Raw genomic sequence first — 56150 nt, forward strand, 5'->3', positions numbered from 1 at the left:
TCGCACAGCGCCTGAACGTCGCCCAGCAACGCCGCCCGGGTCGCGTCCTCCTTGGCCGTGGCGCTGGCCCGGTCCTTGGCCGCCTGCAACTGGGTCGAGCGGTCCCAGAGCGGGATCTTGACCCGCAGCGCGGCGTTCGGTCCCGCGTCGCCGGATTCGAGCGTGTCGGTGATCGAGTACCCGACCGTAATGCTGGCGTCCCATGTGCGCTGTCTCCGCTGCTCGCTGTAGACGGCTCGCTCGGCGATCAGAACCGCGTTGGTCTGACTGACCAGGGTCAACACTTCTTCCAGCCGCCCGGCGCCGGGACACTCGGCCTCGGCGAGCGGCGCGAGACCCACGAAGAGGAGGGCGACCATTGTCGACATCCACCACTGTTCGACTGCTCTCGCGTCCATCATCGCCTCCGTCTACCAAGTCCGAGTGACACCCAATGCCAAGATGTCGGTGCTCCCGCTGTAGCTCACGGCCGGATGCTCGCCGCTGCGCTCGGGAAACCACAGGTGGGCATAGCCGAGGTCCAGCCGCCAGTGCGGCCAGGCGTAGCCAAGGCCAAGGGTGGTCCAAATCCGGTCCGCGTCCGGCAGGCGCGGGTAGCGATGCGCATCGTGGCGGATCGGTGACTGGTCCCATGCCAGACCGGCACGCAGCGTCCAGGGGCCGCGCTCATGCTCTGCCCCCAAGGATGCCCGCCAGGTGTCGCGCCACTGGTGTTCCTCGCTCAGTTCCAGGCCGTTCGATAGCCGGATCTCCAGTGACTCGAAGCGACTCCAGCGGGTCCACGCCAAACCGCCCAGCACACGCCAGGCGGGGCGGACCTGCCAGGACAACCCGAGGCTCAGGGTCTCGGGCGTGGTGAGATCCACGCGCGTCGAGGCCCGCCCCGAGGGCAGATCGGCATGCCCGCGAAGCTGGTGATCGACCGCCGAAGCGAAGGCGAGCCCAAGAGTGAGCCCCGGATCAGGGGCCCACAGGCCACCGACCGTCCAGCCGAGCCCCGTATCCTCGCCGTCCACCGTGACCTCCGCATCCAGCCGCCCCGGAATCACCGGGTACGCCTGGGAGAGCTCCGCTCTGAACCGTTGCACGAACACTCCGGCACCGAGCCGCAGCCCCGGCTGGACCTCAATGCCTCCCGCCACCTGGACCCGGGCGGACTGGATCTCGGAGTGGAGCGCGGAGTAGCGCCCGCTCCAGTCGCTCGGGTAGTCGGTCGCCAGTCCGAAGGGGGCATAGACGCCGACCCCGAGCCCATGCCACGCGCCATAGGCGGCCGGGATGAGCGCATCCACGCCCGCGCTCTCTGGCTGGATGTCGTTGTGCAGCCCATGCAATGACGCGCTCAACGTCGCCCGATCGGGTAGGGCGGCCGGATTGGTGCTCAGGCTGCTGGCCGCGATCACGACCGCCGTGCCCGCGAAGGCGCGCCCGAGTCCTGCCGCGTCGTACTCCGTCACGGCAAAGCCACTGCCCCAGGCACAGGCCGGCGCGACCACGACCGCCGTCACGGCGACCGAAACGCCCAGCATGAGGAGGGTCCGCGTGCGCATCAGGCCGTCTCCCGCTGCGTGAGCCGCTCCAGCCAGCCCGGCTCGATGGGCAGACCGCGCATCCGCCGCGCGAGCTGCGCCAAGCGGTGATCGGCCCCATCTTGCAGGTAGGCATGAGCCAGAGCCTGGAGGTCGTCGATATGATCGACGTTGTCCATCTCGGCCAGCCGCTCCGAGATGGCGGACTGAAAGCGCCAGTAGTTGTGGCTCGGGAGCATCGTTCGGGCGGTGACGTGATCCGACGCCGTGGCCCCGGTGATCAGCGCCTGCAAGATCGCGGATCCGTGCCCGAAGATGGTTCGGGGCACTTGATGCTGGCCCTCGGGCGGCGCCCCGGTTCCAAAGCTGGCAACCACCACATCCTCGACCGGGATGCCCTTGCGGCTCGGCTGCTCGCGCAAGGCTTCGGAGATCGCCAGCACTACCGGGTTGTTGGCTGTCAGTCCACCATCGGCGAGGGGATGCTTGGCGCCTGTCTCATCGACCACCATGGAATGCGCGTCGAAGAACAGCGGAGCCGCGGCCGAGGCGCGGCAGACCTCCCAGACCGGCAGTTGCAAGTGGTCCTCGCGCTCGGAGCTGAAGACATGCACCTGCATGGTTTGCAGGTCGTAGCTCATCGCCAGCACCGGGCGGTTGAGGTCGCACATGCACCGATCCCCAAAGATGGAGCGCAGCATCGCCTCGAGCCCGGCACCGTCGTACTTCGCGGCCAGGCCGACCCGGTTTGCCCAGCGGCGCCCGTGATCGGCGAGCGAGGCCGGTTTGGCGAAGGCCACTGCGGCACTGTCGGCCCAGATTCTGCGCAGTTCCGAGGCATCCATCCCCATCGCGAAGGCGCACCCCATCACCGCCCCGATGGAGGTGCCGGCGATAAGATCGACGTGGGCATGGACCGGTCCCCGAAGGTAATGCTCCAGGCGCTCGACCCAGACCACCGAGAGGATGCCCCGAACGCCGCCGCCGTCGAGGGTGAGGATGCGGTATGGCTTGCGACGTAGGCCCAAGGATTCAGCGAGGTTTTTCATAGATCCAACTCCCCTTGCGCAGCGGTGAATGTGGTGGTGACCGGGCCGCGCTGGGCGGCCAGCAGGTGCTTGACCTCCTCAAGGGCCTCCTCGTCGTCCAAGTCACACTCAAGGGCGATCGAGAGCTTTCCCTCGTCGGTCACAGTGACCTTGCGGATGCGCGTGACGAGCTCGGCGCTGCGAGCCGGGAACGGAAAGACGCGGCCGGTTTCGTTGTTCGTGGTGAAGGTGCGCTCGCCCATGCTGGTCTCCTGTCGTCGTGGTTGGGTGCCCGTGCTCTCCGGGCCGTCACGCCTGATCGCCGGTCGGGGGTGCGAGGTGGCGTTCCCCTGGGGATTTAGCCGCGCACCCCGCGCGGATAGCGCAGTGGCGGACTGATCGCGGTCTCGCGCATGGCCTGCACGCTCGGTCCCGGTTCGCCGAAGAAGGCGTCCAAGCCGCGCTTCACGTCGTCGATGCTCCGGGCCAGGATCGCCAGCCCTCCGGCCTCCTGGACGCGGGAGAGGAAAGCCGCTTGCTCCTCGCTCGACTGCTCGCCTGGACGCTTGACCTCGATGGCCAGGAAGTGCCCCGACGCGAGCTGGCCCAGCACATCCGCGCAGCCCGGAAAGGCGTAGCGGATGAAACGGCGCTTCGGCTTGCCCTGCTTGTCGCGCCCCTCGACGACGTGTGCTCCGGTGTTGAAGCGCTTAGCCCAGGCCACCCGCCGGTCGACGGCGAGGTAGCGCAGGATCGCGCCCTGGATGTCGTGCTCCAGGGGCTCGATTGGCGTCAGGCGGAAGGGGCGACGGCTCATGGCTGGTCCTCCTGGGGTTGGTTGCTGATGGCGGTCAGGATCGCGCGGGCCTCAGCGGCGAAAGGTCCGGTGATCGGCAGTGGTGCCCGCGATGCCCCATAGGCCAGGTGGCGAGCTAGAACGGCGAGCTGCTGGCGTGCATCGGCGCGGTTGCGGTAGCGCCGGCGAATGAGCGCGCGGTAGCCCTCCGGCGTGGCGCACTCTGGTGTTGCGGCCAGCGGTCCCATAGCCTCTGGGTGCGTGTCGGCGGTGAGCTGGAAGGCACCGCTCCAGGTGTCGCTCATCTCGCTGTTGCCTCCTTCCGGAAATGTCGCTCAGGGCCGCCAGGCGACGCACTGATTCGATTGCTTAAGGAAATCTATAACATCTGATGGCAATTATTGCGGGCGCTCAAACGGCCGCTCAGGCGCTCTCAGAGGCATCCTCGATTTGCGGTGGCTCCTTCCCCGCCAGTGCTGCCCGAACTGTCGCGATGAACCGACGCGCGTTGCGGGCCTGCAGATCAGGCAGCGGATGGACATTGCCTGCGAGCAATCCCGCGACGGCGGCCACGTCGGTATCGGGTCGCGGTGGAGGGAGGAGGGCGGCGGCTTGCTGACGTGGCAGGCGTTCTTGCTCGACCGCGCGGGTGAGCGCCACGGTGCGCCGCTCGGGGTCATTCCCCAAGCTCACCCGCCAGGCGGCCGGGACCAACGCCCGGCGCGCATCGGCGACCAGACGCGCGTAGGTCGCGGCGAAGGCTTGGCGTGCGCCGACCTTGTCGCCCGTCTCCAGGATCGGCGCCGCTACGCCCCAGGCTTCGGCCATCTCGCCCGTCCAGACCACGGTTGCGGCCTCGTCCATCGCCTCGATCGCCAGCGACCACGCCTCCTCGGGCGCGGGCCGTCCGTCCAGGGCGCGGATGCGTCCGACCAGATCGGCCGGCGTCGGCGCGAACTGGCACTCGGCGGCATGGGCACTCAACGCTTGGCTGACCACCGACCACGGGAACGGCTCCAGGGTGCGCCACCACAGTGCGAGTGCCGCATCGGTCGGTGCGGGCTTGCCGTAGAGCTCCAGCAGGCCGAGTAGCTCGGTCTCGAACGCGTGAGCTTCACTGGTGTTCATGACTTCAGGACCTCATAGCTGGCTGCGTCGATGGCCGAACCGCCGAGCATGGCGGTCAACCGTCCCGGTGCATGGCTATTGCTTTTGGCAATTATATCATTCTGTGAGCAATAATCCCGCTCGCGCAAAATCCATAGGCGCCACTTCGCGTCCCACTCCTCGGGGCTGAGGATCTGGCTCTGGTGGTAGGCCCGGAATTTCTCCCAGGTGGGCCTTGCTGTGATGTCGGGTCGAAGCGCTCGGGCGATCTCTTGCCAGTCGATCGTCACCGCGTCGATGTGCACGGCCTGATCGCGCGAACACTCCCCCTCGGGGGGCTGAGAGAGAGTCCGACTTTCGGGCTCGGACATCTCGCGCGCGCAGGAAGAAGACTCTCTCTCTTTCCCCCTAGGGGGGTTCTTTACTGGTTCCTTTACTGGTTCTTTACTGGTTCCGGGTGCCAAGTTGGCACTGGTGTGGTGCCAGGTTGGCACTGGTGTGGTGCCAAGTTGGCACTGGTCCGGTGCCAGGTTGGCACTGGTGGGTAGTGCCAGGTTGGCACTGGTCGTGGTGCCAGGTTGGCACTGGTGTAGTGCCAAGTTGGCACGGGTAGTGGTGCCAGGTTGGCACGGGTCAACCTCCTCGTGAAGGTCTGCGCAGTCGGTGTGCCGTGCGCCATTTGTATTCGGTTCGGCCTCGTCTTGGTCGACCGGGAGGGTGTAGCGCGTGGTTTTTCCAACGCTGGAATCCTTCAAGATGGTCGGCGGTTTGGTGCTCGCCAGCTCTTCGATCGCGCGTAAGACGCTCCGGCGTGAAAGGTCCGTGACGCTCGTCAAGTGCGTGATGCTGGGCCAGCAGGTATAGCCTTTCTTGTGGTTGCAGCAGTCGGCCAGCGCCATCAAGACCACCTTTGCCTTACTCGAGAGTCCGCGCCGATAGAGCGCCCAGCGCATCGCTTCAAAGCTCATGGGTCAGCCTCCGATCAATGGCCGCGGCGGGGGAGTGTGGCGTCCAGTAGTTCAGCGTGAGCTGGAAGGTGGGCGCGTTGTGGTCCATGCGCGCCTCCGGCCTAAGCGGCGTCGTCGAGGAGTTCTGAGAGCTTGGCCCCTGTCGTCTGAGCCACCAGTCGGAGGACGCGCAGGCTTGGTACGCGCGTACCGACCTCGATCTGAGAGAGGTAGCCCTGGGAGAGGTGCATCTGCTCGGCCATTTGCGCTTGCGTCAGTCCCGCGCGGAGCCGCGCGGCTTTCAGTGCTTTGCGGAGCCTGTGGCGTGTCGATTCTGCGGCCATCGTCGGAGCCTCCTTTATTGCCCATGTCAATCAATAATATCTTTCAGCTATCTTCAAGGGCAAACTCATAGCCTTATGCAATAATTCGCGGCATGAGCACTCTTGGTAATCGTCTTAAGTCAGCGCGCAAGGCTATGGGCATCTCCCAGGCCGCGCTCGCGAAACTCGTGGGTATCTCTCAGCCGTACTACGGCCAGATCGAGATCGGGGAGAAGGTTCCGTCGGCAGATGTCTTGCAGAAGCTGGCGGCGGCGACGGATACCTCCGTGGGCTGGCTGCTCGATAACATCGAAGATCCGGCATCCGCCGACTACAACACCGACCAGCGTGTCGCGGTGCTGAACGATCTCCGCGCGGCGCCGGGTCTGCGGGCGCTCGCCGAGGACGAGCCGATGTGCCACGTCCTTGAGATTAGCAATGCCGAATGGAAGGGGCTGAAATCAATCGCGCTGTCCGTGCAGCCAGACAAAGACGGGTATCTGCTGCTACTGCAAACGATTCGGCATATCGAGAGATTGGCCAGCGTCAAGGGGGCTGGCAGGCCGAGAAAGGAACGTGACTGAAACGTGACGCGCTCCAGTCATGTTGAGTCCACCTGAGTCACGGTGAGTCACGATAGCGTGGGGCTGGAAGTGCTAACGTGTTGTTTTGAAAGGATTGACTAATAGGCCAACCGGCTTTTAATCAGGTGGTCGTGCGTTCGAGTCGCACAGGGCGCACCAAATAAAACAAGGGGTTACCGGAGTTTCCGAGTAACCCCTTGTGCTTTTCTGGATGTTTCGTCCACGTTCGGTCCCCGTTTGTCCTGGGTCGAGGCTGGGATCGCCCGCAACAAACCAGCACTCGGCGGGGTCGGTTGTCGATCAGCTGGAGTGTTTCTCGCTGGTGTCGCGGATCGCTTTGAACGGCGTGCCCCTGGTCCAGGCAGCACGCGAGGCGATCGAGAGGGCAGGGCGAAAGCCATAGGCAGACGCCTTGCCGCGCATTCGCGCTGGAGGACTGGAGTCTGAGCCGAATCTGAGCCACCATATACCCACCGCAAGGTGCAACCTCACATCCCGCACCAATGGTCTGACGATGGTAAGTAGTCGATTCGAAAAATACCCCATAGGTGGAGAAAAATGAGGATAATCAAGTGCAAGTGGATGTGACTTGAACGCCCTTGACGGGAAGGGGGTCGGTTGGTTGGGCTCCTTCCTCTCCACCGATGGCTCGGTCCCTTCAGTCCGGTCGCTATTCCAACGGGCTATACCGAGCCTTCACTTCCGACAGTCGGGATGGCTGTACATGTCTGCTGGCTGCATCCATTGCAGCATTTGATTCTTTTTCGATGGCCCACGAATTATCCACTACCGATCGCCGGTCGCACGAGCGACGGGTCATGCATGGGACGGCTCAGCTCTCTTCCCCGGAGCATCGCTCCTTCGTCGTATATATCGTCGATATCAGCGCGGGCGGGGTCAGAGTCGTTGCTCCGATCAATCCGCGCGTCGGGACCGTTTTCGTCTTGAGGATACGTCTGCCCCTGAGGCCGTCCGGAAGTCTGCCCGTCGAGACCCGGGTCTCGGTCGCGCACAGTATCCTGACCGGTGAAGAGGACGGCTTCGTCCTCGGACTGACCTTCCTCGAGCTTCCCAACGTGGCCCGGAACGCGATTCTCGACTATCTGCTGGTGTGAGGCGTGCGGATAGTACCATGGATACCGACCCTAAAGATTTGATCAAGCGCCTGCCCATCGGGCCTGGCGTCTACCGCATGATCGATGGGGGCGGGACGGTGCTCTATGTCGGCAAGGCGAAGAATCTGAGGCGGCGGGTCGGCAGCTATTTCGGCCGCTCCCTGACGACCCGCATCCAGCTGATGGTGAGCCAGATCGCCGACATCGAGGTGACGGTGACCCGCACCGAGGGCGAGGCGCTGCTGCTCGAGAGCAATCTCATCAAGTCGCTGCTGCCCCGTTTCAACGTCCTGCTGCGCGACGACAAGAGTTATCCCTACATCCTGCTGACGTCGCAGGATGCCTATCCGCGCCTGACCTTCTACCGTGGCCCGCGCAAGCCCAAGGGGGGAGGACGTTTGTTCGGGCCCTATCCCAGTTCCTGGGCGGTGCGCGAGACCCTTCAGCTGATGCAGAAGCTGTTTCCGGTCCGTCAGTGCGAGGACGGGTTCTTCCGCAATCGCTCGCGTCCCTGTCTGCAGTACCAGATCAGGCGCTGCAGCGGTCCCTGCGTCGGTCTGGTGACGCCAGAGGAATATGCGAGGGACGTGGCGCGCACCATCAAGTTCCTCGACGGGCGCACCGCCGAGGTGCTGGACGAATTGGCCGAGTCGATGGACGCGGCGTCCGAGCGTCTGGAGTACGAGCGCGCCGCCGTGCTGCGCGATCAGATCGCGACCCTGAACCGGATCCGCGAGCGCCAGTACGTGAACGGCGAGGGCGGGGATCTGGACATCCTGGCCTGCGACCAGGAGGCCGGGGTGAGCTGCGTTCAGGTCTTCTTCGTCCGCGGCGGCCGCAATCTGGGCAACAAGGCATTCTTTCCCCGTGCCCCGGAGGGCACGGAGCCTGCCGGTCTGCTCGCCGGATTCATGGCCCAGTTCTATGCCGAGAAGGACATCCCGACCGAGCTCGTCGTGAGCGTCGAGCCGGAGGAGGCGGATCTGCTCGAGGACGCCTTCTCGGAGCGTGCCGGACGGCGGGTGCATATCCGCTCCAGCGTGCGGGGCGAGCGTGCCCGCTGGCTCGAGATGGCGCTCGGAAACGCCCGCGTCGCCCTGAAATCCCGGCTCGGCAGTCAGGCCGGCTACGCGCGACGTCTGGAGGCGCTGGTGGATGCGCTCGATCTGGACGAGCGGCCCGCGCGCATGGAGTGCTTCGACATCAGCCACACCCAGGGCGAGCGGACGGTCGCCTCCTGCGTGGTCTTCGATGGGGAAGGGCCGCGCAAGTCGGACTATCGCCGATTCAATATCGAGGGCATCACCCCGGGAGACGACTACGCGGCCATGACCCAGGCACTGGTCCGACGCTATACCCGGGTCAAGGAGGGCGAATATCCGGTTCCGGATCTGGTCTTCATCGACGGCGGGCGAGGTCAGCTCAAGGCGGCGAGTTCGGCGATCGAGGAGGTGGGGCTCGCCGATCTGCGTCTCGTCGGGGTGTCGAAGGGGCCGGATCGCAAGCCGGGGACCGAACAGCTCTGGTTGTTGGGGCGGGACTTGCCCGTTATACTGCCGAGCGATTCGCCGGCCATGCATCTGATCGAGCAGATCCGCGACGAAGCCCACCGTTTCGCGATCACTGGTCACCGCCAGCGTCGCGCCCAAGCCCGGACGACTTCAGCGTTGGAAGAGATCAACGGCGTTGGCCCCAAGCGGCGCCAGCGGCTATTGAAGCACTTCGGCGGTCTGCGCGGTCTGACCCGGGCCGGGGTCGAGGAGATCGCCGGCGTCGACGGGATCGGCCGCCAGCTGGCCCAGCAGATCTATGATGCCTTTCACCACGATTCAGCAGGTTCCTGAGCGATGTGGAATCTTCCCAATATTCTGACGATGCTCCGGATCGTCCTGATCCCGATCTTCGTGGTCGTCTTCTACGTCGAGGAGCCCTGGGCGCCCTATGCCGCCGCCGCCGTCTTCGGAGCGGCGGCCCTGACGGATTGGCTCGACGGCTATCTGGCCCGGCGCTGGGAGCAGACCTCGCCTCTGGGGGCCTTCCTGGATCCGGTCGCGGACAAGCTGATGGTGGCCGTGTCGCTGATCGTGGTCCTGCAGGCGGATCCGCGCATCCTGCTGGCGCTGCCCGTGATCGTCATCATCGGCCGCGAGATCACGGTGTCGGCCCTGCGCGAATGGATGGCCGAGCTCGGCGCGCGTGCGGCGGTCGCGGTCTCGAACCTCGGCAAGGTGAAGACGACCGCCCAGATGATCTCGATCGTGCTGCTGATCCTGCGGGATTCGATCTTCGGTCCCTGGGTCTACGACATCGGGATCCTGCTGGTCTATGTCGCGGCCATTCTGACGCTCTGGTCGATGGTGCTCTATCTGCGGGCGGCCTGGCCTTGCCTGTCGGGCCAGGGTCCGCTCGGTGGGAGCGAAAAAAATCGCCCCAACGCTTGACGGTTTCGCCAAAGCCCTTATAATTGCCGGCTCCTAAGCGGGAATAGCTCAGTTGGTAGAGCACAACCTTGCCAAGGTTGGGGTCGCGAGTTCGAGTCTCGTTTCCCGCTCCAAAATTTCATTGGAAATGCCGGATGGTATCGGTGTTTCTATAAGCAGTTGATCGACCCAAGCGGGAATAGCTCAGTTGGTAGAGCACAACCTTGCCAAGGTTGGGGTCGCGAGTTCGAGTCTCGTTTCCCGCTCCAAATTCCGAAAAGGCGGCTTCTCAGCCGCCTTTTTCGCGTCCGGGTTTTCTCCTTCCGTCATGCGCACCGCCTTGAGGGCGAGCAGGGCATGATCCTGCTTCGGCTGGGTGCTTTCGCTCGGCTTAACCAACTGTCATACTGGGTTCAATTGCAGAGGCATTCTCCTCCTTCAAGAACCGCGACAGATCCCGATTGGCTATGACTTCCTCTCCTCCTACGACCCTTCAGGCGCCGCTCGATGTCGCCTCGATTCGCGTTCAGTTTCCGATCTTCCAGTCGCAGACCGACGGCCGGCCGCTGGTCTATCTGGACAGCGCGGCCAGTACGCAGCAGCCCGAGTCTGTCATGGGGGCGGTCGGCGATTATCATCGTCTGCATCACGCCAATATCCACCGCGGCGTCTATCAGCTCTCCCAGACCGCGACCCGGATGTACGAGGAGGCGAGGGCGGCGGTCGCCGGTTTCCTGAACACGGCCGAGTCCGCCGAGTGTCTCTTCACCCGCGGCGCGACCGAGTCGATCAATCTGGTGGCCTTCAGTTGGGGGAACGCCTGTCTCGGGCCGGGCGACGAGATCCTCATCTCGACCCTGGAGCATCATTCCAACATCGTCCCTTGGCAGATGGTCGCCAGAGCGCGAGGCGCGGCCGTCAAGGTGATCCCGATCACCGACGACGGCGAGATCGATCTCGACGCCTACCGGAGGCTGCTGTCCCCGCGGACGCGTCTGGTGGCCGTCAATCAGGTCTCCAATGCGCTCGGCACCATCAATCCGGTCGGCGACATGATTCGGGAGGCCCATGCGGTGGGTGCCCTGGTCCTGGTCGACGGCGCCCAGTGGGTCGCGCACGGGGCGACCGACGTCCGGGCGCTGGATGCCGACTTCTACGTCTTCTCCGGCCACAAGATCTATGGCCCGACCGGAATCGGCGTGCTCTACGGCAAGCGTGCCCTGCTCGATGCCATGCCGCCCTACCAAGGGGGTGGCGACATGATCGAGCGGGTCACCTTCGCCGAGACCAGCTACGCGCCCCTGCCCAACAAGTTCGAGGCGGGGACGCCGCACATCTCGGGGGCGGTGGGTCTGGCGGCCGCGATCGACTGGGTCCGGAGGATCGGTCTCGATCGCATCGGCGCGCACGAGCAGATGCTGCTGCGTCATGCGACCGAGCGTCTGGAGGCGATTCCTGGTCTGGAGATCAAGGGCCGGGCGCGTCACAAGAGCGGGGTGGTGTCCTGGGTGATGCTGGATCCGCCCATCGCGACCCTCGACGTGGGCACTCGTCTGGATCTGCGCGGGATCTGCATCCGTACCGGCCATCACTGCTGTCAGCCGCTGATGGATCGGTTGGGCGTCTCCTCGACCGCGCGGGCCTCGGTGGGCGTCTACAACAGTTTGGAGGACATCGATGCACTGGCCGATGCCCTGGGCGAGATGGTCGACGAGGAACGCGGCAAGACGCGCTCCAAAGCATCGGGCGGCGGGGAGAGCGATCCGGTCTATCCAGGGGCCGCTGCCGAGTCTCCCCGGGCCGCAGCGGATGAGATCGCCGAGGTGTTCGAGTTTCTGCCGGACTGGCCGATGCGTCACCAGCACATCATCGACCTCGGCGACCGGCTGCCGGCGATGCCCGAATCGCTCAAAACGCCCGAGAACGCGGTGCATGGGTGTCAGAGCACGGTCCATATCGCCGCGCGGCTCAAGCCCGGCACCCGGGATGTCGTCGAGTTCCTGGCCGACAGCGACGCCAACATCGTGCGCGGACTGATCGCGCTGCTGCAGCAAATCTATTCGGGACAGCGTGCGCGGGACCTGCTCGACTTCGACGCCGAATCCTTCTTCGCCGGCATCGGTCTGGACCAGCATCTCAGCATGTCGCGGCGCAACGGTCTGGCGTCGATGGTGCAGCGTCTGCGCCAGGTCGCCCAAAGGTACGCGGGTTGAGAAGCCGCCAGCTTCCAGCTGATCATCAGGTCGAGCTGATCGCTGGAGGCTGGCAGCTATTCGGTCAGTATCCGCCCTTGCGTCTCACGGCGGGCAACCCAGCGATCTTGGTGCCCTGCTTGGTGGGTGCGAGGGGGAAGAGCTGGTAGAGGTCCTTGCTGGAGGGCTTGCTGCCCCAGACCTTGCCCATGTCCTTCAGTACGACGCGTTCCATCGGCTGGTTCTGGCCGTTGTTCACGTATTCGTCGCGCAGATACTTGATCACGTCCCAGTGCTTGTCGGTGAGCTCGATGCCCTCGATCTCCGCCAGCTTGCTGGCCACGTCCTCGTCCCAGTCCAGATAGTTTTCCAGATAGCCGCTGTCGGTGGTGGGGATGGTCTTGCCGTTTACCTCGATTGCCATCTTGAGTTCGCTCCTCACGTCTTCATCGGTATGGCCAGGGCCGAATGATCGGCCGAGCGCCTTATTGGTGTATCAGAGGGCGTGAATCTTATGATTTTGTGATGGAAACGTCATCTCCCATGAGCGCCCGCCCCTGAACGGAGAGGGTAGGGTCTATGGGCGATCCTCGCGGGCGAGTTTCAATGCGTCTTTTTGACGGGGTCGATCCCTTTGTGGGGGATGAAGATGCCGCATCCCAACAATGGGTATCGGCCCAGCCCCCGTTCCTGGAGGCGCAGTGATTCCTCCTGGCTGAGTCCGGCCAGCATCAGGCTGCGGGTCTCGATGGGGCCGTGCGGACTGGCCAGGGTCAGTGTCTTGCCGCACAGCGCCTTGCGGATGCGTATCTGGGCGCGTTCCAGCTCGCGGGCGGCCGCAGCCAGAAAGTCCTGCTCCGGCGTTTCGGCGGCGTCGCCGAAGGTGACATGCCGGGCGAAGAGGGTGGTCTCGCGGCTCAGCGGCTTGGTCGTGCCGGTGCCGATCTCGAGCGGATGGCCAGCCAGGTCGATCCGCGCGCCCTGGAGGTCGCGTATCAGGTCCGGGGCGCGGTGAGCTGGGCAGCGGATCGTCAGCTTGGTGCGGCGCGAGAGCATGAGCTGCGATTCGGGGCCGTGCTCCGGTCGCTCCCAGCCGTTCTGCGAGCCGGCGACATGGATGCTGTGGATCGCGATGCCGGGCTCGTCGGCGATCCAGGGTGCGGTTGCCCGCAATGCCCGTTCGAGCAGGTAGGCGTGATCGACGGGGATGGATCTGCCGTCGATCGAGAAACGTACATCCAGGATGGCGTCTGTGACGGATTCCTGGTCGGTTGTCTCGTCTTCGTTCCAGAACATCGCCGATCCGTTCTATTGGTTGAAGGGCAGCCGCGCCTGCAGCGCGTCGCGGTCGAACCACCAGTCGTCCTGGACCAGAACGTCGACGACGTTGCGCAGACGTACCAGGAATTTCTCCGGCTCCTTGAGTTCCAGGCGGTCCATCCAGGCATCCATCTGGGCGGGCGTTTCGATCCCGTCATGGCGTCGGGCGACGGTACCCAGCAATTGGGTGGTGAAGAAGACCAGGTCTTCGCGCTGGCGGTCGTGCGAGCGCACGTCCGCCAGGAACAGTGCCGTGGCGGCGGCGACGGCCGCGCCGTCCGAGTCGTCAGGGGTCTCGTCGATGACGTGACTGAGTAGCTCGATGGTGAGCTCGGGATCGATGGGGCAGGTAACGGAGAGCCAGATACCCTGGCCGAGCGCGATGAGCGAGTCGGGCTGATTGGCCTGGAAGAGCACGTCGCAGGCGTCCGCCGCCAGCTCGAACTGATCGAACGCCATGAAGTGGTCGAAGGCGGCGCGTCCGATCGGCCAGGCCTCGTCTCCGCGTTCGAGGCCGACCAGCGTGCGGGCGATCTGCAGCCTAAGATCCGCGATACGTTGAGCCGAGCCGTCGCTGCGTTCGAGTTCGTGCAGGTGCTCGACCAGCACTTGCAGATGCGATTCCAGCGCGGCCGCTTCGATTCCCGGGTTCATGACGGAGTCCGCCGCCGTATCCGGAAGACGGGTGAAGAATGGATCGAATTGCTTCATGACATCTTGACCGCGGTCGTGTCTCACCTCAGAAGTCCGCTGAACGCTGCTTCCAGCCGGTCTTCCCAGTTCTCGGGCGTATCCGGATATGGGGGCTTGACGTCCATTCGGAAGAAGCGCTCGCCGGTTCGAGCCACCTCCTGAACCAATGGAAGGAGTTCCTCGAAGGATTCGATGTCTTGATTGGCGACCAGAATGTCGCTGAGTTTGAGCATGCTTGTCCCCGCCGGTCCTATCGGTCGTTATGGTTGTGATGTGGGTTCGCGATTCGGCTGGCCAAGGGACCCGGCTCGGCGATATCTCCGGTTGGGTAGGATCGCCGAACCCCCTGTCGCCAATGGGCTCCTCGCGTTCCGATGCCTGCCCAGGCACGCTTGGTGTCTGTCGTCTCGCCGCGCCGGATCGGTATTCCCCGGCGCCTTTTCGACGGGGTTCGGTCGCCTCGGCGATCGCCGCCCTCGGGAATGCGCCTTGGGCCAATGTGCAGGCCGGTCCGAACGAAAACAACCGAGTGCGGGCCTAGAGGCGGATGCCTCCGTCATGCGTGCCTTCAGTGGCCGATCTCGAGGCGCCGATCTTGGATAAACGCGCAAGGCGCGAGGGATTGTATCTCTGCGGATGATGGGCGGCGTCGCCGATTCGTGTCTGATGCCTGGCGAAGGGTGTGTCGTATAGAATATTAGAATATCGTTATATTATTGGAAATTGACTTGTTTTGGTCCCGCTTGTAGCATCCGGGGCCATCCGAGGTGCGGGTGCCGGTCTTGATCCGCCGGCAGGTTATACGATAGCCGGCGAGGTCCTGGCCCTCGAGGTCGTCATGAATCCCAGGCTCGGTCGAGTTGGCGCGGTCGTGATCGCCGGCCGGGATACCTGGGCGGACCAATATACGCTTTTTCAATAATTAGAGTTGTGTATATCCCGAAAGGGATAGATGGAGGCTGGTCTGCCCCCCCAATCGTGGAATGGGCGAGGACCTGTCTAGATCGGTACATTAGCGACCGCCGATGGGGTTGCCGGTACAGGCAGAGACGACGGATGCAGTCGGTACCACCACCTCCAATCCAGACGTGACGTGACGCATCGACCTGTTGCCCGGCTCGCCCGCTGCGGCATGAGCGTGCATGCGCACACACCACCACCTTTCCTGGTTAATTGATAGGAGAGACCGCGCAATGGCTATCGATAAGCACATGACTCCGATGCTCGACCAGCTCGAGACGGGCCCCTGGCCGAGCTTCATCTCCGGCATCAAGCGGCTGCGCGACGAGCATCCCGAGCAGCGCATCAACGAGGTGACCAACGATCTGCTGGGTCAGCTCGAGCACTCCTACGAGACCCGCAAGGGCTACTGGAAGGGTGGTACGGTCTCGGTCTTCGGCTACGGCGGCGGCATCATTCCGCGCTTCTCCGAGGTCGGCAAGGCCTTCCCCAAGTCCAAGGAATTCCACACCATTCGCGTTCAGCCCCCAGCGGGCAATCACTACACCACCGGCATGCTGCGCCAACTCGCCGACAGCTGGGAGAAGTACGGCTCGGGCCTGATCACCTTCCATGGTCAGACCGGCAACATCATGTTCATCGGCACGGACACGGTGAACACCCAGCAGTTCTTCGACGAGATCAACGACTACGGCTGGGATCTCGGCGGCGCGGGTCCCTGCGTGCGCACCGCCATGTCCTGCGTCGGCTCGGCGCGTTGCGAGATGTCCTGCACCAACGAGCTCAAGGCGCACCGCATGCTGGTGAACAACTTCACCGACGACGTGCACCGTCCGGCGCTGCCCTACAAGTTCAAGTTCAAGGTTTCCGGTTGCGCGAACGACTGTCAGAACGCCATCGAGCGCTCGGACTTCGCCGTGCTCGGCACCTGGCGCGACGACATGAAGGTCGATCAGGCCGAGGTCAAGAACTACATCGCCGACAAGGGCCGTCAGTACTACATCGACAACGTCATCACCCGCTGTCCGACCCAGGCGCTGTCGCTCAACGAGGACGACACGCTCGCGGTCAACAACCGCGACTGCGTGCGCTGCATGCACTGTCTGAACGTCATGCCCAAGGCGCTGCATCCCGGCGACGACAAGGGCGTGACCATCCTCATCGGCGGCAAGCGCACCCTCAAGATCGGCGACCTCATGGGCACCGTCGTGGTCCCCTTCAAGAAGCTCGAGACCGAGGAAGACTACGAGTCCATGGTCGAGCTGGCCGAGACCATCATCGACTTCTGGGCCGAGAACGGTCTCGAGCACGAGCGCTGCGGAGAGATGATCGAGCGCATCGGTCTGGCCAACTTCCTCGAGGGGATCGGCATCGATCCGGATCCGAACATGCTGAGCCACCCGCGCCAGAGCTCCTACGTCCGCATGGATGGCTGGGACGAGGCTGCGGAGGAATGGTTCGCGCGTCAGGCCGAGGCCGGCCGCTGAGCCGGTCCGAGCCACGACCATCACTCATTACCTGAACTGAACCGTTCGAACCGCACCGTTCGAAACGAATACCTTGGAGGATTAGGCAATGGCGGAAATGCGCGAGCCAATCGAGTCGGGATGTCCGGATCCCTGGCAGTACATGCATCCGGTGATGCGTAAGAATTTCGGTCAGTGGAAGTACCACGAGCATCCGCGTCCCGGCGTGCTGCTGCACGTCGCCTACAGCGGCGACCAGATCTGGACCGTCAAGGCCGGCACCCAGCGTATCCTGGACGTCTTCTCGCTGCGCAAGCTGTGCGACATCGGCGATCAGTACGCCGACGGTCACGTCCACTTCACCCTGCGCTCCAACATCGAGTACCTGGTGAGCGACGAGGCCAAGGTCCAGCCGCTGATCGAGGCCCTGGAAGAGGCCGGCTTCGTGGTCGGCGGCACCCAGAACTCGGTGGCCATGATCTCGCATACCCAGGGCTGGCTGCACTGCGACATCCCGGGCACCGACGCCTCGGGCGTGGTCAAGGCGATGATGGACGAACTCATCGACGAGTTCCGCAACACCAACATGCCCAACCGGGTGCACATCACCACTTCGTGCTGCCAGATCAACTGCGGCGGTCAGGGCGACATCGCGATCAACATCCAGCACACCAAGCCGCCGAAGATCAATCACGATCTGGTGGCCAACGTCTGCGAGCGTCCCTCGGTCGTCGCCCGCTGCCCGGTCGCGGCCATCCGCCCGGCCATGGTCAACGGCAAGCCCTCGCTCGAGGTCGACGAGCGCAAGTGCATCTGCTGCGGCGCCTGCTTCCCGCCCTGTCCGCCCATGCAGATCAACGACGCCGAGCACACCAAGCTGGCGATCTGGGTCGGCGGCAACCACTCCAACGCGCGCGGCAAGCCGACCTTCCAGAAGCTGGTCGCGGCCGGCATCCCCAACAACCCGCCGCGCTGGCCGGAGGCGACCGCCATCGTCAAGCGCATCCTCAAGGCTTACAAGGAAGGTGCCAAGGACTGGGAGCGGATCAACGAGTGGATCGAGCGTATCGGCTGGCCGCGCTTCTTCGAGGAGGTGGAGCTACCCTTCACCAAGTATCACATCGATACCTGGCGCGGCGCGCGCGCGAGCTTCAACAGCTCGTCCTACATCCGCTTCTGACGACTGGAATCGGGGGTTCCGGGCGGCGAGGCAGGGTGATCGCCGCATCGGCCCGGCCCCGGCTCGGGTAGAGCGCCGACAACAAGACATTGACCACTCACATCCGAGGATGACATGAAGTTCGCACTTCAGATCAACGAGGGACCCTACCAGCACCAGGCGTCCGACTCGGCCTACATGTTCGCCAAGGCGGCGCTGGAGAAGGGGCACGAGATCTTCCGTGTCTTCTTCTATCACGACGGCGTGAACAACTCGACGCGCCTGACCACTCCGCCCCAGGACGATCGCCACATCGTCAATCGCTGGGCCGAGCTGGCCGAACAATACGATCTCGACATGGTCGTCTGCGTGGCCGCGGCCCAGCGCCGCGGCGTCGTGGACGAGGGCGAGGCCAGCCGCAACGGCAAGGACGCCACCAACATCCATCCCAAGTTCCGCATCTCGGGGCTCGGGCAGCTGGTCGAGGCGGCGATCCAGTCGGACCGTCTCGTCGTCTTCGGCGACTAAGGGAGCTTGGACATGTCGGAAATCGTGAAGAAATTCATGTATCTGAACCGCAAGGCCCCGTACGGCACCATCTACGCCTGGGAGGCGCTGGAGGTGGTGCTGATCGGCGCGGCCTTCGATCAGGACGTCTGCGTCATGTTCATGGACGACGGCGTCTATCAGCTGACCAAGGGCCAAGACACCAAGGGTATCGGGATGAAGAACTTCTCCCCGACCTACCGCACCCTGGGCGATTACGAGGTCAAGCGTATCTTCGTCGATCGCGCCTCGCTGGAGGCCCGCGGTCTGACCCAGGAGGACCTGGTCGAGATCCCCTTCGAGGACTTCGAGACCGAGGAAGAGATCGACAACATCGTCGAGATCGTGGATTCGGCGCGCGTGAGCGAGCTGATGAACGAGTCCGACGTGGTCTTCAGCTTCTGAGAAGGGAGAGCCGATGAGCATTCTGCACACCGTGAATAAATCACCCTTCGAGCGGAATTCGCTAGAATCCTGCCTCAAGTTTGCCACCGATGGTGCGGCCGTGCTGTTGTTCGAGGACGGAATCTATGCCGCCCTGTCAGGGACCAGCGTCGAGTCCGTCGTCAGCGGCGCGCTGGGCAAGCTGAAGGTCTACGTGCTCGGTCCCGACCTCAAGGCCCGGGGATTTTCCGAGGAGCGCGTGATCGAAGGAATCAGCGTCGTGGACTATGCCGGCTTCGTGGATCTCGCCGCGGAGCACGACAAGGTCCAGGCCTGGTTGTAAGTTTTTTTATCGCACCGAGAGGAGCATCGAAATGGCAGACACGATCGAAGTCGATGGCAAGCAGCTGGCCGTGGACGAGGAAGGCTATCTGTCCAATCTGAACGACTGGATCCCGGGCGTCGCCGACGTCATGGCGAAGCAGGACAACCTGGAGCTGACCGAAGAGCACTGGGACATCATCAACTTCCTGCGCGAGTATTACGATGAATACCAGATCGCTCCCGCCGTGCGCGTCCTGACCAAGGCCGTCGGCAAGAAGCTGGGCAAGGAGAAGGGCAACAGCAAGTATCTCTACAGCCTCTTCCCCTATGGTCCGGCCAAGCAGGCGTGCCGCTTCGCCGGCCTGCCCAAGCCGACCGGCTGCGTCTAAACAGCCGATTCCCCGGCGAGCCCCCCGCCCGCATGGCGGGCCCGGCCCGCCGGCCATGATGACAAAGATCCACTGAGGTAGCGGAAACATGGCGTTTCTGACGAACTTCTACGCCTTCCTGTTTTACTTCGCGGCTTTCGTGCTCGTCTCCGGTCTGGCCTTCAAGATCGTCCAGTACTCGCGTACCCCAGCGCCGCTGAAGATCCCGACGACGCCAGCCCCGACGAAGCGCAGCGGGGTCGTGTTCAGGATGATGCGCGAGGTCGTCCTCTTCGAGAGCCTGTTCCGCGGCAACAAATGGACCTGGATCTTCGGCTGGATGTTCCATTTCGGCCTCTTCCTGGTCACGCTCCGCCATCTGCGCTATTTCATGGAGCCGGTGCCCTTCCTCATCCAGCTCGTGCAGCCGTTCGGCATCTATGGCGGGCTGGCCATGATCGTGGGTCTGGCCGGGCTCTGGATCCGACGCTTCTATGTCGACCGGGTCAAATACATCACCTCGCTCTCGGACCATCTCATCCTCGGGCTGCTCGTGCTCATCGGCTGCACCGGTCTGCTGATGAAGTTCGTGTTCCATGTCGACGTGGTCGAGATCAAGACCTTCTACCAGGGTCTCTACAGTTTCGATATCAAGCCGCTGCCGGCGGATCCGCTGCTGATGCTACATCTGTTCCTGGTCGCGTCGCTGATGATCATCTTTCCCTACAGCAAGCTCTTGCATGCGCCCGGACTCTTCTTCAGTCCGACCCGCAATCAGGTCGACAACCCGCGTGAGCAACGGCACATCGCGCCCTGGGCGAAACGGCTGGAACAGCAATAGGACATCGCGCGATCGGACCATCCAGCACTCCGAGCCGTCTACCGCATTCATGAGGTTGATCCATGGCCAAGGCAACGTTTGAAGTTCCAGAGCTGACTCAGTATACCGAGGTGCCCGCCATCCAACCGGGCGCCATGGCGCACAGCGCCACCTTCAAGGCGAAGGAGGAGTTTCAGAAGGACCTGGGCTTCCCCGGCGAACTGGTCGACGACTGGCAGAGCAAGGCCATCGACAAGATGGGCGAGCTGCTGGGCAGGTACCGCTCCCTGCAGGTCTACATGGATGCCTGCGTCAAGTGCGGCGCCTGTACCGACAAGTGTCATTATTTCCTGGGGACCAAGGACCCCAAGAACATGCCGGTCGCGCGTCAGGACCTGATGCGCAAGGTCTACCGGCGCTACTTCACCTGGGGCGGCAGGCTCTTTCCCAAGCTGGTCGGGGCCGAGGACTTCACCAAGGAGGTCCTCGACGACTGGTATTGCTATTTCCACCAGTGCTCCCAGTGTCGGCGCTGCTCGGTCTTCTGTCCCTACGGCATCGACACCGCCGAGATCTCCATGGCCGCGCGCGAGATCATGGACAGCATCGGCGTCGGCCAGAAGTACTGCAACGAGATCATCGGCAAGGTCTACAAGATCGGCAACAACCTGGGGCTTCCCGGCCCGGCGCTCATCGACACCCTCGAGGGCCTCGAGGAGGACGTCTACGACGAGACCGGGGTCAAGGTCCGCTACCCGATCGACGAGGAGGGCGCCGAGGTCCTGCTGGTGACGCCCTCGGCCGACTTCTTCGCCGAGCCGCACGTCGACGGTCTGATCGGCTACGGCAAGGTGTTCCACGAGGCCGGCATCTCCTGGACCATGAGCACCCATGCCTCCGAGGCGGCCAACTTCGGCATGTTCATCGGCTCCTACGAGAACATGCGCCGGGTCGCCCAGCGCATCCGCGAGGCGGCCATCCAGCTCAAGGTCAAGCGCATCGTCTTCGGCGAATGCGGCCATGCCTGGCGCGTCGCCTACAGCTTCCTGAACACCTTGGCCGGACCCTGGGACTTCCTGGATCCGCGCTATCCGGTGCCGCAGCACATCTGCGAGTTCACCTACGAGCTGATCCAGGAAGGCAAGCTGACCTTCGACAAGAGCGAGAACGACGACAAGGTCCTGACCTATCACGACAGCTGCAACGTGGCCCGCGCCTCGCGCATGGGCGACATGCCCGGCGGCCAGTTCGAGATTCCGCGCGCCATCATCCGGGCCACCTGCAACCATTTCTACGACATGGACGAGGACACCATCCGCGACCGCACCTTCTGCTGCGGCGGCGGTGGCGGGCTCCTGACCGACGACCTCATGGAGGTCCGCGTCAAGGGCGCCAAGCCCAGGCTGGATGCACTGAACAACGTCATACAGGAAAAGGGCGTCACGCACATGGCCGCCATCTGCGCCATCTGCAAGACCCAGTTCAGCAAGGTCCTGCCCTATTACGGGATGGAGATGGACCAGATCCTGAGTCTGCACCAGTTGGTGTCGAACGCGATCGTGCTCACGCCCGGGCCCGATGACGAGGAGGAGGACGAGGACGACGACCTGGACGGCGGCGATCTCGATAACGATAACGAAGAGATGGGCGACGAGGCGGCCTGACCGGGGCCATCGGGCGAGCCGCCGCCGGCCTGCGGCCGGCCGAGCGGACAGATACGAACTCCCCTGATCCCGCGTCAGGGTTCAACTGGTACGGAGAGTGATCAAGATGGCGACTTCCAGCGACGAGATGAAGACCAAGCACACCTGGCGTCGTTTCGAGGACGGCGACAACGTCTGGGACGACCTGACCGACAAGATCTTCAATCAGGACCGCTCCCACAAGTGTCCGACCTACGTCCACAAGACGCCGCCCTGTCAGGGCAGCTGCCCCTCGGGCGAGGACATCCGCGGCTGGCTCGCCATCGTCCGCCAGCAGGAGAAGCCGCCGGTCGGCATGGACTGGCAGGAATACGCCTTCCGCCGTTCCACCGACGCCAACCCCTTCCCCTCGCTGATGGGGCGCGTCTGTCCGGCGCCCTGTCAGGACGGCTGCAACCGCAACGAGCTCGAGGACTACGTCGGCATCAACGCGGTCGAGCAGTTCATCGGCGACACCGCCATCGCCAACGGCTACAGGTTCGATCCCGCGCCGGCCGACACCGGCAAGCGCATCGCCATCGTCGGCGGCGGTCCCGCCGGTCTGGCCGCGGCCTACCAGCTGCGCCGCAAGGGTCACGCCTGTACCATCTTCGAGGCCAACGACGGGCTGGGCGGCATGTTCCGCTTCGGCATCCCCGGCTATCGCGTGCCGCGCGACAAGCTCGACGCCGAGATCCAGCGCATCCTCGACCTCGGCAACATCGAGGTGAAGCTCAAGACCCGCATCGGCACCGACGTCACCGTCGAGCAGCTCGAGAAGGACTACGACGCCATCCTCTGGTCGATCGGCTGTCAGAGCGGTCGCGGTCTGCCCGTCGAGGGCTGGGCGGGGACGCCCAACTGCGTCACCGGCGTCGCCTTTCTCAAGGCCTTCAACGAGGGCCGCATGAAGGTCACCGCCAACAAGGTCGTCTGCGTCGGCGGCGGCGACACCTCGATCGACGTGGTCTCGGTCGCGCGGCGTCTCGGCCATATCACCACCGAGAACAAGAACGACAATCTGCCCGAGACGGTCATCCACGACGGCTATGTGGCGCACGACGCCGCGACCGCGGCCGCCGCCGAGGGTGCCGAGGTGACCCTGACCTCGCTCTTCACCCGCGACAAGATGACCGCCGCCGAGCACGAGGTGGACGACGCGACCCGCGAGGGCGTGACCATCCTCGACGGCGTCATGCCGGTCCGGCTGATCAAGAACGCAGAGGGCCGCGCCACCGGGCTCGAGATCGCCGACTGCACCATGGTCGACGGACGCCCGACCCCGGTGGAGGGCACAGAGCGCGTCCTCGAGGCCGATCTCATCGTCTCGGCCATCGGCCAGGGCGGCGATCTCTCCGGACTGGAGGCGCTGGACAACGGCCGCGGGCTCATGGACGCCGACAAGTTCCATCAGGTCCCGGGCAAGGCGGGTCACTTCGTCGCCGGCGACATCATCCGCCCGCACCTGCTGACCACGGCCATCGGTCAGGCCTGGATCGCCGCCGACTCGATCCACGAGTACGTGATGCAGGAGGAGCACCGTCGCCGTCCCAAGGTCGACGTGCACCACTTCGACCTGCTCAAGAAGATGACCGAGGCCGATCTGGCGCCCGATGCCTTCGATCCGGCCGAGCGCGGCGACATGCGCGGCACCTCCAGCGGCAACTGGGCGATCCACAACTACGAGGACCGCTCCGGTGCCGAGGTCATCCCGCACGACGAGCTCTTCCTCGGGCACTTCAACTATGTCGACCGTAATCTGCGCAAGGAAGAGGTCCCGAGCGCCAACGACGTCCTGGGACACTTCCACGAGCGCGTCATCGGTCTGACCGAGACCGAGGCGGTCGAGGAGGCCAAGCGCTGCATGAGCTGCGGCATGTGCTTCGAGTGCGACAACTGCGTCATTTTCTGCCCGCAGGACGCCGTCTACCGGGTCGAGAAGGACAGCCGCACCACCGGCCGTTACGTGGCCACCGACTATGCCAAGTGCATCGGGTGCCACATCTGTGCCGACGTCTGTCCGACGGGCTACATCAAGATGGGTATGGGCGAATAGTCCGGATGGAGGCAACGATGGCCAAAGCCACCGTAAGAACGATCCTCCTCGTCGGTCTGGTCTGGGCGCTGCTCGCCCAGACCGTCCTGGCCGAAGAGGTGAGGCGATACGTGGTCGAGGGTTCCAAGGCCGCCGAGCTGGACGCCTGCGTCGAGCCGACCGAGCGGATGCGCCGCATGCATTTCGAGTTCATCAAGCATCAGCGCATCGCGACCGTCCACCAAGGGATCCGCGGCACCAAGTACAGTCTGGCCGGGTGCGTGGACTGCCACATCAGTTACGACGAACAGCGTCAGCCGCAGCCCATCGATCGGCCCGATCAGTTCTGCGGGGCCTGTCATGCCTATGCGGCCGTGGATCTGAACTGCTTCGACTGTCATGCCTCGGTTCCGAACCGTTCGGAAGACAGCCCCGAGGCGCAGGCCGCCCACCAGGCGCTGGGGCTGGGGCCACTGGGATCCCTGGCCCAGACGCATGCCGGCGGGGGAGAACGCTGAGATGAAAGACGAGAATCGAGCGACTCACGAATCCACCGAGCATCGAGGCATCGACAAGGAGCGTCGCGCCCTGATCGGCGCGGCGGCCGGCGTCGGCGCCGCCATGGTGGCGCCCGGCGTCGTTCTGCATGCGGTGCAGGCGCAGGCGGACCCGCGTTCCGAGCCGGTCACCAGCGACGTGCGCTGGGGTCTGGTGATCGATACCGCCAAGTGCGCGGATGGCTGCTCGGCCTGCGTCGATGCCTGCAACGAGGAGAACGGCCTCGATCTGCAGACCAAGCCCGGGCGCGAGTCCGAGGAGAAATGGGACCGGCAGAAGGCGGTCTGGATCCGCAAGGTCAAGCTGCAGGACAACCAGACGGGGCGGATCACCAATCTGCCCATGATGTGCCAGCACTGCGAGGATCCGCCGTGCGTGGACGTCTGCCCGACCGGCGCCTCCTTCAAACGTGCCGACGGTATCGTGATGGTCGACCGCCATCTGTGCATCGGCTGCCGCTACTGCATGATGGCCTGTCCCTACAAGGCGCGCAGCTTCATCCACGAGGATCTCGAAGGTCAGCTGACCAGCGTGCCGCGAGGCAAGGGCTGCGTCGAGAGCTGCAATCTGTGCGCGCACCGCCGCGACTACGGCGAGGACTCCACCGCCTGCGCCGATGCCTGCGCGGCCGAGGGGCACAATGCGATCGTCTTCGGCGATCTGAAGGATCCGAACAGCATCATCAGCCAGCTGCTGAAGGAGCTGTCGACCCGTCAGATCCGCGAGGATCTCGAGCTGAACACAGGCGTGCGCTACGCGGGCGTCTAGTAGAAGGAAGGCGAAAGATGATGAAACGAATCGTTTATCGTGAGTGGCGCATCCCGCCGGCGCGTTACTGGAGCATTCTCGGTATCCTCGCCGCGGTGATCGGAATCGGCACGCTCTCCTTCGGCTACATGGAGCACCAGGGTCACTGGGTCACCGGGATGAACAATGCGGTGGTCTGGGGCACCCCGCACGTGTTCGCAGTCTTCCTCATCATCGCCGCCTCCGGGGCGCTCAATATCGCCTCGATCGGCACCGTCTTCCGCAAGCCGATCTACAAGCCGCTCGGTCGGCTGTCGGGGCTGCTGGCGGTCGCCCTGCTGATGGGCGGGCTGCTGATCCTGGTCACCGATCTGGGCCGCCCCGAGCGGCTCATCGTCGCCATGACCCACTACAACTTCAGCTCCATCTTCGCCTGGAACATCTTCCTCTACACCGGCTTCATGATCATCGTCATCGCCTACCTCTGGACCATGGCGGACCGTATGGGCGGGCCATTCAACCGCCCGGTCGGCATCCTGGCGCTGCTCTGGCGTCTGGCGCTGACGACCGGTACCGGCTCCATCTTCGGCTTCCTGGTGGCGCGCGACGCCTATGACGCCGCCATTCTCGGACCCATGTTCGTGGTGCTGTCCTTCGCCTACGGGCTGGCCGTCTTCATGCTGGTGCTCATGTTCACCTTCGCCGACGAGGGCCGGGTCATCGGGCCCAAGATCCTGCGCCGGCTCAAGAACCTGCTCGGCGTCTTCGTCGCCGGCTCGCTCTATTTCATGCTCATCTACCATCTGACCAATCTCTACGGGGCCAAGTACGACGGTTTCGAGACCTGGCTGCTGACGCACGGCGGCATCTATACCTTCGCCTTCTGGGTCGGCTGCGTCCTGGTCGGGGGGCTGCTGCCGCTGTGGATCATCTATCACCCCGAGAAGAGCAAGGAGCGCAACTGGATCGCGGCGGCCGCGGCCTTGGTGATCCTCGGCGGACTCTCGACCATGTATGTCGTCATCATCGGCAGTCAGGCCTATCCCATGCCGCTGTTCCCGGGACAGACCATTCTCGAATCCGGCTTCGGCGATGGCGTCGGCGGCCAGGCGGCGTCCTACTGGCCCTCGATTCCCGAATTCCTGCTCGGAATGGGCGGGGTCGGCGTGGCCATGCTGATCACCGCGGTCGGGGTGCGCGTCCTCCAGTTCCTGCCCGAGTCCCTGGCGGACGAGGTGGTCCCGGTCGACGAGGAGACCATGGGCGAGGCCGCCTTCGTCAAGCCGGCCTGACGTACATAGCGGACCCTCATCTCGAAACAAGAAACGGAGGGTAGGTCGGGCCGACGCAAGGAGGCCCGACATGCGACATCTTGTTGGGCCTCGTATCTCGGCCCAACCTACAGATCACCTCGATCCCGGCGGGTGAGGGGTGATGGTGAGCAGTCGGCGCGGGAATCGGGCTCATGGCGCATCTCTATATCGCGGCGACCCAAAAGTCGTCGGGCAAGACCACCCTTTCGATCGGGCTCTGCCGCGAGTTCCGACGTCGCGGTCTGGCCATTCAGCCGTTCAAGAAGGGGCCGGACTACATCGATCCGCTGTGGCTGACCCAGGCCGCCGGTCGTCAGTGCTTCAATCTCGATTTCCACACCATGCAGGCGCCCGAGATCGAGGGGGTCTTCGCGCGCGAGCTCCAGAGCGCCGACCTGGGACTGATCGAGGGCAACGTCGGTCTCTTCGACAGCACCCATCTCGACGGCTCCTTCAGCAATGCCGAGCTGGCCAAGCAGCTCCGGGCGCCCGTCGTTCTGGTCGTCAACTGTCACGGCATGGCGCGCGGCATCGCGCCGCTGCTGCTGGGCTATCAGGCCTTCGATCCCGATCTGCGCATCGCCGGCGTGATCCTGAACAAGGTCGGCGGTATGCGCCATGGCGAGAATCTGTTGCGCGTGGTCGAGCACTACACGGATCTGCCCGTGCTGGGGCTGCTGCGTCGCGACGATGAGATCGGGATCGCCGAGCGGCATCTGGGGCTCATCCCGAGCAACGAGGCGGGCGATTCGGACCGCTGGATCGAGGAGATCCGCCGCCGGGTCGCGGATCAGCTCGATGTCGAGCGCCTGATCGCCATCGCCGAGCAGGTCCGGCGACCGTTCGCGCCGCCGTCTCCGGCCCAGTCTCGCGGTGCCGAGGGTTCGGCGATTCGGATCGGGATCGCGCGCGACGAGGCCTTCGGCTTCTATTATCCCGACGATTTGCGCGCCTTCGCCGAGGCCGGCGTCGAACTCGTTCCCTTCAGTCCGATCCGCGATCCCGAGCTGCCCAAGGTGGACGGGCTCTTCATCGGCGGCGGCTTTCCCGAATGCTGGATGCGCCCGCTCGAAGAGAACCGCTCCATGCGGCAGCATGTCGCCGACTACATCGGCGACGGCGGTCCCGTCTATGCCGAGTGCGGCGGGCTCATGTATCTGTGCCGGAGCATGCGTTGGAACGACTCGCAGCACGCCATGGTCGGTGCGCTCGCGGCCGAGGTCGAGATGCGTCCGCGTCCCCAGGGGCGCGGCTATGTGCGACTGCGCGAGACCGAGGTCTTTCCCTGGCCGACCTCGGGTCGGGAGCCGGGCGAGGTCGCCGCCCATGAATTCCACCACTCCGCCGTGGTTCAGCCCGATCCCTCCTGGCGCTATGCCTACAGTGTGCTCAGAGGCGTGGGGATCGACGGCATGCACGACGGTATCGTCCAGGACAATCTGCTGGCCAGCTACAGCCATCTGCGCCATGTCGGCGCGTCCGCCTGGACCGGGCGTTTCCTGGCGCATGTCGAACGCTGTCTGGGCGGTTGAGCCTCCAGCTCCCGGGATGCCGGGCGGGGGTGTCACCGCCGCGACGACGCGATGGTACACTGTCCAGCCGATACCAAGCGGATAGCCAACAGGATAGGGTCAGCGATGTTCAAGATCACAGCCGCCGCCGCCGCACAGGTCCTCGAGGCCGCTAAGCAGGGTGGGACCGAAGGAATGCCTCTACGCCTGGCCGCCGCCCAGAATCCGGATGGCAGCATCGAATACCGGATGGGTTTCGACGAGCTCACCGAGGACGACATCCGTATGACCTGCGAGGGGATCGAGGTCATCATGACGCCGGAGCAGGTCCCCCTGCTGGATCAGGCGACCATGGACTATGTCGAGATCGAGGAGCCGGGCCAGTTCCATTTCATCTTCCTCAATCCCATGGATGCCAACTACAGCCCGCCGACCGAGGGCTAGCGCCCCGCGGGGCCCTTCGTCCGGATGGATCTCAGTCACGAGGACAGCCTGAGGCTCAATGTCCTGCTCGCGAGCGGTCCGCTCGCGATCCGAATCGACGAGTCCAAGCTGCTGGTCCAGGGGCTGACCGAGCGCGGCGAGCTCGGTCTCCAGCTCACGCCGACGACACGCCCCGAACAGTATCTGCGCTGGGTCAGGGAGCTCATCTCGGGCCATGTGCTGGGCTCGCCCGGCGGCTATCCCGTCTATCTGAGCCGCTGGACCCGCATGGGCCAGATGGGCGACAAGAACCTGGAGCAGCTGCTCAAGCTCGGCGAGCCCGAGGCGGTCGTGGCCGCCGTCTGCGCCCCCGGACTGGACGACGAGCTGGCTCGCCGGGCCTGGTGGGCCATGGAGGACGCGGCGAACGCGCGCCGTATGCTGACCAATCCGGCGGTCGTCCGAGGCCGCATGGGTCCGCTGCTGGCCGACTATCTGGTCGAGCATCTGCCGTTCGAGACCGATCACGAGGACATCATGGAGTCGGTGCGTCTGGTGCTGCAGCCCGGACTGCTGGAGGACGGACGCATCGCCGATCTGTGGCGCCGATCGGCGCGCAAGCCGGCCTATCAGGTCGGCTTCCTGCGCGCATTGCCCGAGTCGCTCCTGGATCCCGCGACCGCAAGGACCTGCCCCGAGGCTGTGATCCGGCTGGCCGAGGGCGAGTCGGGCGATCCCGTCGCCCGGTCGATCCGGCGGCTCCATGATCCGGGCGGGCATTTCTTCCTCGCGACCGCCGCGACCGTTCTCGCCAAGCCGCCGAGTCAGGAGGTGGTGCTCGCGGCCTTCGCCTGTCTGCGCGACTATTTCGCGCCGCTGCGTCCGGAGGGCGATCCCGATCTGGGCATCGAGGATCTGATCGCGGATGCCGACGCATTCGCCGATCCCGGCTCCCCGGATCCCTCGGTCGCCCGGCTTGTGACCGAGCAGCCCGCGCTGGCGCCCCGGATCGCCGCCATGCGTTTTCTCTCGGGGGTGGGCTATGGCCTGCTGCGGCCTCTTCTGAGCGACGCGACCACCCTCGGAACGCTCATGCGCCGCAAACTGGAGCCCGTGACGAAGCCGATCCAGGAGCGTCTGGCTCTCTTGACCCGAACGGAGCTCTGAGCGGACGAGGGGTATTCTCGATCCGCCGCCGCCCCTCTGCACAAGACGAGAATGACGGATCTTTCCATGCACGCTGATGGTGGGAATGCACCGAGTCGCGGTGCATAAACCCCAGGTCCGTGTCTCACGCCTCATCCTGTCCCGACAGTCAGCCAGGGGGCCGCGGTCGATCGGCCGCCTGACGGCTGCGATCCCGGATCCCGTCGCATGAAGTGGCCTGCGTCCTGCACGGTCGATATGGCGATCGGCGCTTTCGGGGGGGCGCGGGCATCTTCATGTTCATGCACCTCTATCCGGCACGCCGGTCATTTCTGACCGATGCCTTTGCGGCGATCGGCGTGGCACGCCCGTTAGGGACAGACAGTCGGACATCGAGCGGAATCGCGGTCGGTCCGATGCGTGCCGCCAGCGTCTTGAACAATGTTGACGAGAGCGAATCCCAGTGGCTAGACAGGTTTTCGTCCGGGCCCGAAACCCGGGCATGATTTCTTCCTTCATCGGCGAGGTTCTGGGGCTCGGATTGCCGCGCAAGGCGATCCGCGTCTACGGCAACACCGCCCCGCGCGGTCTTGCGGTCGAGGTCGTCCCCTGGAGGAGCCGTTCGCGTGCCTTCCTCGAAGGCGCGACGCTCGCCGGGGCGATATTCCTGCTGCCGGCTCTGCTACTCCTTGGCGCGATGGGGCTCGAGGCGCTCGCAATGCTCTTGGTGGTCTCCACGATCGGCGGTTTCATCCGCTTCTGGTGGCTGCGTGCGCGCATCGCTCCGCTCGACCCGCAGGAAGAGGCGCTCCGAGAGGGCGATCTGATTCTCTCGCTGACCATCGACGAAGACCGCTATGCCGCGGTTCAGCAGACCCTGGCCAGGCGCCACCCAGAGCTGATGATTCTCGGGTCGGATCCGGCCGGCTCACCTCCATTTCCTTAGCGAGAGGCGTTGGCCCTGGCCGCCTGAGGGAGGGCCGGCGATGCCCGCGCCCTTCGGATGCGGGCATCGCCAGGCGACTCGCGGATCGAGACCGGTCAGCGCTCGTAAACCAGCCGGTCCGGATGCACGCCCAGGCTCAGCAGATGTTCGTTGATCGAGTCGACGAAGCCCTTGGGCCCGCAGACATAGAAGGTCTGGTCTGGGGTATCGATGTGCGCGGAGAGGAAGGTCGCGTCGATATGACGGCCTTCCTGACCTGGGTCGTGCTCGTGGGTGAAGGTCAGCACGCAGCGCTCGCCCAGATAATACTGGAGCTCCTCGCGGCAGATGACGTCCTGCTCGGACTTGTTGGTCAGCAGGAGTTGGTGGCCCTCCAATGAATCCTCGAGGGCGAGCTGGCGCAGGATCGCCAGAAAGGGTGTGACGCCCGTGCCAGCCGCGATGAAGGTTCCGGGCCCCTGATAGCCGATGCTGCCGAAGGGATCGCCCAGCAGCAGCTGGGCGCCGGGCCGCAGACCGTGCAGGGCGACGGTGAAGCCGTCGTGCTCGGGATACCGCTTGACCGAGAGTTCGAGGATCCGGTCCTCGGGCAGCGAGGTCGGGGTGAAGGGGCGTGCCTCCTCGCGCCACTCGTCCGCGTCGATCTGGACCTCGATGCCTTGGCCCGGCCGCCATTCCAGACCCTCCGGCTTGCTCAGCAGGAGCCGCTGGACGTCGTGGGTGAGAATTTGGCTCATCAATAGTGTGCTTGGTGCGGGCATCGGGTTTCACCTCCGTCTGAAGAGAAGACGCCTTTCGGCTTGCTTCCGGGTCTTTGCCATCCGAATGACGAGCAAGTGCCGTGCCTCGAGTCGCCGCGCATCCCCATGCCGACCGAGCCGTCTCATTCGATCCCCCAGCGGTGAATACCCACCGTATCGGCGGTGGATTTACCCCTGAATCCGGTCAAAAGGACCGCCCGAATCAGCCTTGCTCCAGGCGCATCCGTCTCTCGCCCCCATGATCGCCCGGTTCCGGCGGTTGGTACGTGACTTGCGCGTCACCTGTGACTTGGCTCGATCCCGGTCGGTCACGCCGTTGCCGTATCGAAGCGGATCGGTACCTCCCGGAGCGGGATTCGAGCCGCCGACTTCAGGAGAACCTTATGTTTTTCAAGCAGTTCTATTTGGAGAGTCTCGGCCATGCGTCCTATTTCGTCGGCTCGGAGGAGACCGGCGATGCCTTCGTGCTCGACGTGCGCCGCGATGTGGACACCTATTTCCAGACCGCCCGCGAGCAGGGCATGCGGATCCGCTATGCCTGCGACACCCACCAGCACAACGACTATCTGACCGGGATCTGCGAGCTGCCCGAACGCGGCGACATCGAGCTGCTCTCGGGGGCCCGGGCCGAGCTCGGATACGCGGTCACACCGATGGACGACGGCCAGCGGCTGGAGATGGGCGAGGTGTCCATCGAGTTCCTGCATACGCCGGGACACACGCCCGAGCACATCAGTCTCGTGCTCACCGACCGCTCGCGCGGCGACGAGCCGGCCATCTTCTTCTCCGGCGGTGCCCTGCTGGTCGGCGACCTGGCGCGACCGGATCTGCTCGGCGGTTCGGAGGAGGCGAAAAAGAGTGCGGAGGCCTTCTGCCAGACCCTGCAGAGCAAGGTGCTGACCCTGCCGGACTTCGTCGAGGTCTATCCGACCCACGTCGCCGGCTCGCTCTGCGGGGGCAACATCGGCAGCCGGCTCTCGACCACGGTCGGCTACGAGCGGCGCATGAACCAGCTGCTCGCGCGCCTCACCGACGTCGACGGCTTCGTCGGCCAGTGCATGGATCTGACCGATCTGCCCTCGGTTCCGCCCTATTGGCCGCGCATGCGCAAGCTCAACAGCGAGGGGCCGCCGCCGCTCGGCGTGCTGGCCGATCCGCCCCCGCTCGGCGTGGATGAGGTCGACCGCTTGCGGCGCGACGGCGTCACGGTGCTCGATTGCCGTTCGCCCGAGGCCTTCACCGCGCACATTCCTGGCGCGCTCAACGTCGGCGTCGGCACCTCGTTCGCGACCTGGGCCGGGAGCGTGGTGCCCTACGACCGGCCCATCGTCCTGGTGCTCGAGCAGCCGGGCGACCTCTGGGAGGTCTGCTGGCAGCTGCTGCGGATCGGGTACGAACTTCCTGTCGGCTGGCTCTCGGGCGGAATGTTCGCTTGGCGCACGGCGGGGATGCCGATCGATATCCTGCCGCAATGGACCGTTTGGGAGCTGAACGAGCAGATCGGGAAGCCCAACGATCTCATGGTGTTGGACGTACGCCAGCCGGCCGAATGGAGCGCCGGACACATTCCCCAGGCCGTCCATATCACGGGTGCCGAAATCCGGCGGCGTGCCGACGAGATCCCCAAGGGCCGGCCGGTCGCGGTCGTCTGCGGCAGCGGCTTCCGGTCCTCGGTCGCTGCGAGCGTCCTCAAGCGTCAAGGTCACAAGGCGGTGTTCAACGTGCTCGGCGGAATGACCGGCTGGCAGGCGGAATCCCTGCCGGTCACCCCATAGCCGGTCCTTCGCCCGACCGGGGATTGCGCCCAGGATGCGCGCGGGGCATTGCCACCGATCGCCGGCTGGTATCAACCGGGCGATTCCGGCATGGATCCTCGACGGGCGTTCCTCCCGCGCCCGCCCGTCTCCGCTGCCGGGCCGAGGCACGCGTTGGCATGGAAGCCGCTCGTGCTTCTTGCAGGACGGTGCGGATCCGCCGAGGAGACGCATCTTGAAGACACGATGAAGAAGGTATCCAAAATGACATTGATCCAAACGATGAGGACGCAATTCAAGGCGCTGGATCCCGACAGATCGCTGGACGTCGCCGCCAAGGAGATGGCCCTGTCCGGTCAATGGCTGCTGCCGGTGTGCATCGGTTCGCGGCTGGTGGGAAGCCTGTCGCTGCAGGATCTGGTGTCCTTTTGCTTCGGCGATGAGGGTTCGGACGCGGACGAGGAGCGGGCGCGCGATCGGACGGTCGCCGATGTCATGAAGCGCGATCCCCTGAGCTGCGGGATGGAGACCAGCCTGGAGGACGTGAGGAGCCTGATCTTCAGCCGGCGTCAGCCGGCGGTCTGCGTGACCAGTTCCGAGGGGGATCTGGTCGGCATGATCGATGCCTTCGAGGTCGTCGACTCGCTCTCGGTGCCCCAGGCCTTTTCCGGTCCCGAGCCCGATGAGGTGCACCAGATCCGCGGCGACACCTGATCGATTGGCCGAGTGCCGCAATCCATCGGGTCGGAAGAGAAGGAGAACAGCAGATGACGCACGATCAGACCACTCGCAAGGCTCAGCCGGGCCATCCAACCCCACCGGACGGCGAGAGCCTGAGGCGCCGGCTGCTCCTCGCCCTGGGCATGACCCTGGTTCTCTGGATGGTTCTTGCGCCCTTGCTGGCGCCTGGCCCGACCGAGCTGAGCTACACCCGCTTCAAACAGGCGGTGAGTCAGGGCCAGGTGGCCGAGGTCACCTTCGAGCGCGACCGCATCGGCGGACGGTTCGCCGATCCCCTGCCGGATGACCCGGCCGGCTCGGGGAAGGTGCGGGCCGGCGAGCCCTTCGAGACCACCATGCCTCAGGTGCAGGACGCCGAACTCCTGCCGCTCCTGGAGAAGCGGGACGTGGAGATCGCCGCCAATCCGGCCGAGTCCGGGGTCTGGACGCGGGTGCTGGCGACCCTGCTCCCCTGGGCGATCCTGCTCGGCGGCTTCCTCTATCTCAGCCAGCGGATGCAGAAACGCATGATGGGCGGTGGGCAGGACGGCGGTCTCTTCAGCTTCGGCAAGACCAAGGCCAAGCGTTTTCGCCACCAGGACAGCAATCTGGGGATGGACGACGTCGCCGGGCTGGAGAACGCCAAGGCGGATCTGCAGGAGATCGTCGACCATCTGGCCGATCCGGAGCGTTTCCGCCGTCTCGGCGCCACCATGCCCAAGGGCGTGCTGCTCATCGGTCCGCCCGGGACGGGCAAGACGCTGCTGGCGCGCGCCGTGGCGGGCGAGGCGGGCGTGCCCTTCTTCAGCCTCAGCGGCTCGGAGTTCGTCGAGATGTTCGTCGGCGTCGGCGCCTCGCGCGTGCGCGATCTCTTCGAGGCCGCCAAGAAGGAGTCGCCCTGCGTCATCTTCATCGACGAGATCGACGCCGTCGGGCGCAGCCGGGGCGCCGGACTGGGCGGCGGACACGACGAGCGCGAGCAGACGCTGAACCAGATCCTCAGCGAGATGGACGGATTCACCCCCACCGAGGACGTGGTGGTGCTGGCCGCCACCAATCGCCCGGACGTGCTGGATCAGGCCCTGCTGAGACCGGGTCGCTTCGACCGCAAGGTGAACATCGATCTGCCCGACCGCAAGGCGCGCAAGGCCATCCTGGAGGTCCATGCACGCAAGATCCGGCTCGACGCGGACGTGGATCTGGGGAAGGTCGCGGTGCGGACGGTCGGCTTCTCGGGCGCCGATCTGGAGAACCTGATCAACGAGGCCGCCCTGCTGGCCGGGCGCGAGCGCCAGGACGCCGTGGACATGGCCCTGCTGGAGTCGGCCCGGGACAAGATCGTCCTGGGCGCGGAACGCGATCAGGGCATGGGCGACGAGGAGCGTCGTCTGGTTGCCTACCACGAGAGCGGGCATACGCTCATGGCCTGGATGCTGCCCGCTGCGGACCGGCTCGACAAGATCAGCATCGTTCCGCGCGGACGGGCACTGGGGGTGACCCAACAGCTGCCCGAGGAGGACCGGCGGACCTACAAGGAGAGCTATCTGCGCGATCGCATCGGCGTCATGCTGGGCGGCCGGGTCGCCGAGCAGACCGTCTTCGGCGAGGTGACCACGGGCGCCGAGTCCGATCTGGCCCAGGCCACCGAGCTGGCGCGGCGCATGGTCTCGCGCTGGGGCATGAGCCGGCGGATCGGCCCGGTCGCCTTCCGCCGCGGCGACGAGCCGGTCTTCCTCGGCCGGGAGATGGGCCAGTCCCAGGACTTCAGCGATGCGACGGCGCGTCTGATCGACGAGGAGATCCGTCAGCTCGTCGAGGACATCGAGGGACGCGCGCGCCGGCTCATGGAGGAGCATCGCGACCGCCTCGAACGCCTGGCCGAGGCGGTGCTGGAGGACGAGAGTCTGGACCGCTCCGCCATCGACGCCATCCTCGGCGAGCCGCCCAGATCGGGCGAGATCCGGCGCATCGCCGGGGCCGGGGGCTGAAGAAGGGCGTCGTTGCCTTGGGTCCGGTGTCCGTTCAGTCCTTGGACCTCGAAATCAGTCGCAGCCGGCACTTCGCGTGAGAGCCGCTGCGCCCTCCGCATCCGCCCGCGTGGCGGGAGGTGATTCCCATGCATAGCCCCACGGCATTTCTCCGCATCCCGAGGGTTGAGCCGGAGCGCCAGGCGCCCGGCCGGCGCATTCGCCACTGGCACGAGTACGAGCATCCGCTGCCCGATCCACGGGCCGCCGAACAGGGCGCGCGCTGCATGGACTGCGGCGTGCCCTGGTGTCACGGCTATTGCCCGGTGCACAACCAGATCCCGGAGTGGAACGCCCTGGTGAGCGAGGACGAGTGGCGCGCGGCCTGGGAGCAGCTCGAGTCCACCAACAACTTCCCCGAGCTGACGGGACGGCTCTGCCCGGCGCCCTGCGAGGACGCCTGCACGCTGCGGCTCAGCGGCTCGCCGGTGACCATCCGCGCCATCGAGCTGGCGATCGTCGAGCACGCCTGGCAGCGCGGCTGGGTGAGGCCGCAACGGCCGAGTTCGGCATCCCTGGACGCGCCGGCCGGACAGGTGTCCGTGGTCGGTTCGGGTCCCGCCGGGCTCGCCTGCGCCCAGCAGCTCGCCCGCGCTGGGCATGCGGTCACCGTCTACGAGGCCGCGCCGAAGATCGGCGGACTGCTGCGCTACGGGATCCCCGACTTCCGTCTCGAAAAACGGATCCTGGACCGGCGTCTGGATCAGATGCGCGAGGAGGGCGTGCGCTTCCGCACGGGCGTCAGGGTCGGTGCGGACCTGCCCGCGCGGGACCTGATGACGGAGGGCGGCGTCCTGGTGCTCGCCTGCGGATCGAGCACGCCGCGGGACGTCACGGTTCCGGGCCGAGGGCTCGGGGGCGTCCATTTCGCGCTCGACTATCTGAGCGGACAGAACCGCTCGCTCGACCGCGGGATGGAAAGGGGACGGTACATGGATGCGTGCGATCTGGACGTGGTGGTCATCGGCGGCGGGGACACGGGATCGGACTGCGTCGGCACGGCGATCCGCCAGGGGGCGCGAAGCGTCACCCAGATCCAGTATCACGCCGAGCCCCCGCATCAGGGCGACGTGCTGACGCACTGGCCCGAGCCGGTTCCCGAGCTCAAGCCCAACGACCACGAGGCCGAGGGCGGACGGCGCATCTGGGGCTGGGAGACGGTCGCCTTCCGCGCGGACGGGGAGCGGGTCGCCGGGGTCGATCTGCAGCGTCTGCACTGGTCCCGCGCCGACGACGGCCGCTGGCGGCGCGAGCCGGTGACGGGCGAGTCGCGGCGTCTGCCGGCCCAGCTGGTGCTGATCGCGATCGGCTATCGGCACCCGGCCCACGGCGACGTCATCGCCGAACTGGATCTGAGCCTCGACGGCCGCGGGAACATCGCCGCCGGCGACGGCGACTATCGCGCGAGCCGCGAGGGCGTCTTCGCCTGCGGGGACGCGCGGCGCGGTCAGTCGCTGATCGTCTGGGCCATCCGCGAGGGGCGCCAGTGCGCCGAGTCCGTGGACACCTATGTGCGCGGGGGCAGCGAGCTGCCGAGGGTGTGATGTTTCGATCGGGGCTTATCCCCCCGGGCCTGGTGGATCCCACGCCTTTACATCGGCCGACCGGGGCGGCGGTCTGGCCGTCAGACCGGGCTGCGGCCGATATTCGAGATCTTGGCAAGGTGAATGCAGGAATCCAGACGAAGGCCAACCTCGCAGCCATCCGTCAGATTAGGAGGAGATCCATGATCAGCTTACGCACATTTGGACCGACGGCATTTGCGATCGCGGCACTGGCATACGCACCTGTCGCGGCAATCGCCGAGGGAGACAGCTATTACGAGATGTCGCCCGATCCCGAGCACTTCGAATCCCGTACCCAAACCTCGCTGGATATCCCGAGACAGGTGGAATCGCGCATCAAGCCCTCGCAGCCCGGGACGGCGACCGGCTCGGTTGCGAAGGGAACCGCGGATTTCGTCGGCAAGGCGCTCGTCGACGATTCGGGTGACGAACTGGGGACGATCGAGGGGATCGTGCGTCATCGCGCGACCGGCCGTCTGAATGCGCTCGTCTCGGTCGGCGGATTCGCCGGTGTCGGCACCGAGCTGGCCGCGGTCCCGTTGGAGGATCTCGAGCGGCGCAGCGAGGGCTATGCGGCCCCCGACTTCGCCAACTCGGAGAAGACCCTGATCTCCCGTCTCGAGTACGACGCCTCCGATTACGTGCCCGTTTCGGTGTCGAACTGACGGCGGATCAGGAGTCGGACTCGCGACTCTTCTTTCCGCTGAGTCCGAGCAGGGACGCGCGTCCATCAACCGTCCCGGGCACGGCTTCCGGGGCGCGTGGCCGAGGGGCGGGTGACATTCCGCCCGACTGGGTCCAACTCGAAACCTGTTGCATTCGTCGAACGATAGGAGGCCTTGGGTCATGAAGGTATTGGGTATCAGTGGCAGTCTCAGAGCCGGTTCCTACAACGGCGCCTTGCTGAGGATCGCCGGGCAGCGGCTCGGGGACGGCATCCGCTTGGAGATCCACGATCTGTCCGCGATCCCGCTCTACGACGCGTCGCTGGACGGGGAGGTGAAGCCCGAGCCCGTCCGGACGCTGCTGGAGGCGATCGCATCGTCCCAGGCCCTGCTGTTCGCGACGCCCGAGTACAACTACAGCATCCCGGGTGTGCTCAAGAACGCGATCGACTGGGCCTCGCGCCCGGCCTATGCCTCCGTGCTGGCCAACAGGCCGGCCGGCATCCTGAGCGCGTCCATGAGCGCGGTCGGCGGCGCCAGGGCACAGGCGCATCTGCGCGACGTGCTGGCGGCCACGCTGACCCCCGTCTATCCCTCGCCGGACTTCCTCCTGCCCATGGCCCAGAATGCATTCGACGACCAGGGTGTGCTGCAGGACGAGGCGGCTCTCGCACGTCTCGAGCCCTATCTTCGAGGTTTCCTCGACTGGGTGATCGCACACGGCCGTTAGGGTCTCCTTGGATGCACCGCAACGAAGAGACTCCACCCCACCCGACGAGCCGTCCCACATGACCCAATTCCTGCACGCCGCGATACGCGCCATGGTCCCGCTGCTGGCCCTGCTCGCGAGCCTCCTGGCCGCGCTCCTGGCGCCTGACTCGGGTGTCGCGCTGACGATCTACACCCTGAGCGCCTTCCTGCTGCTGCTCGGGCTGATCGACGTCCTCCAGAACGGCAACGCGGTGATCCGCAATTACCCGGTCGCCGGTCACATTCGCTTCCTCGGCTACCGGCTGCGGCCGTTCCTGCGCCAGTACATCGTCGAGGACGATCTGGAAGGGACCCCGCTCAGCTTCGAGGCTCGCAACCTGGTCAAGGCGCGGGCCAAGGGCGATACGGATACGCACCCCTTCGGCTCCGAGCGCGCGATGGACGCGGACGGCTATGTCTGGGTGTCGCACTCGATCGCCCCGGTCGCGGATCCGGACACCGATCCCCGGGTGCGCGTCGGCGGCGATCAATGCCGCCAGCCCTACGAGGCCTCGCTGCTGAACGTCTCGGCGATGAGCTTCGGGGCCCTGTCGGCCCGGGCGATCGAGGCCTTGAATCTCGGGGCCGCCAAGGGCGGCTTCTATCAGGACACCGGGGAGGGCGGTCTCTCCGACTACCACCTCCGGCACGGCGGCGACCTGGTCTGGGAGCTCGGCTCCGGGTATTTCGGCGCGCGCGACCGTCAGGGCCGGTTCGATCCCGAGTCCTTCCGCGACAAGGCCCAGCGGGAGTCGGTCCGGATGACCGAGATCAAACTGTCACAGGGCGCCAAGCCCGGACACGGCGGCCTGCTGCCCGCGGCCAAGGTCACCGATGAGATCGCCGCGGTCCGTCAGGTCCCGGCGCACCGCGACTGTCTCTCGCCGCGCGGCCACTCCGCCTTCTCCACCCCGGTCGGGCTGCTGGAATTCGCGGCCCGCATGCGCGATCTGTCCGGCGGCAAGCCGGTGGGGATCAAGCTCTGCGTCGGCCAGCCGCACGAGGTCATGGCGCTGATGAAGGCGATGCTGAAGACGGGCATCCGGCTCGACTTCATCATCGTCGACGGCGCCGAGGGCGGCACCGGCGCGGCGCCCCTGGAGCTCTCGGACTGGGTCGGCATGCCGCTGAAGGAGGGGCTGGCGGTGGTGCGCAACGCCCTGGAGGGCAGCGGACTGCGCCGCCATGTCCGTCTCGCCGCCAGCGGCAAGGTCTATTCCGGCATGGGCATCGCCCACAACCTGGCCGTGGGGGCCGACTGGTGCAATGCCGCGCGGGCCTTCATGTTCTCGGTCGGCTGTATCCAGTCCAAGCGCTGCCATCTGGGAACCTGTCCGACCGGGGTCGCGACCCAGGATCCCTGGCGCCAGGCCGGGCTGGTGCCCGGGGTGCAGGGCGAGCGCGCGGCCCGCTTCCACCGCAAGACCATCGAGGCGCTCGTCGGCATCACGGCCGCGTGCGGCCTGACCCATCCCGCGGATCTGCAGCCGCACCATCTGGCGATCCGCACCGGCCCCGCGGAGGCCAAGCCGCTGGACGAGCTCCAGCACTTTCTCCCCGAAGGGATCCTGCTCGAGGATCCGCAGAGCACCCAGTATGCCGAATTCTGGGAGGCGGCCGATCCAGACACCTTCGCGCCCCGGATCGATCTGACCGAGCGGCGCGTCTCCATCGACGAACGCAACACGGGGCTGTTCACATGAGCACGAGCGTATCCGAGACCATCGTCGACACCCTGCTGCAGGCCGGCGCGCGGCGCTGCTACGGGATCGTCGGCGACACCATCAACCATTTCACCGACGCGGTGCGCCGCTCCGAGCTGGAGTGGGTGCATGTGCGCCACGAGGAGGCCGGCGGTCTGGCCGCCGGGGGCGAGTCCTACATGACGGGCGAGCTGGCCGCCTGTGCCGGCACCTGCGGTCCGGGCAGTCTGCACTTCCTGAACGGCATCTTCGAGAGCCACCGCAACGGCGCCCCTGTGGTGCTGATCGCCTCGAACGTCGACCGGAGCGAGGAAGGGCTGGGCTTTCCCCAGGAGGTCGATCAGAAGCGGCTCTACGAGCAATGCTCGGTGTTCTGCGAGCGGATCGCGCACCCGGATCAGGCACGCCGCATCGCCGTGCAGGCGGCCCAGGCCGCGCTGGCGCGGCGGGGCGTCGCGGTGCTGATCGTCAACGGCGATCTGCTGCAGGAGACCTGCCACGACGCGTTGCCCTGGCGCGTGAATCGCGCCGCTCCGGTGACCCTGCCCTCGGAACCGGAGCTCACGGCCATCGCCGAGGCCGTCGACGTCGCCGCACGCACCACCCTCTACGTCGGCATCGGTGCGCGCGGCGCGCACGACCGGCTGATCGCATTCGCCGACCGGATCAAGGCCCCGATCGTCCATACGACGCGCGCCAAGGAGTTCGTCGAGCCGGACAATCCGTTCAACGTCGGCATGACCGGCATCCTGGGCAATCGCGCCGGCATGGAGGCGGTCGCCGATTGCGATCTGCTGCTGACCCTGGGCACCGATTTCGCCTACACCCAGTTCTATCCGGACGCGGCGCGGATCATCCAGATCGACATCGACCCGACGCGTCTGGGGCGGCGCACCCCGGTCGACATCGGCGTGGTCGGCGACGTGGGGGCGACGCTCGAGGCGCTGACCGAGCGGGTCGCGCCCCGCCGCGACGGGACGCATCTGGAGCGGGCGCTGGACCGCTGGCGGCAGGACCAGGACGACTACCGGGCGCGCGGCGCCGTGAAGGATCCGAACCTCGTCCATCCGCAGCAGCTGACCCAGGCGCTGGACCGGCTCGCCGCCCCGGACGCCATCTTCACGGCCGATGGGGGCTCGCCGATGGTCTGGCTGCTGCGCCATCTGAGCGCCAACGGTCAGCGGCGCTTCCTGACCAGTCTCCTGCACGGGACCATGGCCAACGCCTATCCGCAGGCCATCGGCATCCAGAAGGCCTATCCGGACCGGCAGGTGATCGCCCTGTGCGGCGACGGCGGCATGACCATGCTGATGGGCGACCTGCTGACGCTGGTGCAGGAACGGCTTCCGGTGAAGCTGCTCGTCTTCAACAACGGCTCCCTGGGCTTCGTCGAGATGGAGCAGCGCGTCGAGGGTCTGCTCGACGCCTACACCGAGCTGAAGAACCCGGACTTCGGCAAGATGGCCGAGGCCTGCGGTCTCTACGGGGACCGCGTCGAGCGCGCGGATCGCCTGGAGGAGGCGCTCGCCTCGTGGCTGGCGCACGAGGGTCCGGCCCTGCTGGATGTCGCCGTGAACCGCTTCGAGCTGGTCATGCCGCCCAAGGTGGAGGCCGGCCAGGTCGCCTCGACCGCGCTGTTCGGTCTCAAGGCGGTGCTCAACGGACGCACCGACGAGGTGGTCGATCTGCTGAAGGACAATTTCGTGCGATAGGCGGGATGCGACGAGCGGTCGTCGGAGTCCAGCGCCGGTCAGGCCGTTGGGGAGTCCGTCATCGTTCGTCCTTCCCATGCGTCATGCGCCTCGGGTCGAGCAGCGCCTCGAGCTCCGGATCGGACAGCTCGGTCATCTCGCGCGCCACCGCGATCACCTCGCGGTTCTGGGCGTTCGCGGCGCGGGCGATCTCGACGGCCCGGTCGTAGCCGATGCGCGGCGTCAGGGCCGTCGCCAGCATGGCGTTGGAACGTGCCCGCTGGCCCAGGGTCTCGGTGTCGACCTCGAAGCGGGCGATGGCCTGCGTCTCCAGCGCCTCGGCCGATCCGCACAGCAGATGGATCTGCTCCAGCAGGTCGGATGCGATGAGCGGGAGCATGGTCGCGAGCTGGAATCGGGTGTCCTGACCGGCGAGGGCGATGGCGGCGTCAAGACCCACGACCTGGGTGCAGGCCATGGAGACGGCCTCCGGGATCACGGGATTGACCTTGCCCGGCATGATGCTGCTGCCGGGCTGCAGTTCGGGCAGCCGGATCTCGCCGAGACCGGCGACCGGGCCGCTGTTCATCCAGCGCAGATCGGTGGCGATCTTGAGCAGGCTGGTGGCGGTCACGCGCAGCTGGCCGCTCAGCTCGACGGCCGTGTCCTGGGCCGAGATGGCCGCGAAGGCGTCGGGCGCCGGGCGGAAGTCCAGGCCGGTCCGCTCGGCGAGCCGCGCGGCGAAGCGCTCGGCGAACTCCGGATGGGTGTTGAGTCCGCTGCCGACGGCCGTTCCGCCCTGCGCGAGCCGCAGCAGACGCCGCTCCACGTCGTCCAGGCGCTCGATGTCCGCGGCGATCTGGGCCGCCCAGCCCGACAGCTCCTGTCCGAAGGTCACGGGCACCGCGTCCATCAGATGGGTGCGGCCCGTCTTGACCACCGATTCGAGCGCTTGCGCGCGGGTCTCGATGGCCTCCTGGAGCGCGGCGAGGCGCTCGACGAGTTCCCTCAGGGCCAGGGCCGAGCTGAGGTGGATGGCCGTCGGGATGACGTCGTTGCTGCTTTGTCCGCGGTTGACATGGTCGTTCGGGTGCACCGGACGACCGAGCCGGCGGCAGGCCAGCTCGGCGATGACCTCGTTGGCGTTCATGTTGCTGCTGGTGCCCGAGCCGGTCTGGTAGACGTCGACCGGGAACTGGTCCGGGTGGCGGCCCTCGGCGATCGCGTCCCCCGCCTCGGCGATGGCCTCGGCCAGATCCGGATCCAGGACGCCGAGCGCCCCGTTGACACGCGCGGCCGTCGCCTTGATCGCCCCCAGGGCGCGAATGAAGGCCCCGGGGAGCGGCCGGCCGCCGATGCGGAAGTTGCGGACCGCGAGCCGGGTCTGCTCGCCGTAGAGCGGTTCCTGTTCGTTCTTCGCTGGATCTGGTGACTTCATCTCGGTTCCGATGCGCATGGGGAAGGGCCGATGGTCGCGCCTGGCTTTCCATCAGGTCTCGGGCTCGGGATCCCCGTCCGACCGGCGCTGGCGTTCGAGCTCGCGCGCGAGTCCGGCGCGGGGTCGGCTGGCGCCCGCGAGCAGCAGGTAGAGCACGGGGACGAGCAGCAGGGTCAGCAGGGTGGCCGCGACGACGCCACCGATGATCACCAGGCCGAGGATGCGGCGCGTCTCGGCGCCGGGCCCCGTGGCCAGGGCCAGGGGGAGGGCGCCGAAGAGGGTGGCCACGGAGGTCATCATGATGGGCCGGAAGCGCACCCGGGCCGCCTCCTCCAGCGCGGGCCGGATCTCGCGACCGCGGTCGCGGAGCTGGTTGACGAACTCCACCAGCAGGATGGCGTTCTTGGCCATGAGCCCGATCGCCAGGATGAAGCCGATCTGGCTGTAGAGATTGATCGAGCCGCCGCCGAGCCAGAGCGCCGCCAGCGCGCCGAACAGGGCCAGGGGCACCCCGGCCAGCAGCACGATCGGCTGGACGAAGCTCTCGAACTGGGCCGCGAGCACCAGGAAGACGATCACCATGGCCAGGCCGAAGGCGTAGACGAAGGCCCGGCCGGAACGCTGGTAGTCCTCGCTGACCCCGAGGAAGCGGATGTGGGCCGTGGCCGGCAGCAGCTCGCGCGCCTCGCGCTCCAGGGCGTCGAGCACGTCGCCGAGCGCGGCGCCGTCGGCGAGCGAGCCCTCGAGCGTGATGGCCGGCAGACGGTCGACGCGGATCAGCTCCGAGGCGCGCCCGATCAGGCGCGTCTCGACGAGTCCGCCGAGCGAGACCAGCGATCCGTCCTCGGCGCGGACCTGGACCCGGCTCAGATCCTCGGGGTCGGAGCGGTCTTCCGGCTGTGCCCGGACCATGACCTCGTAGGTCTCGGCGTCGATCGAGAAGTCCGTGACGTCTTGTCCGCCCATGAGGATCTGCAGGGTCCGTCCGATCTCGGCGATGGGCACGCCCAGTGCCGCGGCCCGGTCGCGGTCGACCCGGATCTGGAGCTGAGGGCTGGTCGGCTGATAGTCGAGCCGCGCCTGTTCGAGCCCGGGCAGCTGGCGGGCGCGCGCGAGCACCTGCTGCGCCCATTCGTTGACCTGGTCGAGGTCGTCCCCGGTGATGGCCATCTGGACCGGCTGCTCGAAGCCCGAGGCCGCCAGGCTCGGCGGGTTGATGGCGAACACCTGGGCGCCCGTGATGGCCCCGAGCTTGGGGAGCAGCGAGGCCGTGACCTCGAACTGGCTCCGCTCGCGCTCCGACCAGTCCTTCAGACGCAGGATGACGATGCCCGAATTGACCGGACCCTGGCCCGCGCTGCGGGGGGCGATCAGGCCGATGACGTGCTCGGCGGGGCCATCCTCGCCGGTCAGGGGCAGGAGCACGGACTCGATGTCCTTCATGACCCCGAGCATGTGCTTCATGGTTGCGCCCTCGGGGGCGGCGACCGGGATGAAGACGCTGCCGCGGTCCTCGCGCGGGGACAGCTCGCGGGGCAGCTCGCGATAGAGCCACCAGGTCCCGGCCATGACCAGCAGCGCCAGGATCGCCACCAGCCAGCGCGCGGCCACCAGCCGCCGCAGGATCCTCTGGTAGCCGCGGCCCCCGGCGTCGATCCCGGACGAGACCGTCCGGTAGAGCCGCGTCTCGCGGATGCGTCCGGCATCGATCAGCTTGGAGGCGACGGTCACGCCGAGCGTCAGGGCCATGAGGCTGGAGATCCCGAGCGCCCCCCCCAGTCCGGCGGCGAACTCGGAGAAGAGGCGCCCGGCGTCGCCCGAGAGCAGCGCCAGTGGCGCGATGACGGCCAGCAGCACGGCGGTGGTCGAGAGGACGGCGAAGACCACCTCGGAGGCGCCCAGGTCCGCGGCCAGCAGGCGCGGCTTGCCGCGCTCCGAGTAGCGGAAGACGTTCTCGCTGACGACGATGGCGTCGTCGACCAGCATCCCGATGGCCAGGATGAGCGCGAGCAGCGTCAGCACGTTGATCGAGAAGCCGAACAGATAGAGCAGGATGAAGGCGCCGATGGCGGAGGCCGGGATGGTGGCGGCCGGCACCAGGGTGGCGCGCCAGGAGCCGAGCGCGAAGAAGACCACGGCGACGACCAGGGCGATGGTGATCACCAGGGTGCGGACGATCTGGTGGATCGACGCCTCCACGAAGACCGAGGCGTCGTAGGCGATCTCGACGTTCACGTCGTCTGGAATGCGCGACTCCAGTCCTTCGAGCCGCTCGCGCACGGCCTGGGACACGGCGACCAGATTGCTGCCCGACTGGCGCACCACGCCCAGACCGATGGCCTCCTGGCCGTCGAGGCGGGCCGAGGTGCGGTCGACCTCGGGTCCGTGGGAGACCTCGGCGACCTGGCCGAGCCGGATCTGGGTCCCGCCCTCGTCGCGCAGGATCAGGTCCCGGAAGGACTCGGGGCGTTCGAGCTCGGTCATGGTGCGCAGCGTCAGCTCCCGGGTTTCCGAGACCAGACGCCCGGCGGGAAGCTCGATGTTGCGCTCGCGCAGGGCGCGCTCCACGTCGAGCACGGTCAGTCCGTGGGACGCCAGGGCGTCGAGGTCGAGACGCACGCGCATGGCATAGCGGCGCTCGCCGCCGAAGAGGACGGTCGAGACGCCGGGCACGGTCGAGAGCGGGTCGACGAGGACCCGGTCCGCGAAATCGGACAGATCGAGCCGGTCCAGTGCATCGCTGGTGAGCACCAGCCACATGCTGACCTGGGATTCGAGTGAGCGCTGGGCGATCTCGGGGGCCTCGGCCTGGTCCGGCAGCTCGTTGCGGATGGTCGAGACCCGGTCGCGCACATCGGCCGCCGCGAGGTCCAGGTTGCGGTCGAGCGAGAACTGCACCTCGATCCGGGCGCGTCCGTCGCGCGAGCTCGAGCGGATTCGCCGCACCCCGTCGATGCCGCTGAGGACCTCCTCGACCGGCTCCGAGACCTCGCGCTGGACGACCGAGGCCGAGGCGCCCGGATAGACCACGGTGACGGTGACGCTCGGGTCGTCGATGTCCGGGTATTCGCGCACCGGCAGGTCGAGCAGGGCGGCGGCGCCGAGCACCATGAGCAGGAGCGCCAGCACCGTGGTCGCGACCGGCCGGGTGACGGCCAGGGTCGTGATCTTCATGATGCCTCGTCCCCCTGGGGCTCATCGGCGTCCTTGACGCGCACCCGCATCCCGTCGCGCAGCATCCCGAGCCCCTCGGTGACGACGGACTCGCCGGCCTCGACGCCGGAGGCGATGCCGACCCAGCCGTTGCGGCGCAGGCTGGTCTCGACGATGCGCCGCTCGACCCGTCCGCTGTCGTCGACCACGTAGACGCGCTGGCTCGGGCCTCGGGCCAGGATCGCGGCCTCCGGAACCTGGATCACAGGGACGGGCTCGAGCAGCAGCGCGACGACCGCCAGCATGCCGGGCCTCAGTAGCCCCTCGTGATTGTCGATGCGCGCCTCCAGCGGGAGGCTGCGGGTGCTCTCCTCGACCTGGGTCCCGACGTAGGTCACCTTGCCCGAGAAGGTCCGGTCCGGGTAGGCCGGGGTTTCGACCTCGACGTGCAGACCGACGCGGGCTCGCGCGGCGTCCGAGCCCGGGATGTCGAGCAGCACGTCCAGCGGATCGAGCTGGACCAGTTCGGTCACCGGCGTGCCGGGCTCGACGACGGCCCCCGGGCTGACGAGACGGCGTCCCACGACGCCCTCGAAGGGGGCCTTGAGCGAGCGGTCGTCGAGCTGGTCGCGGGCGACGGTGAGGCTGGCCTCGGCGTGCTCCATCGCCGTCGTCGCGGACTCCAGCTCGTCCTCGGAGACGAAATCCTGGGCGCGCAGTTCCCGCAGTCTGGCGAGTTCCCGCCGGCGCTCCTCGAGGCTGGCCTCGGCGCGCCGCACCTCGGCGCGGCCCCGGGTGCGCTCGAGCTCGAGCAGGACCTGACCGCGGCGGACGCGGTCGCCGTCCTCGAAGCCGACCGCGACGACGCGACCCGATGCCTCGGTGGTCAGGGTCACCTTCTCGGAGGCGATCAGCGTACCCGTGGTCGAGAGACGTTGGCGCACCTCGGCTCGGCGCGCCTCGGCGACCTCGACGAGCGGGGGAGGGCGCGAAGCGCCGTCCGTTTCCTCTCGCTCGGATCCGTCCGGGGCGGATTCGGATTTCTCCTCGGTCTCGGCTGCCTGGGTCAGGGGGCCGAGACCGCCGGGGTCGATCCAGATGAGCCAGATCGAACCTGCGGCGAGCAGGACGAGGGCGATGGATGCCAGGATGCGTTGGGGTGTCGGCTGCATGGGAATCGATCGTCCGCAGGAAATCCGGCCTCAGGCGGCCAGACGATTCAAGTTCATTCGCGTGTCTCCATGGGTTCCCGACATTCAATGGAGCTTGGACTTCGCGGACTTCAGCGACTCGGTCAGGGCGTTCGCCGCGCGTTCCGCGCCATCGCGCATCTCCTGCCAGGCATCGCCGCTCGAATCACGCAATTCCTCGAGGCGGGAGGATGCCTCGTCCCGCTGTTCCTTCAGCGTTGCTAGGTACTCGACGTATTGGGCCTTGGCATCGGCGCTCACGACGTCCACCTTGGTCTCGAGCTTGTCGATCTCCGCATCCCATTGGTCCAGCTTCGATTTCAGCCCTTCGACATAGGCCTCGCGTTCGGTCATTTGGCGTGCTCCTCGGTGTGTTGAAGGTACTTCGGGGTAACGCAAGGACCAGGCCAGATGCTTGGGTGTCCTGGATGGGCGGCGGGCAGTCGGCGAGAAGGGTGTCCGCTCGGGCTCGATGGTGTGAATCAACCGCCGGATGGGCTAAAAGCACCTGTCGGCGTGCGTTCGAGGGGTGCGTCGAGGATGCTCATCCGCCCCAGCGTTCCTGGAGTCCGTCGAGCGCGGATTCGTGGGCGATCAGAATCAGCTCGTCGCCTTCCTCCAGGCGCATGTCCGGCTCCGGGAGCATGAAGGTCTCGTCGCGATAGAGACAGACGATCCGCGCTCGGTCGGGCAGCGGCAGATCCTCGATGGGTCCTGCGTCCTGCTCACCGGCGATGGCGCTGAAGACGGCACCCTCGCCGCGGATGACGGACGAGAGCTCGAGCGACCGCTCGCCGGCCAGCAGGTCCTTGAGGTGCGAGGCGACCGCGCGGTTGGGCATCACGCTCTCGTCGAGTCCGAGTTCGACGCAGATGCGCTGGAACTGCGGGTCGTTGACGCGGGGGACGATGCGGGCGAAGCCGAGCGAGCGGCCGATCAGTCCGGCGAGGATGTTCGCCTGGTCGCTGTCGAGCAGACAGAAGAGCATGTCGGTGTTCTCGGGCTCGGCGTCCTTGAGCACGTCCGGCGAGGTGCCGTCGCCGTGGATGAATCCGGCGTCCAGGCGGTCCGCGAGCATCTCGATCCGGTCGCGGTCGCGCTCGATGATGACCACCTGATGGCCCTCCTCCAAAAGGAGTTCGGCCGTGGAGAGGGATAGTGAGCTGGTTCCGACGAAGACGGTTCTCATGGGGTTGTCTCCTGGTCTGGTGTCCGGCCCGTCGCGCGACGGGGCTTCAATGGTCGATGTCCTGGCGTCGCCCGATCCAGGTCGGCGGATAGAGGACGACCAGCAGGGCGAGCACCTCGACGCGTCCGAACAGCATGTCGAGCGACAGGATCGCCTTGAGCGCGGGCGGCAGCTCGGTTCCGGTCAGTCCGACGGACAGGCCCGCATTGGCGGTCGCCGACACGACCTCGAACAGGCTCGGCATGGGTGGCTGGCCGGCGAAGAGGAAGGCCATCCAGGACACCAGCACCACGACCGTCCAGAGCCCCAGCAGCACCAGAGCGCCGGAGAGGACGGAGGATTCGACCCGCTCTCCGCCGATGCGCACGTCGAACACCGCGCGATCCGGTGCCGCGGTGCGCCAGAGCGCGACCTGGATGAGCCGCAGCAGGATCAGGAGCCGGATCAGCTTGAGGCCGCCGGCCGTGGATCCGGTGCATCCGCCGAGCGTCATGGAGACCATGAGCACGACCTGGGCGGCCGGGGACAGCGAGGACAGCTGGACCGGGCTGAATCCGGTGTCGGTCTGCGCGGAGACGGCCAGCACGGCCCCGGTGCCCAGCGCCTCCAACTCGTGCGTGCCGTCCAGGAGGACGGCGCTCAGGGCCAGCAGGGCGGTCGTCGCCAGCACGACCAGGACGAGCGCCCGAAACTCGGGGTCCCGGAAGATAACCCCCGGGCCGCGTCTGACCGCCCGTCCGTAGAGCGGCAGGCTGATCGCGCCCAGGAGGCAGAAGAGACTGATCGCCGCCATGCTCGATCCGGGCAGCGAGGCGAGGCTGTCGTCATGGGGCGCGAAGCCTCCGGTTGCCACCGCTGACAGTGCGTAGAGCGTGGCCTCGAAAGGGGCGAGACCGGTAGCCGTGACGGCCGCGATGGCGGCGAGGGTCAGCAGCAGATAGACCATGAAGACGGTCCGCGCATGCTCGCGCGCCCCGGATTCGGTCAGGGTTTCTCCCGTGGTCTCGAGCAGCCGCCGGGCGCTGGCGTGATGGCGCATGATGAGCGCGACCGTCATGGCGGCGATCCCCAGCCCCCCGTACCACTGCATCCAGGCGCGCAGGAAGAGGACGGCCGCCGGTCGCTCCTCCAGGTCGGTCAGCATGGACAAACCCGTGGTGGTGATGGCCGAGACGGTCTCGAACCAGGCGTCCAGGGGGCTCATCCCGGCGCTGGTCAACGGCCACACCATGACCGCCGCGGCGAGCGTGAAGGCGAGCCCGGTGACCGCGAGCGCCTCGTTCCACTGAATGGTGCTGGGCGTGCCGAGCCGGGAGAGCGGGGCTCCCAGCAGGGCGAGCGCGAGACTGACGGCCAGCAGCCGCTGGAACATCGCCATCTCGCCCGTCGCTCCCGCGACGATCGCGGGGACGGCGCCCAGGACGGCCAGAACCAGGGCGAGCTTTCCGAGTACCGCCAGCACGACCCGCACCCTGGCGGCATGCATCAGGGCATTGGCGCCCGATCCTTTCACCCTGTCCGTCCCTCCGATGTCCTGCTCGATCTATGGCCGCAGGATCGGGGCTGGTGGGAAAGGGGGCGCGGGATGGATCATGACGGTCCTGAGATTCATTGGCGTTCTCCTCGCGGTTGGCGGTGTTCCGATCGTTTCGGGCTCCAGGCAAAGAGCAGGCCAGATGACTCCGGCCGCCCGTAGCGCCATGGCATGCAAGAAGGGGGCGATCCTGTGTGTTCGGATGGTGGCTATCGGCCGGGTCGCGGTGCATAAGCCCCGTTCTCGGGGCTCGGTTGAGCATTCCTCGCGCCGGATTCCTCCGGCGCGAGGCGGTCATGGCGGATCAATCCAGATCGAAGCGGTCGGCGTCCATCACCTTGGTCCATGCCGCGACGAAGTCTCGGACGAACTTCTCCCGGTTGTCGTCCTGGGCGTAGACCTCGGCATAGGCCCGCAAGATGGCGTTCGAGCCGAAGACCAGATCCACCCGGGTCGCCGTCCATTTGACCGCGTCCGTCTTGCGGTCGCGGATCTCGTAGAGATTCCTAGCCACCGGCTTCCAGGTGTTGGCCATGTCGGTCAGGTTGACGAAGAAGTCATTCGTCAGCACGCCCTCGCGATCGGTGAGCACGCCGTGCCTGGTCCCTCCGTGGTTGGTCCCCAGCACGCGCATACCGCCGACGAGAACCGTCATCTCGGGTGCGGTCAGACCCATCAGCTGGGTCCGGTCGAGCATGAGTTCCTCGGCACTGACGTTGTAGTCCTTCTTCATCCAGTTGCGGTAGCCGTCATGGATCGGCTCCAGTGGCTCGAAGGAGTCGGCGTCCGTCATCTCCTGCGTGGCATCGCCGCGACCGGGCGAGAAGGGAACCTCGACCTCGACCCCGGCCGCCTTGGCCGCCTGTTCGATCCCGACATTGCCGGCCAGGACGATGACGTCGGCGACGCTCGCGCCCGAGTCGGCCGCGATGCCCTCCAGTACACCCAGGACCTTGGCCAGACGCTCGGGCTCGTTGCCCTCCCAGTCCCTCTGCGGGGTCAGGCGGATGCGCGCGCCGTTGGCGCCGCCGCGCATGTCGGAGCCGCGGAAGGTCCGGGCGCTGTCCCAGGCGGTCGCGACCATCTCGGCGACGCTCAGACCGCTGGCGGCGATCTTGGCCTTGACTGCCGCGACGTCGTAGCCGGTTGGGCCCACGGGCACCGGATCCTGCCAGATCAGGTCCTCCTGGGGGACGTCGGGGCCGATGTAGCGCGACTTGGGTCCCATGTCGCGGTGCGTCAGCTTGAACCAGGCCCGGGCGAAGGCGTCCGCGAAGGCGTCGGGGTCCTTGTAGAAGCGCTCGGCGATCGCCCGATACGTGGGGTCCATCTTCATGGCCATGTCGGCATCGGTCATGATCGGGTTGTAGCGGATCGAGGAATCCTCCACATCGACCGGCTTGTCCTCCTCCTCGATGTCGATGGGCTCCCACTGCCAGGCGCCGGCCGGACTCTTCTTCAGCTCCCACTCGTAGTTGAACAGCAGGTAGAAGTAGCCGTTGTCCCACTGAGTCGGATGGGTGGTCCAGGCGCCCTCGATGCCGCTGGTCACTGCGTCGCGGCCGATGCCGCGGGCGGTCTTGTTGATCCAGCCCAGCCCCTGGTCCTCGACGTCGGCCCCTTCGGGATCCGGTCCCAGGAGCGCGGCGTCGCCGTTGCCGTGGCACTTGCCGACCGTGTGGCCGCCGGCGGTCAGGGCGACGGTCTCCTCGTCGTTCATCGCCATGCGCTCGAAGGTCACGCGGACGTCGTGGGCGGTCCGCAGCGGATCCGGGTTGCCGTCGACACCTTCCGGATTGACGTAGATCAGACCCATCATCACGGCGGCCAGCGGATTCTCCAGATCGCGCTCGCCGGAGTAGCGGCTGTTCGGGCTGTCGCTGGTCGCCAGCCATTCCTTCTCCGAGCCCCAGTAGGTGTCCTTCTCCGGATGCCAGATGTCCTCGCGGCCGAAGGCGTAGCCGAAGGTCTTCAGCCCCATGGACTCATAGGCCATGGTGCCGGCGAGGATGATGAGATCGGCCCAGCTGATCTTGTTGCCGTACTTTTTCTTGATCGGCCACAGCAGGCGGCGCGCCTTGTCCAGGTTGACGTTGTCCGGCCAGCTGTTGAGCGGGGCGAACCGCTGATTGCCCGTCCCGGCGCCGCCGCGGCCGTCGGCGATGCGGTAGCTGCCCGCCGCGTGCCAGGCCATGCGGATCATGAGACCGCCGTAATGACCCCAGTCTGCGGGCCACCAGTCCTGGCTGTCGGTCATGAGGGCCTTCAGATCCTGCTTCAGCGCCTCGACGTCGAGCGTCTCGACCGCCTTGCGATAGTCGAACGCCTGTCCCATCGGGTCGGTCTTGGTGTCGTGCTGATGCAGGATGTCGAGATTCAGCGCGTTCGGCCACCACTCCATGACCGAGGATCCGGCGGCCGTGTTTCCGCCATGCATCACTGGGCATGTGCCGGCGGTCTTCGTCGTATCGTGACTCATCGCTTTCTCCTGTCGTAGATATCTCGGGCGACTGTTGCCGCTCGCGTCTGATCATCGATCAGGACTATAGAGTATGTTTTTGCAATAGTTTCTGATAATTGTTTGGATGGATCCTGGTGAACGGCCAAGACTATCGATTGATGATTTTCGATAGTTGAGATTTCTGGTTTGCGTCATCTCGACCTGTGGAGCGGCAAGAAATCTACCGACCTTGCGTCTTGGATCCTGCGTCGGGAGAGGAGCTGGCGAGCAGCGGCAAGTCCTATTTCCTCTTGCACCCGCGCCGTTTCGGCAAGCGCCTGTTTGAAGTTTCCGCCGATGGGCTCCATAACCGCCGCATGGCGATGCTCCAAGACTCGATCATCAGGACGGGCCGCGCGGTTCGGCCCACGGGCCTCCGGGCAGGTCTCTTGTGGGCGCTGCTGCTCTTGCCCCTGCTCGCCGCGGCGAGCGAGGTGACGACCGAGCATGTGACGGCCCGCCTGGTCGCGGAGCGAGACCGGATCGCACCTGGTACCAGCGTCGACCTGGCGCTGGTGCTCGACATCCAGCCGGGATGGCATACCTACTGGCGCAATCCGGGCGATTCGGGCGAGTCGCCCCGGATCGACTGGACTCTGCCCGATGGCGTGACGGCGAGCGAGATCCGCTGGCCGCATCCGGAGCTGATTCGGGTCGGTCCGCTGGCGAATTACGGATACTCGGGCCGGGCCCTCCACCTGGTCTCCCTCGCGGTGCCGCCGGACTGGCCGGCCGGTACGCCCGTCCCCATCCGGGCCGAGGCCCATTGGCTGGTGTGCGAGGAGCATTGCATCCCCGAATCCGGCATCCTGGATCTGACCCTGGAGACCGCCGGGACACCTGGACCCATGGATCCCGAGGTCGCCGACCTCTTCGACGTGGCGCGTTCGTCCTTGCCCGAGGGCGAGGTTCTTGGCGCGCGCGTCGTCGAAGGGGATGGGGGACTGGGGTTGTCCGTTCCGCTGGCGGAGAATCCGCAGCTTCCCGTTCGGGGGGCGGTATCGGTCTGGTTCTTCGCCGGGAGCTGGGGGCTGATCGAGCATGCCGCGGACCAGCCTTGGCGGATCGGCGGGAATCGGCTGGAGATGGATCTGACTCCGGGCGCCATGGCCGCCACGGCGGACCCAGAGGGTGTCCTGGTGGTGGCTGGACCTGACGGCGGATCCCGGGCCTTCTCGCTCGTCGCCGAGCGCGGTTCCCCGCCGGTCTCGACCGGATCCACGGGCGGCGAGGGGCTGAGCCTGCCGGTCGCACTGGTTTTCGCCCTGCTCGGTGGGCTCATCCTGAACCTCATGCCCTGCGTCTTCCCGGTGCTGGCGATCAAGGCGCTGAGCCTGACGAGCGGACAGGACGAGGGGGCAGGGCGGCGGGCGCTTCACGGCCTCGCCTATACAGGCGGGGTGCTGCTGTTCTTCGGGCTGCTGGGCGCCCTGCTGCTGGCATTGCGCGCCGGCGGGGCCGCCGTCGGCTGGGGCTTCCAGCTCCAGTCCCCGTCCTTCGTCGCCTTGATGGCGGATCTCTTCCTGGTGATCGGGCTGTCGCTGGCCGGTGTCGTGACCCTGGGCGCACGGCTGATGGCCCTGGGTGGCGGGCGGACCGGGAGCGGTCTCGCGGGGGCCTTCGGGACGGGCGCGCTCGCCGCCCTGGTCGCCGCACCCTGTACCGCGCCCTTCATGGGGGCGGCGCTCGGCTATGCCCTGACGCTCGACTGGTCCGAGGCCATGACGGTGATCCTGGTCCTGGGGCTGGGGCTCGCACTGCCCTTCCTGGTATTGACGCTGGTCCCGGCGCTGGCGCGCCGACTGCCGCGGCCCGGACCCTGGATGGAGATCCTCAAGCAGGGGCTCGCCTTTCCCATGTTCGCCGCCGCGGCCTGGCTGCTGTGGGTGCTCTCGGTCCAGACCGGTCCGCAGGGGCTGGCGCTGGGTCTGACCGCCATGCTGCTGCTCGCGTTCGGGCTCTGGGTCCGGGAGCGCACCTTGCTCGGGTCCTCGCGGCTGCGGCGGGGTGGGGCGGCGACCGCCCTCGTCGGGCTCGTCGCGGCCCTGTGGCTGGGGGTCTCGACCGAGGGTTTGGAGACGTCCGCCGTTCGATCCGGGGCGGATGCGGATGAGGGTCGCATGTCCCTGATCGCCGAACCCTATTCGGCCGGGCGTCTCGCCGAGATCCGCGCCGAGGGCCGTCCCGTGCTGGTCAACATGACTGCCGCCTGGTGCATCACCTGTCTGGTCAACGAGCGCGTGGCGCTGGTGACCGCCGCGACGGCCGAACTCTTCGACGCCCATGGGGTGGTCTATCTGAAGGGGGACTGGACCAACCGGGACCCGTCGATCACCCGATATCTCGCCGGCTTCGGCCGGACCGGCGTGCCGCTCTACGTCTATTACGCGCCCGGACGGGAGCCCCGGGTGCTGCCCCAGATCCTGACCCCGGGCATCGTCCGGGACGTCGTCGCCGGCTCTGCGGAGCCGATCCCCAGCCATTGATCCATTCCATCGACCCAGCGAGGAGAATCGCCATGTCTCGTTCGACCCTGAAGCAAGGCGCGCGCGCCGCCGCGCTGATCCTGATCGGTGTGTTCGCGACCGCTACCGCACTGGCCAAGCCGGAGGTCGGCGCCCCGGCGCCGGACTTCAGCGGGACCGACACCTCGGGCCGGACCTGGAGCCTGTCCGATCTCTCCGGCAAGACCCTGGTGCTGGAATGGACCAATCACGACTGCCCCTACGTCCGCAAGCATTACGGCAGCGGCAACATGCAGGCCCTGCAGCGCGAGGCGACCGGCGAGGGCGTGGTCTGGCTCTCGGTGATCTCCTCGGCGCCAGGCAAGCAGGGGAGCCTGAGTCCCGCCGAGGCGGATGTCCTGACCGAGGAGCGCGGTGCCGCCCCGACGGCCGTGCTGCTCGATCCCGAGGGGACCATCGGCCGCGCCTACGGCGCCAGCACCACCCCGCATATGTTCGTCGTCGACGGCAGCGGAACCCTGGTCTACATGGGCGGCATCGACGACCGGCCGACCACCGATCCGGCGGACGTCGAGGGTGCGCACAACTACGTTCGCGCGGCCC

General features: G+C 66.4%; 52 protein-coding genes and 2 tRNA genes (1 of these 54 running past the window's edge). 33 read left to right on the plus strand and 21 right to left on the minus strand.

Going from position 1 to position 56150, the window contains the following annotated elements; genetic code table 11:
- From D779_RS11855 to D779_RS11895, 9 genes are all read right to left on the minus strand, one after another.
- On the minus strand, positions 1-359 hold a 359-nt coding region (locus D779_RS11855; protein ID WP_043754229.1), incomplete at its 3' end, for a hypothetical protein.
- A 51-nt stretch (positions 360-410) separates the two neighbouring features.
- Positions 411-1550: an OmpP1/FadL family transporter gene (locus tag D779_RS11860; RefSeq protein WP_043754235.1), complete on the minus strand. Its 1140-nt coding sequence runs from the start codon at positions 1548-1550 to the stop codon at positions 411-413.
- The gene (locus D779_RS11865) at positions 1550-2578 is read right to left on the minus strand and encodes a patatin-like phospholipase family protein (protein ID WP_043754240.1); all 1029 of its coding nucleotides are present in this window, start codon (positions 2576-2578) and stop codon (positions 1550-1552) included. The genes D779_RS11860 and D779_RS11865 overlap by 1 nt, the downstream gene beginning before the upstream one ends.
- Entirely contained in the window at positions 2575-2820 is a 246-nt protein-coding gene (locus D779_RS11870; RefSeq protein WP_043754243.1) for a hypothetical protein, read from the minus strand. The genes D779_RS11865 and D779_RS11870 overlap by 4 nt, the downstream gene beginning before the upstream one ends.
- 95 nt (positions 2821-2915) lie before the next feature.
- On the minus strand, positions 2916-3374 hold the full coding sequence (locus tag D779_RS11875; RefSeq protein ID WP_052348082.1) for a VRR-NUC domain-containing protein: 459 nt from the start codon (positions 3372-3374) through the stop codon (positions 2916-2918).
- Positions 3371-3658, minus strand: a complete 288-nt coding sequence (locus tag D779_RS11880; protein WP_043754245.1) for a hypothetical protein — start codon at positions 3656-3658, stop codon at positions 3371-3373. Before D779_RS11880 ends, D779_RS11875 begins: the two co-directional genes overlap by 4 nt.
- 118 nt (positions 3659-3776) lie before the next feature.
- On the minus strand, positions 3777-4481 hold the full coding sequence (locus D779_RS21130) for a hypothetical protein (RefSeq protein WP_052348083.1): 705 nt from the start codon (positions 4479-4481) through the stop codon (positions 3777-3779).
- On the minus strand, positions 4478-5428 hold the full coding sequence (locus tag D779_RS11890; RefSeq protein WP_043754249.1) for a helix-turn-helix domain-containing protein: 951 nt from the start codon (positions 5426-5428) through the stop codon (positions 4478-4480). Before D779_RS11890 ends, D779_RS21130 begins: the two co-directional genes overlap by 4 nt.
- A 101-nt stretch (positions 5429-5529) precedes the next feature.
- Positions 5530-5751 carry a helix-turn-helix transcriptional regulator gene (locus D779_RS11895; protein WP_052348084.1) on the minus strand — a complete coding sequence of 74 codons (222 nt, stop codon included), beginning with the start codon at positions 5749-5751 and terminating at the stop codon, positions 5530-5532.
- Positions 5752-5843: 92 nt separating this feature from the next.
- On the opposite strand from D779_RS11895, the gene D779_RS21135 reads away from it, so the two are divergent.
- The 7 genes from D779_RS21135 (at position 5844) to D779_RS11930 (ending at position 12062) form a co-directional block, all read left to right on the plus strand.
- The gene (locus D779_RS21135; protein ID WP_081763481.1) at positions 5844-6314 is read left to right on the plus strand and encodes a helix-turn-helix domain-containing protein; all 471 of its coding nucleotides are present in this window, start codon (positions 5844-5846) and stop codon (positions 6312-6314) included.
- A gap of 767 nt (positions 6315-7081) precedes the next feature.
- A complete protein-coding gene (locus D779_RS22245; protein ID WP_269747383.1) occupies positions 7082-7429 on the plus strand; it encodes a PilZ domain-containing protein in 348 nt (115 codons plus the stop codon).
- Between the two features lie 17 nt (positions 7430-7446).
- A complete protein-coding gene (gene uvrC / locus D779_RS11910) occupies positions 7447-9273 on the plus strand; it encodes an excinuclease ABC subunit UvrC (protein WP_043754257.1) in 1827 nt (608 codons plus the stop codon).
- A gap of 3 nt (positions 9274-9276) precedes the next feature.
- Positions 9277-9870 carry a CDP-diacylglycerol--glycerol-3-phosphate 3-phosphatidyltransferase gene (gene pgsA, locus D779_RS11915; RefSeq protein WP_043754260.1) on the plus strand — a complete coding sequence of 198 codons (594 nt, stop codon included), beginning with the start codon at positions 9277-9279 and terminating at the stop codon, positions 9868-9870.
- 37 nt (positions 9871-9907) lie between these two features.
- Positions 9908-9983, plus strand: a tRNA-Gly gene (locus tag D779_RS11920).
- Positions 9984-10042: 59 nt separating this feature from the next.
- Positions 10043-10118, plus strand: a tRNA-Gly gene (locus D779_RS11925).
- A gap of 198 nt (positions 10119-10316) precedes the next feature.
- Positions 10317-12062 (plus strand): SufS family cysteine desulfurase, encoded by a 1746-nt coding sequence (locus D779_RS11930; protein WP_043754262.1) that lies wholly within the window; start codon positions 10317-10319, stop codon positions 12060-12062.
- Between the two features lie 64 nt (positions 12063-12126).
- Here D779_RS11930 and D779_RS11935 read toward each other — a convergent pair whose 3' ends face one another.
- The 4 genes from D779_RS11935 to D779_RS11950 form a co-directional block, all read right to left on the minus strand.
- Complete coding sequence (locus tag D779_RS11935) at positions 12127-12465, minus strand: TusE/DsrC/DsvC family sulfur relay protein (protein WP_043754358.1); 339 nt, start codon at positions 12463-12465, stop codon at positions 12127-12129.
- 179 nt (positions 12466-12644) lie between these two features.
- Positions 12645-13337 (minus strand): type I-MYXAN CRISPR-associated protein Cas6/Cmx6, encoded by a 693-nt coding sequence (cas6, locus tag D779_RS11940; protein WP_043754265.1) that lies wholly within the window; start codon positions 13335-13337, stop codon positions 12645-12647.
- Between the two features lie 12 nt (positions 13338-13349).
- Complete coding sequence (locus D779_RS11945; RefSeq protein ID WP_043754268.1) at positions 13350-14072, minus strand: hypothetical protein; 723 nt, start codon at positions 14070-14072, stop codon at positions 13350-13352.
- 23 nt (positions 14073-14095) lie between these two features.
- Positions 14096-14287: a hypothetical protein gene (locus tag D779_RS11950; protein WP_043754271.1), complete on the minus strand. Its 192-nt coding sequence runs from the start codon at positions 14285-14287 to the stop codon at positions 14096-14098.
- Positions 14288-15247: 960 nt separating this feature from the next.
- Here D779_RS11950 and dsrA point away from each other — a divergent pair.
- The 16 genes from dsrA (at position 15248) to D779_RS12035 (ending at position 30442) form a co-directional block, all read left to right on the plus strand.
- The gene (dsrA, locus tag D779_RS11960; RefSeq protein ID WP_043754276.1) at positions 15248-16501 is read left to right on the plus strand and encodes a dissimilatory-type sulfite reductase subunit alpha; all 1254 of its coding nucleotides are present in this window, start codon (positions 15248-15250) and stop codon (positions 16499-16501) included.
- 88 nt (positions 16502-16589) lie between these two features.
- Positions 16590-17660, plus strand: a complete 1071-nt coding sequence (gene dsrB / locus D779_RS11965) for a dissimilatory-type sulfite reductase subunit beta (protein ID WP_043754279.1) — start codon at positions 16590-16592, stop codon at positions 17658-17660.
- Positions 17661-17774: 114 nt separating this feature from the next.
- On the plus strand, positions 17775-18167 hold the full coding sequence (tusD, locus tag D779_RS11970; RefSeq protein ID WP_043754282.1) for a sulfurtransferase complex subunit TusD: 393 nt from the start codon (positions 17775-17777) through the stop codon (positions 18165-18167).
- A gap of 12 nt (positions 18168-18179) precedes the next feature.
- On the plus strand, positions 18180-18590 hold the full coding sequence (gene tusC, locus D779_RS11975; protein WP_043754284.1) for a sulfurtransferase complex subunit TusC: 411 nt from the start codon (positions 18180-18182) through the stop codon (positions 18588-18590).
- A 13-nt stretch (positions 18591-18603) separates the two neighbouring features.
- Positions 18604-18912 carry a sulfurtransferase complex subunit TusB gene (gene tusB, locus D779_RS11980; protein ID WP_043754287.1) on the plus strand — a complete coding sequence of 103 codons (309 nt, stop codon included), beginning with the start codon at positions 18604-18606 and terminating at the stop codon, positions 18910-18912.
- Between the two features lie 31 nt (positions 18913-18943).
- Positions 18944-19282: a TusE/DsrC/DsvC family sulfur relay protein gene (locus D779_RS11985; RefSeq protein WP_043754291.1), complete on the plus strand. Its 339-nt coding sequence runs from the start codon at positions 18944-18946 to the stop codon at positions 19280-19282.
- Between the two features lie 88 nt (positions 19283-19370).
- Positions 19371-20102, plus strand: a complete 732-nt coding sequence (locus D779_RS11990; RefSeq protein WP_043754295.1) for a respiratory nitrate reductase subunit gamma — start codon at positions 19371-19373, stop codon at positions 20100-20102.
- Positions 20103-20164: 62 nt separating this feature from the next.
- Entirely contained in the window at positions 20165-21745 is a 1581-nt protein-coding gene (dsrK, locus tag D779_RS11995) for a sulfate reduction electron transfer complex DsrMKJOP subunit DsrK (RefSeq protein WP_043754299.1), read from the plus strand.
- A gap of 106 nt (positions 21746-21851) precedes the next feature.
- The gene (locus D779_RS12000; protein WP_043754360.1) at positions 21852-23819 is read left to right on the plus strand and encodes an NAD(P)-binding protein; all 1968 of its coding nucleotides are present in this window, start codon (positions 21852-21854) and stop codon (positions 23817-23819) included.
- A 17-nt stretch (positions 23820-23836) separates the two neighbouring features.
- On the plus strand, positions 23837-24316 hold the full coding sequence (locus D779_RS12005) for a sulfur reduction protein DsrJ (RefSeq protein ID WP_043754363.1): 480 nt from the start codon (positions 23837-23839) through the stop codon (positions 24314-24316).
- Between the two features lies 1 nt (position 24317).
- Positions 24318-25124, plus strand: coding sequence for a sulfate reduction electron transfer complex DsrMKJOP subunit DsrO (dsrO, locus tag D779_RS12010; protein ID WP_043754365.1), 807 nt, complete (start codon positions 24318-24320; stop codon positions 25122-25124).
- Positions 25125-25144: 20 nt separating this feature from the next.
- Positions 25145-26395, plus strand: coding sequence for an NrfD/PsrC family molybdoenzyme membrane anchor subunit (nrfD, locus tag D779_RS12015; RefSeq protein ID WP_043754367.1), 1251 nt, complete (start codon positions 25145-25147; stop codon positions 26393-26395).
- A gap of 173 nt (positions 26396-26568) precedes the next feature.
- Positions 26569-27948 (plus strand): cobyrinate a,c-diamide synthase, encoded by a 1380-nt coding sequence (locus tag D779_RS12020; RefSeq protein ID WP_043754304.1) that lies wholly within the window; start codon positions 26569-26571, stop codon positions 27946-27948.
- A 105-nt stretch (positions 27949-28053) separates the two neighbouring features.
- A complete protein-coding gene (locus D779_RS12025; RefSeq protein WP_043754306.1) occupies positions 28054-28371 on the plus strand; it encodes an adhesin in 318 nt (105 codons plus the stop codon).
- 24 nt (positions 28372-28395) lie between these two features.
- Complete coding sequence (locus D779_RS12030; RefSeq protein WP_043754308.1) at positions 28396-29517, plus strand: hypothetical protein; 1122 nt, start codon at positions 28396-28398, stop codon at positions 29515-29517.
- Between the two features lie 481 nt (positions 29518-29998).
- Entirely contained in the window at positions 29999-30442 is a 444-nt protein-coding gene (locus D779_RS12035; protein ID WP_043754310.1) for a hypothetical protein, read from the plus strand.
- A gap of 95 nt (positions 30443-30537) precedes the next feature.
- On the opposite strand, the gene D779_RS12040 is transcribed toward D779_RS12035, so the two are convergent.
- Positions 30538-31179: a ferredoxin reductase domain-containing protein gene (locus D779_RS12040; RefSeq protein ID WP_232424170.1), complete on the minus strand. Its 642-nt coding sequence runs from the start codon at positions 31177-31179 to the stop codon at positions 30538-30540.
- A 407-nt stretch (positions 31180-31586) separates the two neighbouring features.
- Here D779_RS12040 and D779_RS12045 point away from each other — a divergent pair, with 407 nt between their 5' ends.
- From D779_RS12045 to D779_RS12080, 8 genes are all read left to right on the plus strand, one after another.
- Positions 31587-32978 (plus strand): MBL fold metallo-hydrolase, encoded by a 1392-nt coding sequence (locus D779_RS12045; RefSeq protein WP_043754315.1) that lies wholly within the window; start codon positions 31587-31589, stop codon positions 32976-32978.
- 261 nt (positions 32979-33239) lie between these two features.
- Positions 33240-33671: a CBS domain-containing protein gene (locus D779_RS12050; protein ID WP_043754320.1), complete on the plus strand. Its 432-nt coding sequence runs from the start codon at positions 33240-33242 to the stop codon at positions 33669-33671.
- A gap of 53 nt (positions 33672-33724) precedes the next feature.
- Complete coding sequence (ftsH, locus tag D779_RS12055) at positions 33725-35665, plus strand: ATP-dependent zinc metalloprotease FtsH (protein ID WP_043754323.1); 1941 nt, start codon at positions 33725-33727, stop codon at positions 35663-35665.
- 128 nt (positions 35666-35793) lie between these two features.
- Entirely contained in the window at positions 35794-37248 is a 1455-nt protein-coding gene (locus D779_RS12060) for a glutamate synthase subunit beta (RefSeq protein ID WP_043754325.1), read from the plus strand.
- Between the two features lie 182 nt (positions 37249-37430).
- The gene (locus D779_RS12065) at positions 37431-37934 is read left to right on the plus strand and encodes a PRC-barrel domain-containing protein (RefSeq protein ID WP_157726389.1); all 504 of its coding nucleotides are present in this window, start codon (positions 37431-37433) and stop codon (positions 37932-37934) included.
- A 181-nt stretch (positions 37935-38115) separates the two neighbouring features.
- A complete protein-coding gene (locus tag D779_RS12070) occupies positions 38116-38664 on the plus strand; it encodes an NADPH-dependent FMN reductase (RefSeq protein WP_043754331.1) in 549 nt (182 codons plus the stop codon).
- A gap of 58 nt (positions 38665-38722) precedes the next feature.
- Complete coding sequence (locus tag D779_RS12075; protein ID WP_043754334.1) at positions 38723-40387, plus strand: FMN-binding glutamate synthase family protein; 1665 nt, start codon at positions 38723-38725, stop codon at positions 40385-40387.
- Complete coding sequence (locus D779_RS12080; protein ID WP_043754336.1) at positions 40384-42099, plus strand: thiamine pyrophosphate-dependent enzyme; 1716 nt, start codon at positions 40384-40386, stop codon at positions 42097-42099. Before D779_RS12075 ends, D779_RS12080 begins: the two co-directional genes overlap by 4 nt.
- Before the next feature lie 58 nt (positions 42100-42157).
- Here the strand turns inward: D779_RS12080 and D779_RS12085 are convergent, their stop codons facing one another.
- The 7 genes from D779_RS12085 to katG all read right to left on the minus strand — a co-directional run bounded on the left by D779_RS12085 (position 42158) and on the right by katG (position 53061).
- Complete coding sequence (locus D779_RS12085) at positions 42158-43516, minus strand: class II fumarate hydratase (RefSeq protein WP_043754369.1); 1359 nt, start codon at positions 43514-43516, stop codon at positions 42158-42160.
- 51 nt (positions 43517-43567) lie between these two features.
- Positions 43568-46690: an efflux RND transporter permease subunit gene (locus D779_RS12090; RefSeq protein ID WP_043754337.1), complete on the minus strand. Its 3123-nt coding sequence runs from the start codon at positions 46688-46690 to the stop codon at positions 43568-43570.
- Positions 46687-47841, minus strand: coding sequence for an efflux RND transporter periplasmic adaptor subunit (locus D779_RS12095; RefSeq protein ID WP_052348087.1), 1155 nt, complete (start codon positions 47839-47841; stop codon positions 46687-46689). The genes D779_RS12090 and D779_RS12095 overlap by 4 nt, the downstream gene beginning before the upstream one ends.
- 84 nt (positions 47842-47925) lie before the next feature.
- Entirely contained in the window at positions 47926-48213 is a 288-nt protein-coding gene (locus D779_RS12100; RefSeq protein WP_043754340.1) for a sll1863 family stress response protein, read from the minus strand.
- 190 nt (positions 48214-48403) lie between these two features.
- Complete coding sequence (locus D779_RS12105; RefSeq protein ID WP_043754342.1) at positions 48404-49048, minus strand: potassium channel family protein; 645 nt, start codon at positions 49046-49048, stop codon at positions 48404-48406.
- 46 nt (positions 49049-49094) lie between these two features.
- Positions 49095-50561, minus strand: a complete 1467-nt coding sequence (locus tag D779_RS12110; RefSeq protein ID WP_232424171.1) for a TrkH family potassium uptake protein — start codon at positions 50559-50561, stop codon at positions 49095-49097.
- Positions 50562-50886: 325 nt separating this feature from the next.
- Positions 50887-53061, minus strand: a complete 2175-nt coding sequence (katG, locus tag D779_RS12115; RefSeq protein WP_043754344.1) for a catalase/peroxidase HPI — start codon at positions 53059-53061, stop codon at positions 50887-50889.
- A 218-nt stretch (positions 53062-53279) separates the two neighbouring features.
- On the opposite strand from katG, the gene D779_RS12120 reads away from it, so the two are divergent.
- Positions 53280-55568, plus strand: coding sequence for a protein-disulfide reductase DsbD family protein (locus tag D779_RS12120; RefSeq protein WP_232424172.1), 2289 nt, complete (start codon positions 53280-53282; stop codon positions 55566-55568).
- A gap of 32 nt (positions 55569-55600) precedes the next feature.
- Positions 55601-56150: the 5' portion of a thioredoxin family protein gene (locus tag D779_RS12125; protein ID WP_043754345.1), read on the plus strand. Its footprint extends 74 nt past the window's final position; only the first 550 of its 624 coding nucleotides appear in the window; it begins with the start codon at positions 55601-55603; its stop codon lies off the right edge, out of view.

This window comes from Imhoffiella purpurea (assembly GCF_000585215.1).
In the GTDB taxonomy this organism is placed as follows: domain Bacteria; phylum Pseudomonadota; class Gammaproteobacteria; order Chromatiales; family Chromatiaceae; genus Imhoffiella; species Imhoffiella purpurea.

What these genes read in the sequence shown, in the direction of transcription:
- D779_RS11865 (WP_043754240.1), bottom strand. Translation starts at nt 2,578, where the DNA reads ATGAAAAACCTCGCTGAATCCTTGGGCCTACGTCGCAAGCCATACCGC.
- katG (WP_043754344.1), bottom strand. Translation starts at nt 53,061, where the DNA reads ATGAGTCACGATACGACGAAGACCGCCGGCACATGCCCAGTGATGCAT.
- dsrO (WP_043754365.1), top strand. Translation starts at nt 24,318, where the DNA reads ATGAAAGACGAGAATCGAGCGACTCACGAATCCACCGAGCATCGAGGC.
- D779_RS12075 (WP_043754334.1), top strand. Translation starts at nt 38,723, where the DNA reads ATGACCCAATTCCTGCACGCCGCGATACGCGCCATGGTCCCGCTGCTG.
- D779_RS12100 (WP_043754340.1), bottom strand. Translation starts at nt 48,213, where the DNA reads ATGACCGAACGCGAGGCCTATGTCGAAGGGCTGAAATCGAAGCTGGAC.
- tusB (WP_043754287.1), top strand. Translation starts at nt 18,604, where the DNA reads ATGAGCATTCTGCACACCGTGAATAAATCACCCTTCGAGCGGAATTCG.
- ftsH (WP_043754323.1), top strand. Translation starts at nt 33,725, where the DNA reads ATGACGCACGATCAGACCACTCGCAAGGCTCAGCCGGGCCATCCAACC.
- D779_RS12020 (WP_043754304.1), top strand. Translation starts at nt 26,569, where the DNA reads ATGGCGCATCTCTATATCGCGGCGACCCAAAAGTCGTCGGGCAAGACC.
- D779_RS11890 (WP_043754249.1), bottom strand. Translation starts at nt 5,428, where the DNA reads ATGAGCTTTGAAGCGATGCGCTGGGCGCTCTATCGGCGCGGACTCTCG.
- D779_RS11860 (WP_043754235.1), bottom strand. Translation starts at nt 1,550, where the DNA reads ATGCGCACGCGGACCCTCCTCATGCTGGGCGTTTCGGTCGCCGTGACG.
- uvrC (WP_043754257.1), top strand. Translation starts at nt 7,447, where the DNA reads ATGGATACCGACCCTAAAGATTTGATCAAGCGCCTGCCCATCGGGCCT.
- D779_RS11895 (WP_052348084.1), bottom strand. Translation starts at nt 5,751, where the DNA reads ATGGCCGCAGAATCGACACGCCACAGGCTCCGCAAAGCACTGAAAGCC.
- dsrK (WP_043754299.1), top strand. Translation starts at nt 20,165, where the DNA reads ATGGCCAAGGCAACGTTTGAAGTTCCAGAGCTGACTCAGTATACCGAG.
- D779_RS11875 (WP_052348082.1), bottom strand. Translation starts at nt 3,374, where the DNA reads ATGAGCCGTCGCCCCTTCCGCCTGACGCCAATCGAGCCCCTGGAGCAC.
- D779_RS12005 (WP_043754363.1), top strand. Translation starts at nt 23,837, where the DNA reads ATGGCCAAAGCCACCGTAAGAACGATCCTCCTCGTCGGTCTGGTCTGG.
- D779_RS12030 (WP_043754308.1), top strand. Translation starts at nt 28,396, where the DNA reads ATGGATCTCAGTCACGAGGACAGCCTGAGGCTCAATGTCCTGCTCGCG.
- D779_RS11985 (WP_043754291.1), top strand. Translation starts at nt 18,944, where the DNA reads ATGGCAGACACGATCGAAGTCGATGGCAAGCAGCTGGCCGTGGACGAG.
- tusC (WP_043754284.1), top strand. Translation starts at nt 18,180, where the DNA reads ATGTCGGAAATCGTGAAGAAATTCATGTATCTGAACCGCAAGGCCCCG.
- D779_RS12080 (WP_043754336.1), top strand. Translation starts at nt 40,384, where the DNA reads ATGAGCACGAGCGTATCCGAGACCATCGTCGACACCCTGCTGCAGGCC.
- D779_RS12070 (WP_043754331.1), top strand. Translation starts at nt 38,116, where the DNA reads ATGAAGGTATTGGGTATCAGTGGCAGTCTCAGAGCCGGTTCCTACAAC.
- D779_RS11880 (WP_043754245.1), bottom strand. Translation starts at nt 3,658, where the DNA reads ATGAGCGACACCTGGAGCGGTGCCTTCCAGCTCACCGCCGACACGCAC.
- D779_RS11935 (WP_043754358.1), bottom strand. Translation starts at nt 12,465, where the DNA reads ATGGCAATCGAGGTAAACGGCAAGACCATCCCCACCACCGACAGCGGC.
- D779_RS11870 (WP_043754243.1), bottom strand. Translation starts at nt 2,820, where the DNA reads ATGGGCGAGCGCACCTTCACCACGAACAACGAAACCGGCCGCGTCTTT.
- D779_RS12095 (WP_052348087.1), bottom strand. Translation starts at nt 47,841, where the DNA reads ATGCAGCCGACACCCCAACGCATCCTGGCATCCATCGCCCTCGTCCTG.
- D779_RS12050 (WP_043754320.1), top strand. Translation starts at nt 33,240, where the DNA reads ATGAGGACGCAATTCAAGGCGCTGGATCCCGACAGATCGCTGGACGTC.
- D779_RS12000 (WP_043754360.1), top strand. Translation starts at nt 21,852, where the DNA reads ATGGCGACTTCCAGCGACGAGATGAAGACCAAGCACACCTGGCGTCGT.
- dsrA (WP_043754276.1), top strand. Translation starts at nt 15,248, where the DNA reads ATGGCTATCGATAAGCACATGACTCCGATGCTCGACCAGCTCGAGACG.
- D779_RS12085 (WP_043754369.1), bottom strand. Translation starts at nt 43,516, where the DNA reads ATGAAGTCACCAGATCCAGCGAAGAACGAACAGGAACCGCTCTACGGC.
- D779_RS12045 (WP_043754315.1), top strand. Translation starts at nt 31,587, where the DNA reads ATGTTTTTCAAGCAGTTCTATTTGGAGAGTCTCGGCCATGCGTCCTAT.
- D779_RS12025 (WP_043754306.1), top strand. Translation starts at nt 28,054, where the DNA reads ATGTTCAAGATCACAGCCGCCGCCGCCGCACAGGTCCTCGAGGCCGCT.
- dsrB (WP_043754279.1), top strand. Translation starts at nt 16,590, where the DNA reads ATGGCGGAAATGCGCGAGCCAATCGAGTCGGGATGTCCGGATCCCTGG.
- D779_RS12035 (WP_043754310.1), top strand. Translation starts at nt 29,999, where the DNA reads ATGATTTCTTCCTTCATCGGCGAGGTTCTGGGGCTCGGATTGCCGCGC.
- D779_RS22245 (WP_269747383.1), top strand. Translation starts at nt 7,082, where the DNA reads ATGGCCCACGAATTATCCACTACCGATCGCCGGTCGCACGAGCGACGG.
- pgsA (WP_043754260.1), top strand. Translation starts at nt 9,277, where the DNA reads ATGTGGAATCTTCCCAATATTCTGACGATGCTCCGGATCGTCCTGATC.
- D779_RS12040 (WP_232424170.1), bottom strand. Translation starts at nt 31,179, where the DNA reads ATGAGCCAAATTCTCACCCACGACGTCCAGCGGCTCCTGCTGAGCAAG.
- cas6 (WP_043754265.1), bottom strand. Translation starts at nt 13,337, where the DNA reads ATGTTCTGGAACGAAGACGAGACAACCGACCAGGAATCCGTCACAGAC.
- D779_RS12065 (WP_157726389.1), top strand. Translation starts at nt 37,431, where the DNA reads ATGATCAGCTTACGCACATTTGGACCGACGGCATTTGCGATCGCGGCA.
- D779_RS12105 (WP_043754342.1), bottom strand. Translation starts at nt 49,048, where the DNA reads ATGAGAACCGTCTTCGTCGGAACCAGCTCACTATCCCTCTCCACGGCC.
- D779_RS21135 (WP_081763481.1), top strand. Translation starts at nt 5,844, where the DNA reads ATGAGCACTCTTGGTAATCGTCTTAAGTCAGCGCGCAAGGCTATGGGC.
- D779_RS12090 (WP_043754337.1), bottom strand. Translation starts at nt 46,690, where the DNA reads ATGAAGATCACGACCCTGGCCGTCACCCGGCCGGTCGCGACCACGGTG.
- nrfD (WP_043754367.1), top strand. Translation starts at nt 25,145, where the DNA reads ATGAAACGAATCGTTTATCGTGAGTGGCGCATCCCGCCGGCGCGTTAC.
- D779_RS12060 (WP_043754325.1), top strand. Translation starts at nt 35,794, where the DNA reads ATGCATAGCCCCACGGCATTTCTCCGCATCCCGAGGGTTGAGCCGGAG.
- tusD (WP_043754282.1), top strand. Translation starts at nt 17,775, where the DNA reads ATGAAGTTCGCACTTCAGATCAACGAGGGACCCTACCAGCACCAGGCG.
- D779_RS11930 (WP_043754262.1), top strand. Translation starts at nt 10,317, where the DNA reads ATGACTTCCTCTCCTCCTACGACCCTTCAGGCGCCGCTCGATGTCGCC.
- D779_RS11945 (WP_043754268.1), bottom strand. Translation starts at nt 14,072, where the DNA reads ATGAAGCAATTCGATCCATTCTTCACCCGTCTTCCGGATACGGCGGCG.
- D779_RS11950 (WP_043754271.1), bottom strand. Translation starts at nt 14,287, where the DNA reads ATGCTCAAACTCAGCGACATTCTGGTCGCCAATCAAGACATCGAATCC.
- D779_RS11990 (WP_043754295.1), top strand. Translation starts at nt 19,371, where the DNA reads ATGGCGTTTCTGACGAACTTCTACGCCTTCCTGTTTTACTTCGCGGCT.
- D779_RS21130 (WP_052348083.1), bottom strand. Translation starts at nt 4,481, where the DNA reads ATGAACACCAGTGAAGCTCACGCGTTCGAGACCGAGCTACTCGGCCTG.